Origin of the sequence: Seramator thermalis (assembly GCF_004138125.1) — a bacterium.
Lineage (GTDB): Bacteria > Bacteroidota > Bacteroidia > Bacteroidales > Dysgonomonadaceae > Seramator > Seramator thermalis.
Genome location: NZ_RXHS01000008.1, coordinates 1 through 57671, shown reverse-complemented (window position 1 = coordinate 57671; position 57671 = coordinate 1). Strand labels below are relative to the sequence as shown.

The following is a 57671-nucleotide window of genomic DNA, read 5'->3' as shown; positions in this document are numbered from 1 at the left end:
TTAGGATCAGGAAGATATCAATTAAAAAGCAAGTAATCGAAAATTATTTTTTAGTGGAGAGAGGACGGACTCGTTATCGGGTTCGTCTTTTCTTTTCAGTATACCTGCGAACAATCTGTCGGTGTAATCCCCATTATTCGATTTTGAATGAAAAACGCTGTGGCCGATTTCATTTGTAAGGCTTGCATTTTGCATATAATAACTCGATTTCTAAGAGACAAATATCCTGCCAAAGCTCAACAAAAGCGATTTTAAACCGTTGTACAAATAGTTAACATTTGTGTTATTTTATGTGGCTCATGCAACCTTTATCGGTTTTTAATATCTCACTATTATGTAAATATGTAAAAAACGTTTATCTTCAATTAATCTGTAGATAATGAAAAAATCAATTCTTAATATTCTTTTATCTGTGGTGTGCTGTTCAAGTCTCAATGCCCAACAATCAACGGGCGGCAAATCGGATAGTTACGATCAACTATGGAAAAATGTTGTGGCTTTTGAACAAAAATCTCTTCCCAAATCTGCTTCACAAGAAGTAGATAAAATTTTACGCAAAGCAATCAGTGAGGGAAATTCGCCGCAAGCGGTGAAAGCCATTATACATCAGGGAAAATACGATTTGGAGATCGATGCCGAAAACGATGCGTCGGTTTTCGAAAAAGTGAATGAAATGCTTTCCAAAAGTGATGATGAGGTGGAAAAATCGGTATTGCATTCGATGCTCGCCGAGTTATATCTGAATTATTATTTCAGCAATCAATGGATCATCGATCGAAGAACTGCCGTTATCGGATTTGTGCCCGATGACATGAAAGAATGGACAAAAAATATTTTCTTCGACCGAGTAGTTGAAAATCTCAACGCATCGATTGCAGAACGAGATTTGTTGTTAAAGACAAAAGTGGAAGATTATGCCGCTGTTGTGGAACTTGGGAAAGATTCTCGACGTTTTTTCCCCACTCTCTACGATTTTCTGTCATTGCGGGCAATTGATCTCTTTCGCCGGTTGCCGCAAGGCAATGATTTAGGTCGTTCGCTTGCCCGAAAAAATATTTCTCAGCAATCTCTTTTTGCTCCTGCCGAAGAATTTGTTCACTTGCAGTTCGATCCGCAGAAACAGGATGTTGGTTTATGGACGCTGCAAACCTTTCGCAATTATATGACATCGCTCATGCAACGCGGAATGAATCGATCGTTAGTTTTGGTAGAGTTTGACAAGCTCGATTATCTGAGGCAGTTGACTTCGGCGTACAAAAGTTATGCTTTGGCTGCCCTCAAAGCTATGTTGACAAAATGGAACGACAACGATTTCAGTGTGGAAGTTGTAGATAAAATTGCCGAATATTATGAATCCTATTTTATCTCGACAGAAGATTCGGACGTGGAAAATGCAAAAACGAAAGAAATTTACGAATTGCTCAATCGCACGGTTCAACGATATCCTCGATATGAGCGCATCGGGCTGCTTCAAAACAGATTGACGAAACTTACCCAACCCACAGTTTCCGTTTCGGGGCAGAATACCTACCCGCTTCGATGGAAAAAGGGAATGGAGATTTCGTACAGAAATATTACGGAACTCGAAATCGATATCTATCAAGTGAATCCTACTGATCTGTTTATCGATAGATTTAATGGAAATAAAAACATTGCGAAACGGTTTGTGAAAAAACAAACCATATCGTTGCCCAAAGGCGAACCCTACGAGACGAAGAAAGACACCATCACGCTCGATATTGACGAATTTGGTGCTTACATTGCCGTATTTTCGGCCGATAAACCGATTGAGGAGAACCAAAATACCTATTCGTTTGCAATTTCGGATCTGGCCACGTTTTCGCGCCTGATTTCGGAAGGACAAGCGGAATTTTTCGTTGTTGATCGCATATCGGGGAAACCGATAAAAAATGCACAAATCGAAATTTTTAAGCGGGTTTATCAGACTTCTCAAGAGCAGATCAAAAAAATCGACACCTTGATTACCGACGAGAATGGCCTGGCGAAATTTTCGCCGGGCGATGAAAAAGATCGGTATGCCTATTTTTATCGGGTTGTTTCAGGGGACGATCAAGGTTCGCTTCCCGAAAATATGCCGAATTATTATTTTTATCGGCAAAACGATAGGGAAGGTCTCGAGAACATTTCGATTTTCACCGATCGGGGCATCTATCGTCCGGGACAAACCGTTTATTTCAAAGCGATTGCAACAATATTGCAGGACGAAAAAACTCTGCCGGTTGCCGAAAAATCCTATTCGGTGATTTTGGTAGATGCAAATAATCAGACGATTGCTACAAAACAGTTGCGAACAAACGAATTTGGCTCCATTTCTGGCGAATTTGTTTTGCTCGAAGGTAAATTGTCGGGAAATTATCAAATCAGAATCGACAATGTTCAGGCAAATTTTCAGGTGTTGGAATACAAACGACCAACGTTTGAAATCACTTTCGAACCTATTACCAAAACCTACAGGTTTGGCGATGAGGTTACGTTGACGGGCAAGGCCGAAAACTATTCGGGCATAAAATTGCAGCATTCAACCGTCGATTACGTCATCACGCGTTCGCCTTTATGGTGGTGGAGCAGTATAAATGGCTCGGCCGAGCAAATCGAACAAGGCAGCACGATAACCGACGAGAACGGAAAATTCGATATCACATTCAAGCCTTCAAAGCCCGATAGCGAAACCAATCTTTTTTTGCGTTCAACCCCATCGGTATTTTCCTTTACAATCGAAGCAAGTATTACCGATATGAATGGCGAAACGCAGTCGGCACATTATGTGTTGAGTGTGGGCGATATAGGCATGATGCTCGAGGTTGATTGCAAAGATCGGATCGAAAAATCCTCAACTGACAACATTCGCATTACGGCAACCAATCTCGACGGGCAGAAGATTGATGCAAAAGGAATATATCGACTTTTTTCCGTAAACGAAAATGACAGTATTGCCTCGCAACTTTTCGAGAGTGATTTTCGAACAGGTATGCAACCCGAATTATCGGCAAAACTTCAAAAGCTGCCTTCCGGAAAATATCGGTTGAAACTACAATCGAGAGATGATGCCGGCAACAAGGTTGAAGCCGAAAAGGATTTTGTCCTGTTTTCGTATGCCGACAAACGTCCGCCCATCAAAACCAACGATTGGTATATTGTTCGGAACGCCGATTTTACACCTGAGAAACCGGCTGAAATCATGTTGGGCGTTTCGGATAGAGATATTCATGTTTTATTCGAACTTTGGCAGGAACAAAAGTTGTTGAAACGCGAATGGGTCACGCTCAATAACGAAATTCGTACTTTTACGATTCCTTATGATGAAACTTATAAAAACGGCGTTTCGGTTTTTTTGACTTATATGAAAGATCAGAAGTTCTATACGCATTCTGCAATTCTTTCTACACCAAAAAAATCGAACGATTTGAAGATTAAGCTCGATGTTTTTCGCGATAAACTTTTGCCCGGTCAAAAAGAAGAATGGCGGATGACGGTGCGTGATGCAAGTGGAAATCCGGTGTCGGCTGAAGTGCTTGCCTCGATGTACGATTTATCGCTGGATGCCATTTACAAATCGCCCGACTGGATATTTAACAGACCTGTTTCGAGAAGCTATATTTCGCTTCCTTCTTATCGAACCGACAATTCATTGGGCAAAATTTATGGGGTTTATGCAGGCTCGATACCGCAATTTAAAACTCCCGAGTTCGTTTTCGATTCTTTCAATTGGTTTGGCTTGCAATTTGGCGGAGGTTACGGTGGATATATTCTACGCTCGACAGCCGGAGCAGTCAAACAGAATGCTCCTGTTTTCAAAGCGGAATCGGGTAATCTTGATGAAGTGATGATGGTTGCCGATGCGCAATCTGTAAATATTGATACGGAAAAAGAATCGCGGGAAACAAAAACTACTGTATCTCAAATTCGAAAAAATTTCAATGAAACGGCTTTCTTTTATCCGCAATTGCGTACTAATACCAATGGAGAAGTCCGGCTCGCATTTACCGTGCCTGAAAGCAACACTCGATGGCGTTTTCGCATATTGGCGCACGACCGAAATCTGAATGTGGGCACAACGGATACTTTGGCGGTCTCTCAAAAAGAGTTGATGATTACGCCAAATCTTCCTCGATTCTTTCGTCAAGGAGATCAAAGCGCTGTTTCTACCAAAATTTCGAACCTTTCCGAAAAAACTCTTGAGGGGACTGTTTCGATGGAACTTTTCGATCCATTGACTGACCGTATTTTGGAAAAGATAGTTCTTCCGAATCAAAAGCAAGCATTTTTGTTGTCGAAAGGAGAATCTTCGAGTGTTTCATGGACTTTCGACGTGCCAACCGATATTGATTTGCTGGGTGTTCGAATCGTTGCCGACAGTAAATTGTTCAGTGACGGCGAACAGCATGCGTTGGCCGTTTTGCCCAATCGGATGCTTGTTACCGAAAGTATGCCAATGGATGTCAATGGTAATCAAACGAAAGTTTTCTCGATGGATCGTTTGCTTCATCCCCAATCGTCAACGTTGCAAAATTATCGACTCTCGCTTGAGTTTGCATCAAATCCGGCCTGGTATGCCGTTCAGGCGTTGCCCGTTTTAAGCGCACCGGACAATGACAATGCCGTTTCATGGTTTGCCGCTTACTATGCAAACACTCTTGGAAGCCATATTTCGAAAACATTTCCCAAAGTTGCCGCAATGATTGATGCATGGAAAAAGCAAGGAGGCGATAGTGAGACACTGCTATCGAATCTCGAAAAGAATGAGGAACTCAAAAATGTATTGATCGAAGAAACACCGTGGGTGCTCGAAGCCAAAAATGAAACGGAACAAAAACAACGCTTGTCGCTGCTTTTCGATTTGAATCGGAATCAAAATCTTACCCGGACAGCCATTGATAAATTGCAGGAACTGCAAACCGATGAAGGCGGTTGGAGTTGGATCAAAGGGTTTTATCCGAGCCGAAGCATTACGCAATACGTGCTTTACGGATTGGGTCGCCTCGACGAGTTGATCGCGAACGAGGCTGATACGGCTATTGCTGTTATGAGTGAAAAGGCAGTGAATTATATAGATGCGCAAGCATTGCGTAGTTTTGAGCAGTTGAAGAAAAATAATAAAAACTGGAGGTCTGTAACGGCTATTCCCTCCCTCGATTTGGAGTATATGTTTGTTCGATCGATGTACAGCCAATACAAGCTGTCGCCCGAATCAAAATCGATGATCGATTTTTACACCTCCATATTGATTAAAAACCGGACAAATTTCGATTTGTATCAACGTTCGCTTATTGCAGTAATCATGCAGCGAAATGGAAATAGCGATTTGACTTCGGCTATTTTGAAATCGTTTCGCGAACATGCAACAATAGATCCCGAAAAGGGAATGTTTTGGGCAAACAATCGATCGCACGTCTTTCTATCGCAATCGGCAGTTTCGGTACATACGTTTATTATGGACGCTTTCAGAATTGCTGGCTCGAAAGCCGACGAAATGGATTTAATGAAAAAATGGCTGCTCAAGCAAAAACAAACCCAACTTTGGGAATCGACTCAAGCCACGCTTGATGCCGTTTATGCTCTTTTGAGTACCGGCACGGATTGGTTCTCGGCTGAAAATGAAGTGCAACTAACGATCGGCAAAACAGTAATTGAGCCGCAGCAAGAAGAATTGGGTACAGGATATTTCAAAACGACGTGGAGTGGGAAAGAGATCGATCCCGATATGGGAAGCGTGAAGATTGAGAACAAGGGTAAAGCCCCGGCTTGGGGTGCTCTTTATTGGCAATATTTCGAAGAAACGGATAAAATTTCGAAAACCGATGCGGGCCTTGATGTAGAGAAAAAACTTTTCATTGAAAAAATTGAAGCTTCGGGCAAAAAACTCATTCCGCTTGATAGTGACTGTACTTTGAAAGTAGGAGATAAAATAGTCGTTCGACTAACTGTCCGCAGCGATCGCGATTTTGAATTTGTTCACCTCAAAGATATGAGAGCTGCCTGTTTAGAACCGATAGAGCAATTTTCGGGAGTTCGTTGGCAGGACAGATTGATTTATTATCAGACCTCGAAAGATGCATCTACCAATTTTTATTTCGATGTCATGCCACGCGGCACTTACGTATTGGAATATCCGGTATATGTCAATCGAGTGGGAAACTATTCGAACGGCATTACCACAATTCGGTGCATGTATGCTCCCGAATTTGCCTCGCATACAAGTGGCATACGAATTAATGTTAAAGAGTGAGCAACATCTAAACTTTTCCTCTACTTTTGTGTCATTTGATAGGAATAAATCAATTTAAAACCAATCCATAATGAAAAAAGTAAGTTTTCTTTTACTATGTTGCTTAATGCTGGGCGGAGTAGCTTTTGCACAATCGAAGCCGGCGGCTCAGTTTACCAGAACGGAGCATAACTTCGGTTCGGTTCGCGAATCGTTAGGTGCTGTTACTACTGAGTTCGAATTTACCAATATCGGTGATGCGCCTCTCATTATTCAACGTGTAGCCGCTTCTTGTGGTTGCACCACGCCGGGATATAGCCGTGAACCGATTTTGCCGGGCAAAAAAGGGAAAATCACTGCTCGTTATTCTACTACGGGACGTCCGGGAAATTTCAATAAAACAATTACCGTTTACACCAATGTTCCCGATACAACTTATGTATTAACCATTAAAGGCAATGTGATTCCCGACAAAAAATAAATATCGCTGCAATATTTGCAGAACGAAACCGAATGGAATATCTTTGTAGAAAAGATTTCAGTCGGTTTTTTTATTTTAAATTTTAAGAGATGAAACATCCCGAAGACGACCCTCAATATCAAGGCTTGAAGGTGAATAAGGGTATTCCTCAGCCACCCAGCGTTAATCCGCAACTTAAAAAACGATCACGACGCCAATACACGGTGGATGAATATGTCGATGGCATTTTATCGGGTAATATTCCTATGCTCAGCCAGGCCGTAACGCTGGTGGAGAGTGCCAATCCCGAACATCAGGACGTGGCGCAGGCTATTATCGAAAAATGTTTGCCTCATTCAGGCAAATCTATTCGTGTCGGGATAACGGGTGTTCCCGGAGCCGGTAAAAGTACTTCTATCGATGCTTTTGGCATGTATCTGATCAAGCAGGGCCATAAACTTGCCGTGCTTGCTATCGATCCTTCAAGCGAACGTTCGAAAGGAAGCATTTTGGGCGATAAAACACGTATGGAAAAACTTGCCGTCGAGAAAAATGCTTTTATTCGGCCTTCACCTTCAGCCGGATCGCTCGGCGGGGTTGCGCGCAAAACGCGTGAGACAATTATTCTTTGCGAAGCTGCCGGTTTCAATTACGTTTTTGTGGAAACGGTAGGAGTGGGACAGTCTGAAACGGCTGTTCATTCGATGGTGGATTTCTTCCTGCTTATCCAATTGGCCGGAACCGGCGACGAATTGCAAGGAATTAAACGTGGAATTATGGAAATGGCCGACGGGATTGTCATAAACAAAGCCGATGGAGACAATATCGAAAAGGCAAAGATGGCGCAGCGACATTTCAAAAATGCGTTGCACCTTTATCCCTTACCCGAATCGGGATGGACGCCCGAAGTGCTTACCTATTCAGGTTATTATGGAATCGGAATAGAAGAAGTTTGGGATATGATTCATCGGTACATCGATTTTGTGAAACAAAACGGCTATTTTGAACGCCGACGCAACGAACAATCGAAATATTGGATGTATGAAACTATCAATGAACGGCTGAAAAACGATTTTTATCGCGATGAAGAAATTGAAAAACTCTTGCCCCGGTTGGAAGAAGAAGTGCTTTCGGCTCGAAAAAGTTCTTTCGTAGCAGCCAATCAGGCTTTGCAACAGTATTATCGTCGTCGCAATAAAATTTGATGGCGACAGGTTGTCCGAATTGTAATTTGTTTTATCTTTGCAAAAACTTTCAGGAGGCGCATTCTTCTAACGGTCAGGAATCCTGCTTCTCACGCAGGCAATAGCGGTTCGATTCCGCTATGCGCTACGCTTCATTCAAAGTTTATTCCTCCTCGTCCGGCTCTTCCATGTTATGGAAAACGTTTTGAACGTCATCGTCCTCCTCAAATTTTTCGATCAGTTTTTCGATTTGTGCCCGCTGCTCCGCATTCAGTGATTTTGTGTCGCGAGGAATGCGCTCAAATTCGGCTGAATGAATTTCGAATCCGTTCGACTCGAGATAGGACTGAATATCGGCATACGATTTGAAATCGCCATACAAGACAATTTCGTCTTCATCAGTTTCAACCTCGTCCACGCCATAGTCGATGAGCTCCAGTTCGAGGTCTTCGAGCGAAACGCCATCTTTGGGCGCGATTCGGAAGACACATTTATGGTCGAAAAGGAATTCCAAACTTCCCGAAGTTCCCAAAGAGCCCCCATGTTTGTTGAAATAGCTGCGGATATTGGCTACCGTTCGGGTCGGATTGTCGGTTGCAGTTTCGATGACGATTGCGATGCCATGTGGCCCATAGCCTTCGTAAACAACCTCTTTATAGTCCGTATAATCTTTGTCGGTTGCTTTTTTGATAGCTCTTTCCACGTTTTCTTTGGGCATATTCTCCTTCTTTGCCTGCTGCACCAGCACGCGAAGACGCGGATTGGTATCGGGATCGGGTCCGCCTTCCTTGGCAGCAATAGTGATTTCCTTTCCCAATTTTGTGAATGTGCGGGCCATATTGCCCCAACGTTTCAGCTTTCTTGCTTTGCGGTATTCAAATGCTCTTCCCATATATATCCTCCTGTTTTCTCGTAGTGAGAAGCGTTGATGCCGCTTGGTGACGGCTTGAATTATTTTAATGTTTTAACACAATGTTTTTTCGTCAGAAAATAGAGTCAAATTTCGGCGTTTTGTTCACTTGACCCTTACTGTCAGGAATTATCTGAGCACTGCGCCCAATTCTTTTTCCAGACTTTGCCGAATTTTTTGCATCACCGTGTCGATTTGTTTTTCGTTCAACGTTTTTTCTTCGTCCTGTAAAACAAAATTTACGGCATACGATTTTTTATCTTCGGGTAGATTCTTCCCTTCATATACGTCGAAAAGCGTGATTTCCTTTAGCAGTTTCTTTTCCGATTTGCGAACTATCTGTTCGATTTCGGCAAATGTCGTTTTTTTGTCAACGAGCAATGCCAAGTCGCGGCTCACAGCGGGGAATTTGGAAATTTCTGTAAATTCTACCGAATTTTTCCCTATCGCTTTGAGAATTACGTCCCAATTTAATTCAGCGAAATAAACATCGGTGTCGATATCGAAGGAACGACAAATCGATTTGGAAACAATTCCCATTTGTCCCAAACTTTTATTGCGAAGATCGATTTTCAATCCGGCCGCAAAGATAGGAGATTGTAATGTTTCGAATTTTACCTGTTGATAAATGCCCAATCTTTTCAGTACGTTTTCGACATAAGCTTTTAACTCGAAAATCGAGCTTTCCGATTCGGGCGCAGCCCAATTTTTGCGGTTATGTTTGCCACATATCCACAATCCGAAATGTGTCTCTTCGGAATATTCGGCAAGAATTTTATCAGGATTCTTTTGTGATGCATCGAAAAAGTAGCAATTACCGAACTCGTAGAAACGTAAATCTCCATTTTTGCGATTTCGGTTATATGCAATGCTCTCCAGTCCTCCGTAAAGCAGCGTTTGGCGCATAACACCGAGATCGTTGCTTAGCGGATTGATCAGTGCAACACAATTGACGGACGGAAATGCTTCATTATTTTCGTAGTAAACTTTTTTTGTGAGCGAATTATTCATAATTTCGAAAAATCCGTTTGCCGTCAGTTGTTCCGAAACGAGTGTCTGCAAACGATGTTTGCGGTCGGTAGCCGTTTGATATGAAAGACTCGAACGGAGCGAATCGCCAATCTCGATATTGTTATATCCGTAAATGCGCAATATATCTTCGATTACGTCCACGTCCCGCAAAACGTCCACACGATAAGTCGGGATTCGGAGGGTGAGTTTATCTTCCGATTCCTCTTCGATTTCTATTTCCAGACTTTCGAGAATGCTGCGGACAACTGCTTTCGGAATTTCTTTTCCTACCAGAGAATTCAGTTTATTATAAGTCAATTCGACACGTGGCTTTTCGATGGGTTGTGGATAAATATCGCGAATTTCGCCTTCAATTTCGCCACCGGCAAGTTCTTTTACGAGCATGGCCGCCCGTTTGAGCACATAAACCGTGTTATTGGGATCGGCTCCGCGCTCAAAACGAAACGACGAATCGGTGCTTAATCCATGTCTGCGAGCAGTCTTTCGAATCCATGTCGGATTGAAGTAAGCCGACTCAAGGAATATATTTTTTGTATCGTCTGTTACTCCGGACTTCAATCCTCCAAAAACACCTGCGATGCACATTCCTTCTTCGGAATTGCAAATCATTAAGTCGCCGGAGCTTAGTTCGTGTTCCTGACCGTCGAGTGTGACGAATTTGGTCTTGTCGGGCAGTGTGCGAACGATAACCTCGTTGCCGGTAATGTAATCGGCATCGAAAGCATGCATGGGATGCCCCGTTTCGTGAAGGATGAAGTTGGTGATGTCCACAATATTGTTGATCGGGCGAAGTCCGATAGTGCGCAATTTGTTTTTGAGCCAGTCGGGGCTTTCTTTTACGGTAACATTGCGAATGGTAAGGCCTGAATAACGAGGACAGGCATCCATGTTTTCGACCACGACTTCGATGCCACCTTCCTTTCTATCGATTTTAAAATCGGCTACCGAAGGCTTGTTCAGTGAATAAGATTTGCCCGCTTGTTTGAGCCAGGCTGCCAAGTCGCGAGCAACGCCGAAATGCGAAACGGCATCGGAGCGGTTAGGCGTGATATCTACTTCGAGCACGTAATCGCTTTCCACATGATAATATTCTTTTGCAGGCATTCCTACGGGAGCATCTTCTGGCAAAACAATGATGCCATCGTGAGAAGTGCCTATGCCGATTTCGTCTTCGGCACAAATCATCCCGAACGACTCTTCGCCACGGATTTTGGAGCGTTTGATCGTAATTTCTTCGCCCCCGAAATAAAGTTTGGTGCCGATAGTAGCAACCACCACTTTTTGTCCGGCTGCAACATTAGGTGCTCCACAAACAATTCGAAGTGGTTCATCGTTGCCGATATCTACGGTTGTCAGATGGAGATGATCGGAATTGGGATGTGCTGTACAGGTGAGAACTTTTCCGATAACTAATCCTTCGAGCCCACCCTTTATGGTTTCAATTTCTTCTACACTTCCCGTTTCGAGGCCTATGGAAGTTAATGCTTCTGCCGTTTCGGCAGGAGACAAGTCGAATTGCAAATAGTCTTTGAGCCAATTGTACGAAATATTCATTGCGTGTAATCCTTGATTGATTCGGAATGATTCCGAAAAAAGCCCTCAAAATTACATAAAATTCATGGAATAAGGAAAAATGGTTGTTTCAAAATGCGATAGACAGAGTCAAGTAGCAAGTGTAATATGAGTGAAATTGTTTGTAAAATTCAATTTTAGGCAAACTGAATCCTAATTTTTCCCTCAGGAGAATGTCCCATCTGTTCTTTAGCAATAGGTAACTGGTGTTTTATGTAGAATTATTCCAAATAGAAAAAGAAACATAAATATTTAAAGAAATAATTCTTTAATCAGGAAGAAATGCACTACATTTGTAAGGATGCGTCTGCTTAGAAAACCCCGAAACCTGATTTTGATGGTTTACAAGTCACTGAAAATCAAGGTTTGTTTTGAATCACTTTTAGTAAAAAAAACTTTTCGGAGGGGAGTCAAGGATGAAATGCGTGTTTAGTCAAATGATTGTTAATCTGTTACAAATCTTAAAGGTTGATTTTGTTTAATAAAAAATATGGGTATGGAAACACAGACAAACGCTCCGGTTTCAGGAGAAATACTCGATAAGATCATCGAAAAGCACCGTGGAAAGCCCGGGATGTTGCTCACTACCCTGGAAGAAGCACAGGAGAAAAACCCCCTGAAGTATCTTCCGGGTGAAACGCTAGCCGAAATATCGAAAAAACTAAAGGTGCCGTATGCACAGGTCTACAGTGTAGCCACGTTTTATTCCTTCTTTAATTTAAAGCCACAGGGTAAGCATTCGATTGTCGTTTGCCGCGGCACGGCGTGTCACACGAAAGGTTCAAAAGCCTTGCTGGATGATATAGAAAAAATTTTAGGTATTAAATATACCGGTGATGATGCCGAATCATCCTATACTACTCCCGATAACCTGTTTACTATCAGGACGGTGTCCTGCTTCGGACAATGCGCGCAATCGCCCGTCGTGGCCATAGACAATGTTATTTACAGCAACATGAATTCCCGAAAATTGCTGAAAATCCTCAGCAACTATACCCTATCGTTATGAAACCGTCCGAAATTGAAATTTTAAGAAAGCAGCACAGGGAAAGGATTCTTCCGGCAACTCCCATGATTTTGGTTGGAATGGGGACCTGCGGTATCGGTAACGGAGCCGGTGCGGTTTATCATCATTTCGAAAAGCAGCTGTCGGAGAATAACCTCGATTGTAAACTCAAGCGGACCGGTTGCTTCGGTTTCTGCGCCGAAGAACCGATGGTGATGCTCTATCAGCCGGGTAGGCCCATGCTGGTCTACAGTAAAGTGGATGAGAGGGATGTGAAGCGAATCATGGATAACTTGCAGAAAAACAAACTGTACAAAAACAAGCTATTGTGCCGTATCGATGAATGGGATTTCCTGACTTCGGAGGTGGAATTTGGAAAGGGTTACGAAGATATTCCTCACTGGGATGAAGTGCCTTTTTTTAAGGGGCAGAAGAAAGTGGTGTTGCGCCATGCCGGCCTTATCGACCCCGAAGACATTCTTGATTATATTGCTGTGGGAGGATATAATGCCCTGGTAAAAGCGATTATGGGTTACAAGCCGGCAGAAGTGGTCGATCAGGTCATGGCGTCGAAACTGCGTGGTCGGGGAGGAGCAGGTTTCCCTACGGGAGTAAAATGGTCAATCATGCAGAAACAGGATGCCCGGCAGAAATATATTATCTGCAATGCCGATGAAGGCGACCCGGGCGCGTATATGAACCGGAATGAGATTGAAAGCGATCCGCACATGCTGCTCGAAGGTATGATGATAGGTGCTTACGCCATGGGAGCGAGTGAGGGCATCGCATACGTGAGGGCAGAGTATCCGCTTGCCGTAAAGCGGCTTCGGACGGCTATCGAGCAAGTCGAACAACTCGGGCTTTTAGGTGAAAATATATTGGGTACCGGCTTTAGTTTTAAGATGGATATTGTTGAAGGGGCTGGAGCCTTCGTTTGCGGTGAAGAGACAGCATTGATTGCTTCTATCGAAGGGAAGGCGGGTCGGCCGCTTCCGCGTCCGCCTTATCCTGCCAACAAAGGGTTGTACGGTAAACCTACCAACATCAACAATGTGGAAACCTGGTGCAACGTGCCGGTCATCATCGAAAAAGGTGCCGAGTGGTTCACCACTATGGGGACGGAAAGAAGTCCCGGAACAAAAGTGTTTTCGTTGGTAGGAAAAGTGAAAAATACGGGGTTGGTAGAACTCCCCCTTGGGTCAAAATTGGAACAATTTGTGTTCAATATCGGGGAAGGTACGGGAACTTCCAAACGGGTAAAGGCCGTGCAAACCGGTGGGCCGTCCGGCGGTTGCATCCCGCTGGAGTTTTTTTCAACCCCGGTGGATTACGAGTCGCTGGCAGGCATTGGAGCCATCATGGGTTCGGGAGGAATGGTGGTAATGGATCAGGACAACTGCATGGTGGACGTGGCTCGCTATTTTCTGGAGTTCAATGCAGGAGAATCGTGCGGGAAATGTACACCCTGCCGTGAAGGTACGGCACAGGCACTGGCTATTCTCACCCGCATCACCCAGGGGCAAGGGACGTTCGCCGATTTGGCCGTCCTGGAGTTGCTCAGCGGTGTTATCAAAGATTCGTCGCTTTGCGCTCTTGGGCAGACCGCCCCTAATCCCATTCTGACCACGTTAAAATATTTCCGGCACGAGTATGAACAACACATCCGGGAGAAACGGTGTCATGCAGGGACGTGCGAATCGCTTTTCATGGCTTTGTGTGAAAACAGCTGCCCGCTGCACATGAATATTCCGGGCTACATCGAGCTGATTAAGGAAGATCGTGTGGAAGAAGCCTTTGAGCTTACGCTGCGCGATAATCCCCTGCCGGGAACGATAGGGAGGATTTGCCACTTCCATTGCCAAATGCGTTGCCGTCGTGAAATGCTGGATCAGCCGGTTTCGCAAGGCGAAATCCACCGATACCTGGCAGATACCATGTACCAGCTCGGAAAAGAGAACGAAATCTACAATAAACTGGTTAAAGAGAGACTTCCTTCTACCGGAAAAAGGATTGCCATTGTAGGTGCCGGGCCTGCAGGACTTACGGCAGCCTTTTACCTGGTGCGACTGGGCCATGATATCACCGTTTACGAGGCTTTGTCCGAAGCCGGGGGAGTAGCGCGTTTTGGTATACCGAATTATCGTTTGCCGAAAGATGTGTTGAGGAAGGAAGTCCGGCTGATAAAAAAACTGGGTGTGAAGTTCAGGTTCAACCAGCGGCTGGGCGACAATCTTTCCCTGGCCGAGCTGAAAAATGAGTTCGACACCATTTATCTGGCGATAGGTGCGTGGAAAGATATCGATTTGAAAATTCCGGGAGAAGATGCAAAAGGTGTTTTTGCAGGAACAAAAATTTTGAAAGAGATTGCGCTGGGTAAAACACCGAAAGTGGGTGAGCGGGTCGTTATTGTCGGCGGCGGGAACGTGGCCATCGATACGGCCCGGAGCCTGTTGCGACTGGGAAAGGATGTGACTATCGTTTACCGGCGGGGAAAAGGGGATATGCCTGCCAACGCCGTGGAGATATCGGAATCGGAAGAAGAAATGATCAACTATCGTTTTCTGGCTTCTCCCAGCGGGATTATTACGGGTAAATCGGGCAGAGTAAAAGCGTTACGCGTAGAGAAGATGTTGCCTGGAAGCATCGATTCTTCCGGAAGGAAGAAACCGGTTCCCACCGGAGTATTTGAAGAAATTCCGTGTGATACTGTTGTGCTGGCTGTTGGTGAACGGGTCGATTCCGGGTGCCTTGTCGAAAACAATATGGAGCTTACACGGGACGGGCGAATAGTTATAGATCCGTTTACTTTTCAAACATCCGACCCGCAAATCTACGCCGGCGGAGATGCGGTAAGCGGCCCCTCGACGGCGGCAGAGGCGATGGGGATGGCGAAGAAAGCGGCTGCAGCGATGGACAGGGCATTGACGGGTGAAAACAGGTTTTACCGGCTCTCGCGTCCGTTTAATTACCGGAATGTTGTGCCCGCAAATCCAAAACCGGCTTCGAAGAATGTTCCGAGAAGACTTTCGGTGAAAGACCGGGTGAATAATTTCAACGAGATTTCTTTCGGATTTACGGGCGAGCAGGCCCGCAATGAGGTGGAAAGATGCCTGAGGTGTGACGTGAAACATTAATCTGAAAAAGCTGTATTATGGAAATTAACATCAATAACCGGCCTGTTCAGGTAGCTGAAGGAACAACCGTTTTGGAAGCATGCCGTTCTGCGGGTATAGACGTCCCTTCGTTGTGTTACCTGAAAGATGTATCGCATAATGCGTCGTGCGGCGTTTGTGTGGTGGAAGTGAAAGGAGCTAAATCGTTATTGCGCTCGTGTATTACCCAGGTTACCGAGGGGATGGAGATTTCTACGAACAGCCCGCGGGCGATGCTGGCAAGAAAAGTAAATGTTGAGTTATTGCTGGCCAATCATCCTCAGGATTGTCTGATTTGTGACCGCAACGGAAGCTGTGAATTGCAGGAGCTGTCCCATGCCTTAGGAATTAAAGACAGGCGATTCGTTCGCACCAGGAAAGGGCAATTGAAAAAAGACGAAACATCGCTTTCGCTGGTGCGTGATCCGGAAAAATGCATCCTGTGCGGCCGTTGCGTTGCCGTTTGCAGCCAGATGCAGGGCGTAAAGGCGATCGATTTTTCGGGACGGGGATTAAAAAGCAAAATTTCCACCTTCCTCGATTCGGGACTGGGACATGTGGCCTGTTCAAATTGTGGGCAATGCGCCCTGGTTTGTCCCACAGGAGCTATAACGGAGAGAAATTCGGTAAGCGAAGTCTGGTCGGCTTTACAAGATCCCGGAAAGATTGTTCTGGTACAAACCGCGCCGGCTGTGCGTGTCGGAATAGGAGAGGCTATGGGAATGCCCTACGGCAGCCTGGTTACGGGTCAAATGGTTGCCGGATTACGCCGGCTTGGCTTCTCGAAAGTGTTCGATACTAATTTTGCTGCCGACCTTACCATTATCGAGGAAGGAAACGAGTTGCTTCACCGCATCAAAACGGGTGGGGAGTTACCGATGATCACTTCCTGTTCGCCGGGATGGATCAAGTTTGTCGAAGATTTTTATCCGGATTTGTTGAGGCACCTGTCCACCTGTAAGTCACCGCAGCAGATGTTTGGTGCGGTGGCAAAAACATACTATGCCGAAAAAACGGGCGTCGATCCGAGAAACATCGTGGTGGTTTCCATCATGCCTTGTACGGCCAAGAAATACGAGGCAAAACGTCCGGAAATGGATGGGGCATTCCATTATTGGAAAGAGAAACTAAAGCTGAAAGATGAGGAGCATTTTTTCGATGTGGATTTTTCACTTACCACGCGTGAACTGGCGCGTATGTTCAGCGAAGCGGGAATAAATTTTTCCGGTCTCCCGGAAGAACGGTTCGACAGCCCACTGGGTGAATCAACCGGTGCCGCCGCAATATTTGGTGCTACCGGAGGGGTGATGGAGGCGGCACTCAGAACAGCTTATGAGTTGTATACCGGTAAAACGCTGTATGATGTTAATTTCACATCTGTACGGGGTTTTCAGGGAATAAAAGAGGCGGACGTAAATTTGAACGGAACGGTCATTAAAGTAGCTGTCGCGCATACACTCAAGAACGCCGGAATTTTGTTGGAACAGATCAAAAATGGCACATCGCCCTACGTGTTCATTGAAGTGATGGCATGCCCGGGAGGCTGTATCGGCGGCGGCGGACAACCTATCCCCACTAATGCGGAAACGCGTGAAAAACGTGCTGCGTCTATTTATTATGAAGACGATCATAAAGTGATACGGAAATCGCATGAAAATCCGGAGATTATCACAATATATGCCGACTTCTTTAAAAAACCACTGGGTGAGAAGTCGCATCACTTACTCCACACCCACTATAGGGAGAGGGAGTATTAAATTTCAGCACGCTAAGTTGGGCTTAGGATATCGATACGGAAAGGTAGCATGGAGGAGAATAAATATTAGGAATGCGTTAATAATTTATAGCTATTTTATATATTTTTTTGATCTGAGGATACATGGAGTTGGTATGGAGTTGGTACGGCGTTGGTATGGAGTTGGTACGGAGGAAAGTGTATGGAAAAATTCGGCACAAATAAATACTTGTTTTCATTCGATAATATTTGATAACTTAATTGGCCTTTGATGAATAAAAGGTGCATTGAAAGAGTGAAGAGAAAGAAGGATAGCGAATATCGGATTGAGAAATTGAGAGGAATCGGGCTTTGATGAGTTTATTTCGAATTCGATGAAAAAGAAAAGAGACTGTCCCAAAAATTGGACAGCCTCTTTCGATATTTAGTGTAACTTTCGATTAATATCCTCTGATGGCTTTGATGCCAGGAAGCACTTTCCCTTCGATCATTTCGAGCAGAGCGCCACCGCCGGTGGATACATACGAAACCTGATCGGCCAGACCGAATTTGTTGATGCAGGCCACCGAGTCGCCACCACCTACCAGCGAATAAGCACCTTTTTTAGTGGCTTCGACGATGGCGTCGGCAACGGCACGCGATCCATGATCGAAATTATCGAATTCGAATACGCCAACGGGGCCATTCCAAAGAATAGTTTTGGAGTTTTTGATCACCTCTGCAAAGATTTTTTCGGATTCGGGACCGATATCCAATCCTTCCCAACCGTCGGGAATATCGTTTACGGGAGCAAAAGCTGTTTTTGCATCGTTGCTGAAGCTGTCTGCAATCTTGGCATCGGTAGCCAAAACGAGATTCACCCCTTTTTCTTTGGCAAGATCCACGATTTCGAGGGCAAGCTGGAGTTTGTCGTCTTCCACAATCGAGTTTCCGATTTTTCCGCCAAAGGCTTTTGTAAAAGTATAGGTCATGCCGCCTGCAAGGATGAGATTGTCCACTTTTTCGAGCAGTTTTTTGATGATGTCGATTTTTGAGGAAACTTTAGAACCACCCATGATGGCAGTGAAAGGACGTTGAGTGTCGTTCATCACCTTTTCGACAGCCATGATTTCGTTTTGCATGAGGTAGCCAAACAGTTTATGATCGGCATCGAAATAGTCGGCAATGAGCGCCGTAGAGGCATGCGCACGGTGAGCAGTTCCGAATGCGTCATTCACATATACATCGGCATAGGACGCCAATTTTCGGGTAAATTCTTTTTGCGATTCCTTAACGGCCTTTTTTGCAGCTGCGATTTCTTCTTCGGTAGCCGTTTCGGGCAATCCAACCGGCTTGCCTTCCTCTTCGGCATAGAAGCGAAGATTTTCGAGCATCAAAGCCTGACCCGGTTTCAGTGCCGCAGCTTTGGCCGCAGCCTCGTCACTCATGCAATCGTTTGCAAAGTCCACATCCACTCCCAATAATTCGGAGACACGTGGAAGAACGTGTCGAAGTGAATATTTTGCAGTGGGACCTTTGGGACGGCCGAGATGAGAACCTATAATCACGCTGCCTCCATCCTGCAAAATTTTTTTCAGAGTAGGCATCGCTGCGCGAATACGTGTATCGTCGGTAATGTTGAAATTCTCATCCAGTGGAACATTGAAGTCCACACGAACAAATGCCTTTTTACCGGCGAAATTGAAAGAGTCCATAGTTTGCATAATGCTTGTGTTTTATATTTGTGAGTAAATTGTTGCCTAAAAACAAACGTCGATACGAAACCTATTTTACGCCACAAAGATACTAAAATGTTGTCATTCATTCGATAAATTTTTTCTCTTTTTTCATTCACCTTGAATAGAATAGAGAGATGAAAATTAGACAACATATAATCATATTGATCGTAAAATATGCAGAATGAAGAAAAAAATGCCTTTCAAAAAAATAAATCATAACAATTTGAAAACCCATCTATCGATTGTTTTACTCAAACCTTTTTTGTACTTTTGTACCGATTAATCAGGCATAAACGAATGCCTTCCATCAGTTGACAATTTTTACATTTTCAGCATATAACAATGTTCGATAAACCCTTTCACCTTGTCCTGGAAGACGGGACAACCTTCAAAGGAAAGTCATTTGGTTACGAACGCCCTGTTGCCGGCGAAGTTGTTTTCAGCACAGGCATGGTGGGCTACGTCGAAAGCCTTTCCGATCCATCGTATCTCGGTCAGATTTTGACGCTTACCTATCCACTCATTGGCAATTACGGCGTTCCTGACGATGTTTCCCAAAACGGTATTTCTACTTTTTACGAATCGGAAAAAATACAGGCTTCCGGCCTTATTGTTTCCGATTTTTCGTGTGAATACAGTCATTGGAATGCGGTGAAAAGTCTGCACGAATGGCTTGTCGAAAACAAAGTTCCTGCCGTTTACGGCATCGATACGCGCGAGTTGACCAAACTTGTTCGCGAAAAGGGAACGATGCTCGGTAAACTGGTTTTCCCCGATGAAGAAGATATTCCGTTTGTCAATCCCGATGATGAAAATCAGGTAGCAAAAGCGTCCTGCAAAGAAGTGATTACGTACGGCAATGGCAGTCACAAAGTAGTTTTGGTAGATTGTGGGGTAAAAAACAACATTATTCGCTGTCTGCTCAAACGCGATACGACGGTGGTTAGAGTTCCCTGGAATTATGATTTCACTCAGATGGAATACGACGGTTTGTTTATATCCAACGGACCGGGCGATCCGACTTATTGCAAACCGACCATCGAAAATATTCGCAAAGCAATGGCTGCCGATAAACCTATTTTCGGTATCTGCATGGGAAATCAATTGCTTTCGCTGGCAAGCGGTGCGAGCATTTACAAACTGAAATACGGCCACAGAAGCAGTAATCAGCCTGTGCAATTGATGGGAACACAGCGGGCATTTGTTACCTCGCAGAATCATGGTTTTGCGGTGGATAGCAAGACACTTTCTTCCGATTGGGAGCCACTTTTTGTCAATATGAACGACGGAACGAACGAAGGCGTTCGCCATAAAACAAAGCCCTGGTTTTCGTCGCAGTTCCATCCCGAAGCTGCTGCCGGACCAACCGATACCGAGTTTTTGTTCGACGTGTTTATGCGGACACTGGACGAAAAAAATCCTTCGATACCTCGTCTGATTGAGGAAGAACTTGAGGCCAAATTGGTGGTAAAACATCCGGCTCCGGATTTTGAAAAGGGACAAATCAAAAAAGTACTCGTACTGGGTTCGGGTGCTCTCAAAATTGGGGAGGCCGGTGAATTCGATTATTCCGGTTCGCAGGCCCTCAAGGCGTTGAAGGAAGAATCGGTGGAGACCATTCTTATCAATCCGAATATTGCTACGGTGCAAACCTCGGAAGGCATTGCCGATAAAGTATATTTCTTGCCGGTTACGCCGTTTTTTGTGGAACGGGTGATCGAAAAGGAGCGTCCCGATGGCATTTTCCTGTCGTTTGGCGGGCAAACGGCACTCAATTGCGGCGTTGCTCTTTTCCGCAACAAAGTGCTCGAAAAATATAACGTGCGGGTATTGGGAACCCCTGTTCAATCCATCATCGATACGGAAGATCGTGAAATTTTCAACCAAAAGCTTTCGGAAATCGGTGTAAAATACATTAAAAGTGAGGCGGTTACCAATCTCGATGATGCTTTGCACGCCGCCAACCGATTGGGTTATCCTGTCATCGTGCGGGCTGCCTATGCGCTGGGCGGATTGGGAAGCGGCTTTTGCGATAATGATGAAGAACTGAAAATGCTTGTGGCGAAGGCATTTAATTTTTCGCCACAGGTTTTAATCGAAAAATCGCTCAAAGGCTGGAAAGAAATTGAATATGAAGTGGTTCGCGACCGCTACGACAATTGCATTACGGTTTGCAACATGGAAAATTTCGACCCGCTGGGCATTCACACCGGCGAAAGCATTGTTGTTGCACCCTCGCAGACGCTATCGAACAGCGAATACTTCAAGCTTCGCGAATTATCCATCCGCATCATTCGCCACATCGGAATCATTGGCGAGTGCAATGTGCAGTATGCTTTCGATCCTGCATCGGAAGATTATCGGGTGATAGAAGTGAATGCCCGTCTCAGCCGTTCGTCGGCACTCGCTTCCAAGGCAACCGGATATCCGTTGGCTTTTGTTGCTGCCAAATTGGGATTGGGTTACGGGCTTCCCGAACTGAAAAATTCGGTTACGAAGGTTACATCTGCCTTTTTTGAGCCGGCTCTCGATTACATTGTCTGCAAAATTCCGCGTTGGGATTTGGCAAAATTTCACGGCGTCTCGCGTGAATTGGGCAGCAGCATGAAATCCGTAGGTGAAATCATGTCTATCGGGCGCACTTTCGAAGAAGTATTCCAAAAAGGGCTGCGCATGATTCAGCAGGGCATGCATGGTTTTGTCGGCAACAAAGATTTGTTTACCGATGAGTTGGACAAAGAACTGAGTGCTCCCACCGATAAGCGCGTTTTCTATCTCTCTCAGGCTCTGCAGCAGGATTATTCGGTGGACAGACTGTATGAGTTGACCAAAATCGACAAATGGTTTCTTTACAAACTGAAATATATCGTAGAGATTGCCCGTGAAGTGGAGCAATACAATACGCTGGAAGAATTTCCGACGGAATTGTTCCGAGAAGCAAAACTGAGAGGATTTTCCGATCATCAAATCGAAAAACTGATTTTCAAAAAATCGCTTTCGGATGATACGGTACGCAACAACCGCATCGGTAGAGGCATCAAACCGGTTGTCAAACAAATTGATACATTGTCGGCAGAATATCCGGCCCAAACCAATTATCTGTATCTTACCTACAATGGTACGGCAAACGATGTCCGGTATCTGGGCGACCATCGCTCGGTTATCGTGCTGGGTTCCGGCGCTTACCGAATCGGTTCGTCCGTCGAATTCGACTGGTGTTCGGTGAATGCTCTGAATACGATTCGCAAGGAAGGCTATCGCTCGGTGATGATCAATTACAATCCCGAAACGGTTTCCACCGATTACGATATGTGCGACCGCCTGTATTTCGACGAACTCAGCTACGAACGTGTTCGCGATATTATAGAACTCGAAAATCCGAAAGGTGTCATCGTATCTGTGGGAGGACAAATTCCGAATAATCTTGCCGTACGTTTGGATAAGGCGGGTGTAAACATTCTGGGCACATCGGCCAATTCCATCGATAACGCCGAAGATCGCCACCGCTTCTCGGCCATGCTCGACCGATTGGGTATCGATCAGCCTCGCTGGCGTGAAGTTACTACCTTCGACGATATTCGCGAATTTGTGGACGAAGTCGGATTCCCGTTGCTGGTTCGACCTTCGTATGTTCTTTCGGGTGCTGCCATGAATGTTTGTTCCAATAACGAAGAGCTGGAACGATTCCTTACGATGGCTGCCGAAGTTTCGCAGGAACATCCGGTGGTAGTTTCCGAATTTATCGAACATGCCAAGGAAATAGAAATCGATGCAGTAGCACAAAATGGCGATCTGGTGGTTTATGCTATTTCGGAACATGTGGAATTTGCCGGTGTTCATTCGGGCGATGCGACCATTCAGTTCCCACCTCAGAAAATATATATCGAAACGGTCAGACGAATCAAACACATTGCCCGTCAGATTGCAAAAGAGCTTCAGATATCAGGTCCGTTCAACATTCAATTTTTGGCAAAGGACAATGATATCAAGGTGATAGAATGCAATTTGAGAGCTTCACGTTCGTTCCCGTTTGTATCGAAAGTGTTGAAAATCAACTTTATCGAACTTGCAACGCAAGTGATGTTGGGATTGGAAGTGAAAAAACCCGAAAAATCGGCATTCGATCTCGATTATGTGGGAATCAAAGCTTCGCAATTCTCGTTCAATCGTTTGCAGAAAGCCGATCCGGTGCTCGGTGTAGATATGGCGTCCACCGGCGAAGTAGGCTGCATCGGCTCCAATTTTGATGATGCTCTGCTTACGGCCATGCTTTCGGTGGGTTATCGCATTCCCGAGAAGAACATCATGGTTTCTTCGGGAGGGACGAAGTCGAAAGTGGCGCTTCTTGATGCATGCCGTTTGTTGGTGAAAAACGGATACCATCTTTATGCAACAGGAGGGACACAGAAATTCCTTGCCGACAACGGCGTAGAGAGCACGTATGTGGCTTGGCCCGATGATAAGGATGCCGACCTGAAAGTAACGGATATGATTGCCCAGAAGCAATTCGATTTGATTATCAACATTCCCAAAAACCTGACGGAACGAGAGCTGACGAACGGCTATAAAATTCGTCGCGGTGCGATCGATTTCAACATCCCGCTCATCACCAACGACCGTTTGGCAAGCGCATTCATCAAAGCTTTCTGCAAGATGAAAGAAGGCGATATCCAAATCAAGCACTGGGGAGAATATAAGTAAAGGTTGTTATTGTGCGAAAAAACAGATTTAGTTCCGGTTAAAAATTGACACCTCCCGAAGAGGTGTCAATTTTTTGCTTACCTTTTGAAAATATATCGCACGCTTGGGAGTAAGCTTTTTCCACGTCGGTTACTCGATTTTCACACAACGTGCAATCTCGAGGAAGTCAGTAAGCTTTTCTTCGAGTTCTTTCATCGAATGCAGAACGATTCGTGCTCCCGATTTTTTCAACATTTCGTCCGGAAGAGGCCCCGTGTTGACATCGATAGTGAAAATTCCGGCTTTTGTGGCTGCTTCGGTTCCGAGCGGTGCATTCTCAATTACGATTGCCTGATTTGGTTTTAAGTTTCCTGCTTTTTCGAGTCCCATCAAAAACGGTTCAGGATGAGGCTTCCCGTTTTTCACGTCGAAAGCCGTTACCATTGTGTCGGGAGAAAAAATTCCCGGGAAATTATCGTTCAGTTTATCGATGAGCGATGGTTGCCCCGAACCGGTTACAAGCACCGGCGTCAGTCCCTTACGCTTCACGAGTTCGAGCACTTCCTTAGCTCCCGGAATAGTTTTCCCTTCGTTATATCGGGTAAAGAGTTCGGTTTTACGGGCATAAATTTTCTCGATTTCCTCTTTTGAAGCTTTTCGTCCCAATTCGCGTTGGAAAAGAATGTTAATAGTCGATTCGCCCGTACGTCCTTCGTGTAAATAGAATTCTTCCGGCGAATTATTGATTCCTATTTCATCCATTGTTTGTTTCCACGATTTGGCATGTGCCGGCATGGAATCGTACAATACTCCGTCCATATCGAAGAGGACGGCTTTCAAATCAAAACGAGTGTAATTATGTTCACGAAGATAGGTTTCGAAAATCGAAATTGCTTCTTGTCGATTGATCATTATTGTGAGTAAAAATATAAAAAACAACCCGTCAGACCGCTTTTCAACAGAATGACGGGCATGTTATTGAATCTTGAATTTATAATTTGGCTTTGATGGCCGCTGTTTCTTGTTCGTAGCCCGGTTTTTCGAGCAGGGCAAACATATTCTTTTTATATGCTTCCACTCCCGGTTGATTAAATGGATTGACGCCGAGTAGATAACCACTTATTCCACATGCTTTTTCGAAGAAATAAATGAGCTGGCCGATTGATTCTTCATCCAGTCGGGGAATTTCGATCAGCAAATTGGGAACGCCCCCATCTACATGTGCAATGCGTGTACCCAATTCAGCCATTTTGTTGACTTCGTCCACACGTTTTCCACTCAGATAATTCAGCCCGTCAAGATCTTCCTTATCCGAAGGTATTTCGAGTTTTTTATCGGGTTGTGCGATGGAAATAACCGTTTCGAAAATAGTGCGTTCACCTTCCTGGATCCATTGTCCCATTGAATGCAAATCGGTAGTGAAATCAACCGCTGCCGGAAAAATTCCTTTATGATCTTTTCCTTCGCTTTCGCCATAAAGTTGTTTCCACCATTCGGCAAAATAGTGAAGTTTTGGATGATAATTTACCAAGATTTCGATTTTCTTTCCTCTTTTGTAAAGTTCGTTGCGAATGACTGCATAAATTGCCGACAGATTGTATTCGAATGAAATATTATCGGCTGTAGCTTTCTCCATAGCAACCGCACCGGCAACGAGTTTTCGGATATTGATGCCGGCTACCGCAATCGGCAAAAGCCCGACCGGCGTGAGAACGGAATAACGACCGCCTACATCGTCGGGAATGACGAAGGTTTTGTACCCTTCTTTCGAAGCAAGCATGCGAAGAGCTCCTTTAGTTGCATCGGTAATAGCTACAATGCGTTGGCGAGCTTCGCCCTTACCCACTTTTTCTTCGAGTAATTCCTTCAAAATGCGGAAAGCAAGTGCCGGTTCGGTAGTAGTTCCCGATTTGGAAATATTGATGATCCCAAAACTTTTGTTTTTCAGATATTCTTTCAGTTCGAACAGATAATCTTCGCTGATATTGTTACCGGCATACATAATGACAGGACTTTTGCGGTCTTGCTGAAGCCAGTCGAAAGCATTCGAAAGCGAATCGATTACTGCGCGTGCGCCTAAATAACTTCCGCCAATACCGACTATCACTACCACATCACATCGTGTGCGGAGGTTGACAGCAGCATCTTCTATTTCTTTAATGGCATCTTCGGTTATGGATGAAGGAAGATTGACCCATCCCAAAAAATCGTTGCCCGGACGAGAACCATCGTGCAGAGCCCGGTTGCATGCGAGCGCATTCGTTCCCTGTTTCAAGATTTCATCTTCGGTAACGAACTTGTACACATGTTGGATGTTCATTTTGAGCTTTTCCATTGACTAATTGAGTTTATTTAGTTTAAAATGTTTCGATCAATTTTTCAATTCCTGTTTTAGGAGGAAGTTTTTCGTACAAAATCTGATATACAGTATTGGCAATGGGAATATCAATTTTGAAACGCTGATTCATCTCCATAATGCATTTTGCACCATAATATCCTTCGGCAATCATTTCCATTTCGAGTTGAGCCGTTTTCACCGAGTATCCTTTGCCAATCATTGTCCCGAGCGTTCTATTTCGGCTGAATTGCGAATAGCCGGTTACGAGCATGTCGCCCAGGTAATGCTGTTCGCAAATATTTCGTTCCATCGGAGCGACGCTACTCAAAAAACGCTCCATTTCTTTGGCGCAATTCGTCATCAAAACGGCCTGAAAATTATCGCCATACTGAAGTCCTTGACATATTCCGGCCGCAATTGCATAAATATTTTTGAGAACCGATGCCATTTCGATGCCAACCACATCGTTCGAAACCCGTGTATGCATGATTCTCGAATTGATAGCCTCGGCGAGCATGGTTGCTTTTTCGGTATCGATACAAGCAGAAGTGAGGAAGGATAGACGTTCGAGCGCAATTTCTTCGGCATGACAGGGGCCGGAGAGCACTCCGATATTTTCGAGAGGAATTCGGAAGTTATAGGCGAGATATTCGCTGATGACCATGTTGTCGTTGGGGACTATTCCCTTGATGGCCGATATCACGAATTTTCCTTTGAAAGCGCTATTCCAAATTCTTTTCAGATATTGTTTTACGTAAGGAGAAGGGAATGCAAGAATAATCGTATCCGAATCTTTGATGGCTCTTTCGATGCTGGAGTAAAAAGTAATTTGAGCCAGATTGAATTTCAGATTTGTGAGATAATCGGGATTGTGCCCTAACTTGTAAAATCCTTCGATCTGTTCCGTACGTCGAATATACCAATGTAGATGGTCGTTGTTCATCAGTACAATTTTGGCGAGAGCCGTACCCCATGTACCTCCTCCCAAAACACAGATTTTTCCGAGTGAATCCATTTTGTATGTTTAAAATTCAGGCATGATCGTCAGGCAAGAGTTGAAGCACTTTCTATCCAACTTTTAACCTCTTCGAGCGATGGATTGTTCAATTCGAGTTTGTATTTTTTATTCAATTCGCACAGTTCCTGATGTATTTTATTCGGATTAACCCCTTTTAAGGCAGCAACTTCGTTGTATCCGGCTCTTTGTAAAGGAGAAATCCATACTTCCGGAATGCCGAGTTCCGTATATTTATGAGCGTTGTCTTTTTTTACCGTTCTTTCCGGGCGCATTTGAGGAAACAAGAGAACTTCCTGAATAGTCGTTTGCCCGGTAAGAAGCATCGTGAGGCGATCCATTCCTATTCCCATTCCTGCTGTAGGCGGCATGCCATATTCGAGTGCACGCAGAAAATCCTGATCGATGTACATGGCTTCGTCATCACCTTTTTCAGAAAGGCGAAGCTGTTCCTCAAAGCGTTCGCGTTGATCGATCGGATCGTTTAATTCTGAATAGGCGTTTGCGAGCTCTTTCCCGTTGACTATCAATTCGAATCTTTCGGTAAGCTGTGGATTGTTGCGATGGCGTTTTGTCAAAGGCGACATTTCGATTGGATAATCCATCACAAAAGTGGGCTGAATGAAATGTCCTTCGCACTTTTCTCCAAATATCTCGTCGATGAGTTTTCCTTTTCCCATTGTCGGATCGTGTTCGATTCCCAATTTGTTGCACACATCTCGAAGCTCATCTTCATTCATCCCGGCAATATCAAATCCGGTAAATTCCTTAATGGCATCGAGCATAGTGATTCGTTTGTAGGGCGCTTTGAAATCAATTTCGTTTTCACCTACTTTCACTTTTGTGGTTCCGAGCACTTGCAGGGCAGTATGCTCGAGCATTTGCTCGGTGAATTCCATCATCCAATTGTAATCTTTATAGGAAACATAGATTTCGAGCACGGTAAATTCGGGATTGTGAGTGCGATCCATACCTTCATTACGAAAATCGCGCGAAAATTCGTAAACGCCCTCAAATCCTCCAACGATCAGACGTTTGAGATATAATTCATTCGCAATTCGCAGATACAAATCGATATCGAGGGCATTGTGGTGTGTGATGAATGGACGAGCGGCAGCCCCGCCGGGAATGCTTTGCAAAACAGGAGTATCTACTTCGAGATAACCATGCCGATTAAAAAACTCGCGCATGGCATCGAATATTTTCGTGCGTTTCACAAAAATATCTTTCACGCCTTCGTTCACCAATAAGTCCACATATCGTTGACGATATCGCAGTTCGGGATCATTAAACTTGTCGTAAGCCACGCCGTCTTTCACTTTGACGATAGGCAGAGGACGAAGTGATTTGGATAATACGGTTAAGCTTTGCGCATGCACCGAAATTTCACCGGTTTGCGTCCGGAAAACAAATCCGGTGATGCCGATGAAATCGCCGATATCGAGCAATTTTTTGAAAACAATATTGTAAAGATCTTTATTTTCTTCAGGACAAATATCGTCACGCGTGATATATACTTGAATGCGTCCTTTCGAATCCATCAATTCGATAAATGATGCTTTGCCCATGATGCGTCGGCTCATAATGCGACCGGCTATACTTACCTGTCGTTTTTCACCGCTATCATCGAATTGATCTTTTATGTCAGTAGAATAGGCATTGACTTCATATAAAGGCGCCGGATAGGGATCTATCCCGAATTGACGCAACTCGTTAAGACTTTGCCTGCGTATAATTTCCTGTTCGCTTAAATCTAATAATTGCATTTCGTCTATCTTCTTTTTGCAGATTTCCCATAAAAGTCCACAAAAATACAAAATTGTTGGCATTCTTTTGGTTTTATGTATCTTTTTTCCTTTCTTTAAAAGTGGAATTTTTTGTTTTTCAGATTCTTGATGTCGGAGTGAATAGACTTGATGTTCATCAGAAAAAAATATTAAAGAATTATTTCTTTAATGAAAGAAAAATTATACATTTGTGCAGTTGTCTTATGCCATTTGGAATTTTTATTCTCGATTTTTTTGAGTGAATTATGAGTAAAGAATGGCATTTTGATATATATATATGCCGGCATTCGAACGACAATTCATTCCGGATATACCGTTAAATTGATCCTAATTTGGAATTTTGACAAAGATTTATTTTAACCGGTACCTAAAATGACTTTGCAACAGTTGAGTAACATAGTGAAAGGCAATATCCTCCATGATCCGGTCAAATCAGTGGATTATCGATATGCTTTTGCATCGGATTTGATGAGTGATGTCCTTCGTTTCCATATGGACGATGCCGTTCTCATTACCGGCTTATCAACCATTCAAACGGTTCGCACCGCCGAAATGTCAAACCTGCCGTGCATAGTCGTCGCGCGTGGAAAACAAATCAGTAACGAAATGATAGCACTCGCATCCGAAAATCATATTGCCCTTGTTTCGTCACCCCTGACGGTATTCGAAATTTCGGGCAAATTATATATGAACGGCATCAAACCGGTATATTGAATGGAGGTGCAGTACGAAATACAAGGAGGAGATTTCAGCACGGCCGGACAGGCAAGTTCTGAAATTAAGAAATTGCTAAAACAATTCAACATCGATCCACAAATTGTTCGGCGAATCGCAATTGCATTGTTCGAAGCCGAAGTGAATGTGGTGGCACATGCCTATAAAGGAATTATGAAAGCTGATATCGAACCCGAGAGTATTCGTGTGATCGTTGAAGATGAAGGTCCCGGTATCGAGGACATCGAAAAAGCTATGGAAGAAGGGTTCTCGACGGCATCGGAAGCGGTTCGTCAGATGGGATTTGGCGCAGGAATGGGATTGCCCAATATCAAAAAAAATGTTGACGAAATGATTCTGACTTCCGTTCCGGGAAGAGGAACCTGTTTGAAAATGAAAGTTCTTTTCTGATACCCAAAAAAGTGCAGCAATGAAGCAGTACACATACACTCATGCAATTCAGATCGATGCCGATAAGTGCATCGGTTGCTCTCATTGCATGCGGGTTTGTCCTACCGAGGCAATTCGCATTGACGGAGGACATGCCCGCATTCAATCGGTTCGATGCGTTGATTGTGGTGAATGCTTCAGAGTTTGCCCGCAACGGGCAATTTATGTAAAGGACGATGGTCTTGCGTCGGTCAAAAGTAGCGGTTACCGAATCGCTCTTGTACCTTCGATTTTTATCGGACAATTTCCTTCCGATTATTCTGCCACGCGAATTCTTGAGGCTGTCAGACAAATTGGATTTGACGATGTTTTCGAAGTTGAACAAGCTGTGGATATGGTAAAAAGTGAATACCGTCATTTGGAAAATGAAATCGACCAACGGCCGGCAATTACTTCATTTTGTCCCGCCGTTGTCCGGTTGATACAAGTGCTCTATCCTTCGCTCACCGATCAAATCATTCGATTGAAAGCGCCTCACGACATTGCGGCGCTTTACCTGAGAAAATCTAAAGAAAGACAAGGCATTCCGCCATCCGAAATTTATATTTATTACATCACGCCATGTGCGGCAAAAATTGTGGCTGCCCGTGATCCTGTTGCCGAAAAAGAATCGCCAATCGACGGGACTATCGATATGAAAATCATCTACAATCTGGTGTCGAAAATCATACGGGAAGATAAAAGTTCGGGATTGCACAAATCGTATGCCAACATGAGTCCGGATTCGGTATGCTGGTCGTTATCGGGAACCGAAAAAAAATACTTTTCAGGAAGAAGTTTGGCTATCGACGGGATGAACAATGTCATCGAATTTCTCGATAAACTCGAATCGGGTCAGTTGGCACATATCGATTTTTTGGAAATGCGTGCTTGTGATCAGGGTTGTGCCGGTGGCATCCTTTGTCCCTGTAACCGATTTCTTGCGGTGGAACGACTCGAACAACGTCAGAAAAAATTGGAAAAATTGAAACTCCAAAATGAAGGAAAAGTAACGAATATGCTGTTTGAATTTTCGGAGGAATTGCATCGGGAGCTGCAAATCGATGCGGTTGAACCACGCGAAGGACTGCAACTCGACGAGGATATGGGAAAAGCCCTTCAGAAAATGAAGCATATCAAAAAGCTGATGACATTTTTGCCCGGTTTCGATTGCGGCGCTTGTGGAGCGCCCAGCTGTAGGGCGCTGGCCGAAGATATTGCCCAAGACCGAGCAAGCATTTCTTATTGTGTGTTTGTGCAACGCGTGATGGAAAAAAACTATAAACTAAGTCCCGAACAATCATTTTCGGTAATCGAGAAAATTTGGGGGCAGAACCGACTTAACAAATATACCGATGAAAACGAATCTTAAAAAATTAGCCGCCGATTTGAACTTCGAGCCGTTGTCCGGAATAAATTTGCCGGATCGAATACCTCAATCGGCATACGTATCGGACTTGTTGAGTGACGTCATTGGCAAGGCCCAACCGGGCATGCTTTGGATCACCTCACAAGTACACAAGAATATTGTGGCTGTTGCTTCGCTCAAAGAGTTGAGCGCCATTATAGTCGTGAACGAACGTGAGATTGACGACGAAGTCGTGAAGCATGCCGATGAAGAAGGCGTTGTTATTCTTTCGTCTCATCTTCCTGCGTTCGAAACCGCAGGCAAATTGTACGTCTATCTCAATCAAGCGGAATGAATCTTTACAAGGCCGATTTGCACGTTCATACCTGTCTGTCTCCTTGCGGCGATTTGGACATGAGCCCGCGCAATATTATCCAAGCAGCCATACAAAAAGGGCTGGATATGATTGCGATAACGGATCACAATTCGACAAGGAACGTGAAAACCTGTCTTGAAATTGCCGAAAAAGAGAATATTTTTGTTGTTCCCGGATGTGAAATAAATACACAGGAAGAGGTGCATTGTTTGGCATATTTTCCCGATTTGGAGGCGATATCGGAATTTCAAAAATATCTCGACCGAAAGTTACCCGAAATAGAAAATGATCCTGATTTATTTGGATACCAGGTTGCAGTGGATGAGGATGATGGAATTATATTTGAAGAAAAGCGATCACTGTATTTGGGAATTCGTGATGATATAGAAAATGTGGCAAATCAAGTTCACGCGTTGGGTGGAATTTTTGTGCCGGCCCATATCGATCGTCTCAAAAATAGCATTTTCAGTCAGTTGGGGTTCATTCCCTTCGATTTGAAATACGACGCACTCGAAATTTCGAAGCGACATTCTGTCCCCGAATTTTTGAAAATGCATCCCGAATTGCAAAATGCGCGTATTCTTCGCAACTCCGATGCACATCAATTGGAGGATATCGGCACTCTCACCACTTTTTTTCGGATGCCCGAATTGAACTGGATTTTTTTTAGATCGGCTTTCGAAAGGAATGCTTTTGGATCTGAAATTCTCAATCACGACTCCGAGATATGGTAGATTTATCGATGCATCTGATGGATATTGTACAAAATTCTATTCGGGCAAATGCGAAAACGATCGACATTCTGTTCGAAGAAAAAACAAAAGATCACACATTGACTTTTGTTGTGAATGATGACGGAATAGGGATAAACAAAGAAATGCTGAAGAAAATGGATGATCCGTTTTTTACCACACGCACTACCCGAAAAGTTGGACTGGGTGTACCTCTTTTGAAGATGACGTGCGAGCAAACGGGAGGAAGTCTCGAAGTTAAATCTGAGCCCCAAATGGGGGCATGGGTAAAAGCTGTTTATCGAACCGATCATCCCGACTGTTTGCCACTGGGAGATATTGCAGGCACACTGGCCTTATTGCTCAAGACCAATCCGGAAATTCGATTTCGAGCGCTTTACCGATTAGATGATGACGAATTTCGTTTTGACTCCGACGAACTGAAACAACTTGGAATTGACTTGGATACTGCCGAAATGTTTTTTGCACTCAAAGAATTTTTTACTGCCAATTTCGAGGAATTATTTCGAAAACGACCTTGCGGCAGTTACCTTTGTTAGATCTGCAATATAATGAGAATTAATATTTTAAATCAAAATATCGACATGACTGAAATCAAAACATTAGCTGACCTGAAAAAAAAACAGGAGGAAGTTAAATCGAGAATCGACTTGCGCAACAAAGCCGAAAATCCCGAAGCACGCGTGCAAGTCAAAGTTGCAATGGCAACCTGTGGCATAGCGGCCGGCGCCAAAAAAGTGATGGAATATTTTGTGGAAGAACTCGAAAAAAGAAATATCGATGCCATCGTTACGCAAACGGGATGCATGGGCTATTGTTTCGCCGAACCTACGGTCGAAGTTATACTTCCGGGCAAAGAAGCAATGGTTTTTGGATATGTGGATAATGTCCGTGCCGACGAAATCATCGAGCGGTATATCAAGCACGGAGAATTGGTGGATGGCATTATTCCTCAGAATTATGATACCATCGAACAGGAAGAACAATAAATCGAGGAGGAGCAAACAATGAGTCAGTATAAAATGCATATTTTGGTGTGTGGGGGAACGGGTTGCCGGTCTTCACAAAGCGGATTGATTAGTGAACTGTTTCAGGATGAACTCCTGCGAAAAGGTCTAAAAAACGAAGTTCAGGTGATTCGCACTGGCTGCTTTGGCTTTTGCGAAAAAGGGCCAATTGTCAAGATATTACCCGATGATACCTTTTACACACAAGTGAAGCCCGAAGACACTGCCGAAATCATTGACGAGCATATTATTAAAGGGCGAAAGGTTACTCGGCTTCTATATCTCGACCCCGACACACAGGAATATGTTTCGGACTCTAAGCATATGGGATTTTACAAAAAACAATTGCGTGTTGCTTTGCGTAATTGTGGGCTGATCGATCCGGAAAACATTGATGAAGCCATTGCCCGCGATGCCTACCAAGCTTTGGGTAAAGTATTGAGTGAATATACACCTGAGCAAACGATTGACATCATCAAGCGTTCCGGGCTTCGAGGAAGAGGTGGGGCAGGATTTCCTACCGGCTTGAAATGGGAAATCACCAGTAAGAATCCCGCTGATCAGAAATATGTAGTATGCAATGCCGATGAAGGTGATCCCGGTGCTTTCATGGATCGATCCATTCTCGAAGGCGATCCTCATTCGGTCCTCGAAGCAATGGCAATTTGCGGTTATTGCATCGGTGCCGGCAAAGGCTTGATATATGTAAGAGCCGAATATCCACTGGCAGTTAAGCGATTGAAAGTAGCCATCGATCAGGCACATCAATACGGATTGCTCGGCGAGCATATTTTCGGCACCGATTTCTCTTTCGACATCAACTTACGCTATGGAGCGGGAGCATTTGTGTGCGGTGAAGAAACTGCGCTCATCCATTCCATGGAAGGAAAACGCGGCGAACCTACCAATAAACCTCCATTTCCCGCACAAAGCGGCTATCTCGGCAAACCTACCAACGTGAATAATGTAGAAACTTTTGCCAATGTTCCGGTTATCATTTTGAAAGGAGCAGAGTGGTTTTCATCTATCGGTACCGAAAAATCGAAGGGCACCAAAGTTTTTGCACTTGCCGGTAAAATCAACAATGTGGGGTTGATCGAAGTCCCGATGGGAACAACGCTGCGAGAGATTATTTTCGAAATTGGCGGCGGAATCAAAAACGGGAAGAAATTCAAAGCTGTACAAACCGGCGGCCCGTCGGGTGGCTGCCTCACAGAAAAACATCTCGATACGCCGATAGATTACGAAAGTTTGACTGCTGCCGGATCGATGATGGGATCGGGAGGTATGATCGTACTCGACGAAGATGATTGCATGGTTTCGGTTGCAAAATATTATCTCGGATTCATCGTTGAGGAATCTTGCGGAAAATGTGCGCCCTGTCGGATTGGCAACAAGCGTCTGTATGAAATTTTGGAACGCATGACTCAAGGGAAAGCCGATCCCGAAGATCTCGATAAACTTCGCAATTTGTGTAACGTCATCAGAGATACGGCTTTGTGCGGATTGGGCCAAACATCACCCAATCCTGTACTTTCGACATTGAACAATTTCATCGAAGAATATGAAGAACACGTTTTCGAAAAAAAATGTCGTTCGGGTCAATGTCACGATTTGCTTTATTATGTAATCGACGAAGAAGAATGTACGGGTTGTGGCGCGTGCAAGCGTGTTTGTCCCGTAAATGCCATTTCGGGCGAGAAAAAGCAACCACACCTTATCGATCAGAAAATTTGCATCAAATGCGGATCGTGTATGGAAAAATGCCAATTCGATGCCATCAATTTGAAAAATGAATATAAACCTACAACTGTTTCGGTGTAAAGATTTTCAACCCGGCATCTGAATAGAAAAGAATTGCAAATCGTTTTTCTCCAACCTTTCAAAAAAAACTATTTTATGGAAATGATAAAACTTACCATCGACAATAAAAAAATTGAAGTCGAAAAAGGTACAACCATTCTGAAATCGGCACGTCAGTTTGGAATCGATATTCCCACATTGTGCCACTTCGAACTCGGAGACATGGGCATAGAAAATAAGCCGGGTGGATGCCGTATTTGTGTTGTCGAGATCGAAGGACGTCGCAATCTGGCTCCATCGTGTATTACCGAAGTACAGGAAGGAATGGTGGTCAACACCCATAATATCCGCGTGATCAATGCACGACGAACGGTGCTCGAACTCATCATCTCCGATCATCCTTTCGATTGCCTTGTTTGTGCAAAATCGGGACAGTGCGAGTTACAACATTTGGCCACTCAACTCGGAATACGCGAAATTCCCTACAAAGGCGAACAATCGACTTATCGAAAAGATACATCGCCATCCATCATTCGAGATATCGACAAATGCATCCTGTGCCGGCGTTGCGAAATGATGTGCAATCAGGTGCAAACGGTAGGAGCTCTGTCGGCAATCAATCGTGGATTTATGTCGGTAGTTGCTCCGGCATTCGAAATGAATCTCGAGGATTCGCCTTGCACTTATTGCGGTCAGTGTGTTTCGGTATGTCCTACAGGAGCACTCACCGAAGTCGATCACACCAATGAAATTATTCGGGCTTTATCCGATCCCTCGAAAACAGTAATCGTTCAAACGGCGCCTGCCGTTAGAGCTGCTCTCGGCGAAGAATTTGGAATGGAACCCGGCACGTTGGTTACCGGCAAACTGGTTGCTGCCCTTCGCCGTCTCGGTTTCGATTATGTGTTCGATACCGATTTCGGTGCCGACCTCACCATCATGGAAGAAGGCACGGAATTTTTGAATCGAATCAAGGGCTATATGGCCGGAGATACTTCTGTTAAGTTGCCGATTCTTACCTCTTGCTGTCCGGGTTGGGTGAACTTTTTTGAGCATAATTTCCCTGATCTGCTTGACGTGCCATCGACTGCCAAATCGCCACAACAAATGTTTGGAGCTATAGCAAAAACGTATTTTGCCGACAAAATCGGTGTCAATCGGAATGATTTGGTGGTTGTATCCATTATGCCATGTCTGGCAAAAAAATACGAATGTCAGCGCAATGAGTTTAAAGTAAACGGAAATCCCGATGTTGATTATTCCATTTCCACGCGTGAGCTGGCCGCATTTATCAAGTTGGCGAACATCGACTTTCTGGATTTACCCGACGAAGATTTCGACGATCCTTTGGGCGAATCCTCAGGTGCAGGCGTTATTTTTGGCAATACGGGAGGTGTGATCGAGGCGGCTTGCCGAACTGCTTATGAATTATATACAGGAAAGAAGCTGGAAAAGATTGAATTTGAGCAGCTGCGCGGCTTGGAAGGGATTCGCTCTGCTACCATCGATTTTGACGGACTTCCATTGAATATCGGCATTGCCAACGGATTGGGAAATGCGCGAAAATTGCTCGACGAAGTTCGCGCAGGGACTTCTAACTACCATGCCATCGAAATTATGGCTTGCCCCGGCGGTTGCATTGGGGGCGGCGGACAACCGTATCATCATGGCTATAGCGAAATACTCCGGCAAAGAGCCGCTGCCATTTATACCGAAGACGAAAGAAAAACCATTCGCAAATCACATGAGAATCCTTCCATTATTCGCCTCTACAGCGAATTTTTGGGAGAGCCCGGCAGCAAGAAGGCTCATAGCCTGTTGCATACCCACTATTTTCCGAAGGGCAACGAAGTAACGATTCATCGATAGTAATCTAAAAGCAAAGAGTTATGAGCACGAAAACCAATACAGAAAATAATGTTGCACACGAATATCCCTATAACGGATCGTCGACACAAGTTGAGGTAAAAATAAAGCTTACGGCGGATAAAATCGAAAAAATCGATGCTATTTGTCGGTCATTTGGTAATGATCCGGGTGAATTGATCAATGTGCTGCACGAGACTCAATCGGAATTTGGATACTTGCCGGCAGAAGTTCAGGATGTGATTGCGCAAAACTTGCGAATACCTGTTGCTCAGGTTTATGGAGTGGTGTCGTTTTACTCTTTTTTCACCATGACTCCCAAAGGAGAACATCCGATTTCGATATGTTTGGGAACGGCCTGTTATGTGCGAGGATCGGAAAAAATTCTCGAAGAATTTAAAAAGGAACTGAATATAGAAGTTGGCGAAACCACTCCCGACGGAAAGTTTTCGATTAATTGCCTTCGATGCGTTGGTGCTTGCGGTTTGGCCCCTGTGGTTATGGTAGGCGAAAGAGTTTTTGGTCGCGTTTCGCCCGAAAGTGTTAAGCAGATTATAGGCGAGTATAAAGATTGAATCTTAAAACTCCATTTTAAGTATTCGAAAGAATTTTCGAAATAGATATCCGGTTTTCAATTCGTTTTTTGAAGAAATTTAATTCGCAAACTTTGTCAACACATAGAACCTCTGAGCAAAGATTGAGGCATTGGGTCTATGCATTAAATGCATTAGATATTGCTATCCTCAATATCTGCCATTGTTTTTTTAAAAAACATGAAGCCCTGAAAACACACATCAGTAAACCCATAGAGACACGTAGGCTTAAGTTTTAAACTATTTTCCGACGAAAGTGAAAATTGGTTGACCGTTCGCAAATATAAATGAAACGGCTAAAAATATTGCAGCTGAAAAATTATGTTTTTGAGCTATAAGTCACATTTTTTGATAATTAATCACACTTTTGGGCTGAAAGTAGGACCAAATCTCATAAGACGCAAATACGAGCCAAGTGCGGCGTAAATACGGCAGAACCCCCATTCGAACCCCTTATAAGCATTTAACCCAAGTTGCAGCAATTACGTTCCATTGAGTTAAACTATAGTTAAAAACGGGCAAAATCATGCTTTAGATGTACTTTATTTTCCGTAATTTCTCGTAGGGGGTACGGGAAAAAATAATTCAAGCGATTCAGGGAGGGTTAATGACGTTTGTAGTACTCAGGGGGGTATTGTTTGATAAGAAAAAGCGGACTACCTTTGGCCGTTATGTATTTCAAATCGGTCATACGCAGGAATCCCGAAACGGCACGTTACGAAGGATATTATCGTTTGGTAGAAAGCTACCGGAACGTATCGGGGCGCATCTGTCACCGACCGCTGCTCACGATCGGTTTTTTGCCGTATGAAGTAGAAAAGCTGAACGACATCCGTCGCATATTAACCGACCGGTTAAACCGCACCCCGAATGTTTTTGAACAAGGAGATGAAGAAGCTGTTCGCTGGGCAGACATCTATTGGCAGCAATTGGTCGAAAGCGGCAAGATCGATGTGTCGGACAGGGCATATGAGGAAAAGAAGCGTATGGTAAACATCGATGAACTTCTTCTAAAGGATGGCAGGGAAGCAGGAGCGGAATGGATGTGCTATCAGGGGATGGAACAGCTGCGCTTCAGGGAAAAGCTGGAAGAGATGGGATGGGAAGAAGAACAGATACGGTTAGCCTTTACGCAAATCATCAGTCGGGCCGTTTATCCCCACTCCGAACTTCGCACCACGCGGTGGATACAGGAGAACTCAGCCGTATGCGAGATTACCGGATATCCGATGGAAAAGATTACCAAAGACAAGCTCTACCAAAGCGCATTGGACTTATACCGGGTAAAGGACAGGCTGGAAGCGCACCTCTCCAAACGGACGAACGAACTTTTCGATTTGCAGGACAAGATCATCCTTTACGATTTGACCAACACCTATTTTGAAGGAGAAAAGAAGGGGAGCAACTTAGCCCGTTTCGGGCGGAGCAAGGAAAAGCGGAGCGATGCCAGGCTGATTGTTCCGGCCTTGGTAGTCAATGCAGAAGGATTTATCAAATACTCGGATGTATTCGAGGGCAATATGTCGGACAGCAGCTCCCTGCCAGGAATCATCGACAGGATACGGGTACGTACGGCGGAGAGTCAATGCCGTGCCATTGTTGTACTGGATGCCGGTATAGCTACTGAAGAAAATCTGGCACTGATCCGGGCCAATGGATACGACTACGTGTGCGTGAGCCGAACAAAGATAAAGGATTACGCCATTGGCCCCGAAGGGAAAGTATGCAAAGTAAACACCAAAAACGATGAGACGGTAACCCTTGAAAGGGTGCAATCGGCTGGCATGACTGATTATTTGCTGAAAATAAGCAGTCCGGGGAAAGCCCTGAAGGAAGGCTCGATGAAAAATCAGTTTGAGAGCCGGTTTTTGCAGGAAATAGAGAAGATAAGGCAATCGTTGGAGAAGAAACATGGAGTAAAGAAGATAGACAAAGTACATCAACGCATTGGCAGGGCAATTGAAAAGTATCCCTCAGCTGCACGGTTTTACTCTATTGAGGTAAGAAGCGAGCAAGACACGGCCACCGAAATTATTTTGACGAAAAAAGAAAACTCTATCGAGGCTGAAGAGCGTTTGGGGGTTTATTTCATCCGAACATCTCTGAAAACGGAAGGAGAAGAAACCCTCTGGATCATTTACAACACCATTCGTGAGGTAGAGAGCGCTTTCCGATGTCTGAAGACCGATTTGGATTTACGTCCCGTTTATCATAAAAACGACGATGCTACGCTGGCACATCTATATCTTGGTTTGCTTGCCTACTCTCTGGTGAATACCATTCGCTATCAGCTGAAGGCAAAAGGGATCCACCATGACTGGCAGGAAATCGTGCGCATAACCAACACGCAAAAGGTGGTTACCACGTATGGAAAAAACAATTTCGGTGAAACCATTTATGTGCGTCGTTGCACCGATCCAAACGAAAAAGTCAAGACGATTTATCAGGCATTGGGGTACAGAAATTATCCCTTCGTCAAACGAAAATCTGTAGTACACAAATCGGAATTCAAAAAAAATCAATTTTCCGGTTTTCAGCAAATTAACGATGGTTAGCTGCAATCTGGGTTAATACGTATTCGTTTTTTGTGACAATCTACAACTTTAAGTGACGGCAATATAAATAAACAGAAAATAAATGAGGCTGTCCTTCTTCGAGACAGCCTCCAAAGTATAGAAGAGACGATGTAAAATTATTTGACGGTCGTTGCCTGTTTCGGCATCATTACGACCGTTGCTTGATTGCCCTGCGAAATCAGCTTTTTCGCAAATTCCTGAATATCTTTTGAAGTAACGGAATTTACGGTTTTCAGATATTCTGTGTGATTGTCTTCGCCATAAAAATACTTGGTGTCGAGGACATTCATCCAATAACTGTTTTCTTTCAGGTTTTCGTTATATTTTTTGTTCATGTATTCCTTCACTTTCGTGAAATCGGCTTCGCGAGGACCATTTTGTGCCATCGATTCGAGTTCGCGGAAAATGATCTGATTCAGTTTCTCCATTTTCGCCGGATCGGTATCATAAACAATCTGAAGCATTGTTTGCCCTTCGGGATAGCGTGCGATGCTGCCTCCGGCGTAAACGCCATAAGATCCGCCTTCATCTTCGCGAACCTTTTCGGTGTAAACAATATCGAGAATCTGATCGAACATACTCATCAGAATTTGATTTTTAAGCGAACGTTGGGTATCGCCCGATACGCCGACAAATACGGAAGCTTTCGGGTTTTTCATTTCGCGCTCAAAAATATTATCCGATTTGCCTTTTTTCATCGACATGGGCACTTTCACGAAATCGCCCTTTTCGGCTTTTCCGGGAATCGAAGCCAAATATTGTTCGATGACGGGTTTCACTTTACTCTCGTCGATATTTCCAACCAATGTAAAAACGAACCGGCCGGGATTTGAAAATATCTCGTTATACATGTCCATAATGCGATTGTAGTCGATCCTGCTTAAATCTTGCAATTTGAGACGTCCGACCAACGGATTAACGCCGTATATGGCTTTCGTAACCGAGTCGCTGAAAGCAACCATAGGTTCGGCTTCCTGATTTTTGAGTTGCGTTTCGGTACGCTGCATAAACGATTTGAATGCATCTTCGTCCCGACGTGGGGCCGTAAAGTAAAGATAAACCAATTGCATCATGGTTTCGAAATCTTTGATAGATGACGATCCGTTGATGTCTTGAGTTGTCAGACTTACACTGGGAGAAGCCGAAGCCGTTTTGCCGGCAAGCACTTTCGGTAGATCGGTAGCACTGAATTTGCCAACTCCGCCCAAATTCATCACCGAATTCATTACTTTGCAGTTGACAGGATCTTTTTCTGCAAATTTTGAATATCCGCCCAATGCCGAAGCTGTCATCAATATTTCATCATCTTTGAAATTCGTGTTTTTCAAAATTACTTTTATTCCGTTCGACAATGTCCAGATGGTAGCGTCCATATCCGCATCCCTTTCGGTTTCTACGATTTTTCCGGGTGCAGGCGGTGTAGCCACCAGCGGTTCGTTGATGATTTGTTCCTTATAGGGCTCGATATTTTCGTTCTGCACTGTTTTTATCACCGTTAGAAGTTCGTCTTTAGTGGGATATACAAGCCCCTCTTTCTGCGGGCCGGTAACCGAGATGACGATGTTTTGATCTCCAATAAGTTGTTTTATTGTTTGATTAATAGCTTCGACGGGAATATTCGGAGCAAGAGCCTGAATGAATTGATATTCGAATTCGATACCCGGAATAGCTTCGCCATCGGTAAATGATCTGACATATTCCTGCGAATAGAGCTCGTTTTTCTGTTTGTCGCGGTTGTTATAAAGATTTTCGTAATTCTTGAGAATGTTTGTTCGGGCAATATCGTATTCTGAAGCCGTAAATCCGAATTTTTTCACCCTTTCGGATTCGCGAATCAAAGCGCCCAGTGCCAGGTCGATTTTGTCTTCGGCGCTTCCTGCGACTTCAGTCCAGGCATCTTTGGTTTTGGCCACAAAGTAATCGCCGTCATAAGCGTAAGCAAAAGTAAAAGGAGCGTCCGGCTTTTGGGTGATTTCCCGGAAACGCTGATTGAGCATAGCAGAAGCAACATTCATCACATATTGGGTGATAAATCCGGCCTGCGTATTTTTCAATTCTGTCGGAATCGGATCGTGTTTGAAAAACACCATCACTTGTGCCGTCCTTGCTTCGGGATCAGTAGCAAGGGCAACAATGGGCTCTTTGTTGTCGGGAACGGGATAATAAATTCTTTCGGCGCGATTTTCATCGAGTTTAATCGGAGAAAACAGATCCTTGATTTGTTTTTCCATTTCATCCACATTCACATCGCCAACTACGATAATCCCCTGCAAATCGGGGCGATACCATTTATGATAGTATCCCCTCAGTTCTTCGGGCTTGAAATTGTTGATCACATCGATTGAGCCGATAGGCATACGTTTGGCATACTTGCTATCAGGATACATAACGGGCAGGAGCTGTTCCCACAAACGCTGTTGTGCACCACCACGCGTGCGCCATTCTTCCCGAATTACCCCACGCTCCTTTTCTATTTCTTCAGGTTCGAGGGATATCGCATTCGACCAATCGTGCAATACGAGCAAACAGGAATCCATCAGGTTTTTGTTGTTCGTCGGGATGTCGGTGAGATAATAAACCGTTTCGTCAAAGGAAGTATAGGCATTGATATTGTAACCGAACTTGATACCGTTGTTCTGCAGATATTCGAGCATGGTTTTGCCGGGAAAATTTTTAGTCCCGTTGAAAGCCATGTGTTCCAAAAAGTGGGCAAGTCCTGCTTGATGGTCTTCTTCCTGCATCGACCCTACTTTTTGAGCAATATAGAAGTCGGCTCTGTGTTCGGGCAAATTGTTGTGACGAATGTAGTAGGTAAGACCGTTTTCGAGTTTACCTGTTCTTACTTGCGGATCGATAGGCAACGTCAGGTTTTGTTGCGCCATGATCAAGGTCGCAAAGGAGAGGAATGCAGATAAAATAAATTTTCGCATTGTAGCAATTGTTAGATGTAGAAATTGATGATAATTAAATTCTGTCCAAAACTATTTTGATAAGTTCTTCGATAGAGCCCCGGTAGTTTGCGGTTGAGTTGAGCGCAACCCGGTTTGCGATAATGGCACAAACGGTCATTGCCTTATGACCCATCATTTTCCCGAGTCCTGCAACAGCCGAACTTTCCATTTCGTAATTAGTGATTGAATAATCGCCATAGCGGAAAGCTTCGATTTTTGCATTGAGATCGGGATCGGCCAAAGGCAAACGAACATAACGTCCTTGCGGTCCATAAAAGCCGATAGCCGAAATGGTAACGCCACGAATCATATCGAATCCGATTCGGTCGATAAGTTCTTCATCGGCACTCACCACATAAGGTGAGCAATGAAAAGGGGACCAGTTAACCTGTTTTTGAAATTCTTCTTCAAAATCCACTTCGCGCACCTCTTCAGAGCCGGCATAATAGTGGATAAGGCCGTCGAACCCGATAGATTTTTCGGAAACGACAAACGAACCCACGGGGCAGTAAGGCTGCATTCCACCTGAAGTGCCTACACGCACGACCGTAAGTTGACGAAAATTGTCCTTCACACAACGCGTATTGAAATCGATATTGGCCAATGCATCCAATTCAGTGAAAACAATGTCGATATTGTCGGTTCCGATTCCGTGTGATAGAGCGGTAATGCGTTTACCCTTGTACATACCCGTGATGGTGTGGAACTCGCGACTTTGTATGTCGCATTCGATACTATCGAAAAATTTTCCCGTCATGCCAACCCGATCGGGATCGCCCATCATCACAATTTTATCGGCCAGTTGTTCGGGTTTGATATGAAGATGAAAAGCGCTGCCATTGGGGTTAATGATAAATTCCGATTCCGGTATTATTCTCATAATGTATTGATTAGATTATTTCATCTGAAATTTCATTTATTTGATGCTCGATTTGTTATCGATTGACGTACTGCCGCTCTGTGGTTTGGCTATCGCATCGCGCATATCGGTATCTGCTTTGATGTTCTGCATCCTGTAATAATCCATAATGCCAAGATTTCCATTTCGAAACGCTTCGGCCATAGCAATCGGAATTTGAGCTTCGGCCTCGATCACCTTAGCCCTGGCTTCCTGTGCTTTGGCTTTCATCTCCTGTTCGAGAGCAATAGCCATAGCACGACGTTCTTCGGCGCGAGCCTGCGCGATATTCTTGTCGGCTTGTGCCTGATCCATCTGCAGCACAGCTCCGATATTTTTACCGATATCGATATCGGCTATATCGATAGACAGAATTTCGAAAGCCGTTCCGGCATCCAATCCTTTTTTGAGAACGAGTTTCGAGATTGAATCCGGATTTTCGAGTACCGATTTGTGCGAAACGGCAGACCCAATCGAAGAAACAATACCTTCGCCCACACGAGCCAAAATGGTCTCTTCGCCTGCGCCACCGACCAACTGTTTGATATTGGCTCGAACCGTCACTCGGGCTTTTGCTATCAACTGAATTCCGTCGATGGCAACGGCCGTAACGGGAGGAGTATCAATTACTTTGGGATTGACCGACATTTGGACGGCCTGCAACACATCGCGACCTGCCAAATCGATAGCCGTTGCCATTTGAAAAGATAAATCGATATTCGCTTTAGATGCCGAAACGAGTGCATGAACCACTTTTTCGACGTGGCCTCCGGCCAGATAATGCGCTTCGAGATTGTCGCGCGTAACGTTTTTAAGACCCGCTTTGTGGGCTTCGATCATGGCATAAACAATGGTATGCGGAGGAACTCTGCGCAAGCGCATCAAAAAAAGCTGTACCAGCGAAATATGAACTCCGGCAGACAACGCATTGATCCACAGGAAAAAGGGTACGTAGTGAAAGAAGATCAACACGAAGATGACAATGACTGCGATGATAATAAGTAAACTGAATTCCATAAGATAAGATATTAATTGTATAATAAGTGATTTGATTTGCGTTTTACGAGCACATTCGATAATTCGACTTTCGTTACCTCGATTTCGGTATCTTCATCAATCATTTCGCCATCCATAGATTTGCCTTCCACTCTTACGCCATTGATATCGACTTTGCCCATCGGGTTGAGACGCGAAACGGTTTTTCCTATATCTCCCACGGCGATTTTTTTCAGGTCGCTGTTATCGACAGTTGCATCGATTTCGGCAGTGAGCGAAATTTTACGCAGTGATTTCGATCGGATCAACAGAAAAAAACCTCCTCCAAAAAGAATGGCCGACGAAATGAGCAAAATATTGCCCTGTGCAGATCCTATATACACATACGCGTAGGCGATTCCTCCGAGCACAAAGAGCGCTCCTGTAATTCCTGCAATGCCAACACCCGGCAAAAGAAATATTTCGAGCAACAAAAATATAATCCCGATGAGGATAACGACTGAAACAATGATAAGATCTATTGGCATATTTAAAAATTCGATTTAAAATGTGTTTCTTATCTCTGTGTTGCGACTCTGAACGAAAAGATCATCGATTTGACGATGTAGCGCTTCGGCCTCTTTTTCGAGTGCAAGAATCGAGGATGCCAAATTGTTCTTTTCGGCGGGACCTGCTTGTGCATACCGGTCACGTTTATCGGAAAGCTCCTTTTCGACGCTCTCGAGCTGTTTCTGCAAATTAATGGCTTTTACATACAAGTTGCGTGCATTGGCATTTTTGAAATCCGAAAGTTGATGATAGGTGCGGCTATCGTCAATTACGAATTCGAAATCTTTTTTCGGCGAAGCAACTTTTGTAGAATTGTTTTCCTTAAGCTCCTCAATCAGTGACGAGTAATCGACACCTTCCTTCCAGGTGGCGCGAATAGACGAAATGCGAGCTCGATTTGCCATAAATATTTCGTCGGGATTTTCGAGCAACGTAACCTCTCTGTTGGGAATAAACGTATAAACACAAACCGAATCTTCCGGTTGAAATCGGTCGGAAGCAAACCAACCAACCCCTTTTTCTTCATCCACAGCCAACATATAATCGTTAAAAGGCGAGTTGAAAGGCATATTCAGTTGATTGGGATTGAGATACGAATCGCTTGCAAAATTATATCGCGTAATATACAAATCGTATCCGCCGATGGAATTATGTCCGGTTGAAGCAAAATAAATCGTAACGCCGTCGGACATGACGAAAGGGTATGCCTGATCGCCGGCATCGTTTATCGATTCGGGAAGGCGCTTTTGGTTGCCGAAATGGTCAAGGAGTTTTTCCATCGTGTACAGATCGATATTTTTCAATGAATCCGTTAACGAAAAATAAACCTTGTCCTTGCGTTCGTTCAGAAAAACGGGAAAATCATTTATGGGTGCGTTTTCGAAAAAATCCTGCATAGGCAACAGCGAACCGGAAGTCGCACTGAGATGATAAGCCGATAAAAAGACTTTTTTGGGAACAACCACACTATCGATGATTTGGACATCTTCGGTGCGCGATACCATTTTTCTCAACTTTTCCAAGAATGCTCTTTTCTCGGACAGTTTTGCCAGAGCTTCCTTGTCGCGTCGTTTCGCTTTCTCGTAAAGGGTAAATTCCTTTTCGGCATCGTCGAAGCGGTACATCAGCGTGAACAATTGTCCCAGATAAAGGTGAGCTTCGGGAATATTTTTTTTGGCAGCAAATGCAAGATATTTTTCGGACTGCAGAATTTTTCCGGTTTCGTAAAGGCAAACTCCCAACCAATGATTGATTTGTGCGTTTTCGGGAGATGAAGCATATTCGGATTGAAAAACAGGCAGGGCTTCGGCATATCGTCCTTCGCCAAATTTTTTTTTGGCATCGTCCAACGTTTGTGCCTGAACGACAAGTGCCGAAAAAGCAAAAAATAATAAAATCGAACGTAATTTCATAAGAATCAATTCCGATGTTCAAAGTTAGTATAAATGTTTATATGCCGACCGTTTTTTCTACTTTTTTGTTCGGGAGAATTGAGAAATCTGTAATTTATATCACTTCTTGCCTAACAATTGTTGACACTCTATCGGAATGAATGTGTGTCGATTGAAAATTATCATGTACTTTTGTAATCGAAATAAAACCATTCCAACAATGATACACGAAAAAATAGTCATCCTCGATTTCGGATCGCAAACTACACAACTTATCGGGCGACGAATCAGAGAATTAAACACATTTTGCGAGATCGTTCCCTACAATAAATTTCCCTTCGACGACGACAACGTGAAAGGTGTAATACTTTCGGGAAGCCCCTTTTCGGTGAATGACGAAAATGCATTTAAAACCGATCTTACGCGCCTTCGGAGTCATTATCCGGTGTTGGGAATTTGTTATGGCGCCCAACTCATTGCACAAACGTCGGGTGGAGAAGTCGGCAAAAGTGCCTCACGAGAATACGGACGAGCAAAACTTCATATCAAGGATACTTCGGATGCATTGCTGGGAAATATTCGTGAACAGTCGCAGGTGTGGATGTCGCACGGCGACACTATTTTGAACATTCCCGAAACTTTCAGGGTGATTGCCTCCACCGGCGATATACACATAGCCGCATACAAAATTGAAGGCGAACCAACCTGGGGAGTTCAGTTTCATCCTGAAGTGTTTCACACCGAAGAGGGAACACGGATTCTCGATAATTTTCTTACTATCTGCGGTTGCCAAAAAGATTGGACGCCGGCTTCGTTTATCGAAACCACTGTTAACGATTTGAAACAACAGTTGGGTAACGACAAAGTGATTCTTGCGCTCTCAGGCGGAGTCGATTCGTCGGTGACGGCAGTGCTTCTCAACAAGGCTATCGGCAAAAATCTGACGTGTGTATTTGTCAATCACGGATTACTGCGAAAAAACGAGTTCGAGACCGTTCTCGAAAACTACAAACATTTGGGATTGAATGTAATAGGAGTCGATGCCAAAGATCGTTTTTATAAAGCACTTGCGGGTGTTACCGATCCCGAACGGAAACGAAAGATCATCGGCAAGGGATTTATCGATGTTTTCGAGGAAGAAGCTCTTAAGTTGAAAGATATCAAGTGGCTGGCACAGGGAACGATTTATCCCGACATCATCGAATCGTTGTCCATTACCGGAACGACGATCAAAAGCCATCACAACGTGGGCGGACTGCCCGAAAAAATGCAGTTGAAACTTTGCGAACCCTTACGATTGCTTTTCAAGGACGAAGTACGTCGTATCGGGCTTGAACTTGGAATGCAGAAAAATCTGATTTATCGTCATCCCTTTCCGGGTCCCGGATTAGGAATTAGAATTTTAGGCGAAATCACGCCCGAAAAAGTTCGTGTTGCTCAGGATGCCGACGATATCTTCATCAGCAATCTGCAAATGGCAGGCCTCTATGATAAAGTATGGCAAGCGGGAGCGATTCTGCTTCCTGTGCACTCTGTAGGCGTGATGGGCGATGAGCGCACTTACGAAAACACCATCGTTTTGCGAGCAGTAACCTCCACCGATGCCATGACTGCCGATTGGGCACATCTGCCCTACGAGTTTCTGGCGAAAGTTTCGAATGAAATTATCAACAAAGTGAAGGGAGTCAATCGCGTAGTATATGACATTTCGTCCAAACCACCCGCAACGATCGAGTGGGAATAGTCCTCTTAATAATTCCGACAGATTGTACTAAAAAATACTCCGATGAAAAAGTTTTTCTACTTCGTCATTTCTGCACTGCTCTTCGTTTCATGCAGTAACAACCAAAATAGTGAAGGATATTCCATTCTTGGCACTGTGCCTGCCGACATTGTCGGTAAGATCTATTTGCAACGATTCGAAGACAAACAATATACGACGGTCGATTCTGCCGAAATTGCGAATGGCACTTTCACTTTCGCGGGCAGTGTGACTGAGCCAATGGTGTATGCCATCGTTCCATCGCAAAAATCTCAACGAGCACAGGTTTTTCTCGACAATCATCCCCTGCACATTACACTCGATGAGGAATGGGAAGTTAAAGACTTAAAGGGATCGGAAAATTCCGAGCTTTTTCATCGACTTCTCCCACAAAGCAGGCAAGGCACACTCAACATTGACAGCCTTGTCCGGAATCATCCTTCGTCGCCGGTCGCAGCTTATTTCCTGACGCGCGAGTTGTACAGATACGACTACGAGGCGTTGAAGAATATTCGTTCGCTTTTTTCGGATTCCTTAAAAAATCATCCGTATATCAAGTCGATCGACCGCACGTTGGCATCACTCGAGAACGTTCAACCAGGTAAACCTGCACCCGATTTCACCCTTGCGTCCGCAAACGGTGATTCTATTTCTTTAAGCTCATTGCGTGGAAAATATGTCTTGGTAGATTTTTGGGCTTCCTGGTGTCCGGATTGTCGGAAATCCAATCCTCAACTGGTTGAGCTTTTCCAAAAGTATAAGGATAAAAATTTTACACTCTTGAGTGTTTCCATTGATGAGGAACCCGATCGCTGGAAAGCGGCTATCGAAAAAGACGGACTTGTGTGGTCGCAAGTGATCGATGTAAAAGGATGGCAAAGTGAAGTGGCCAAAACCTATGCCGTTCAATGGATACCGACGGGAATTTTGATCGATCCTCAAGGCATCATTCTTGCGCGCAGCACCGAACCGGCCAGTCTGGAAAAGGAGCTGGAGCGGATATTGAACCCTCGATAAGGTTATGTTTGGCGATGTATGAATTAAGATTACTTTGTCTCGTCCTTCAGAAGTAACTATTACCCCCTGCCAAATAACTGTCAACTTTTTTAAGGCATGACACAAATCTCTGATTCGCAAACTTAATGTCATCATCACTCCTGCATGTTTTAAAGAAATTGAACCATTAAGACATTAAGGAAATTAAGAAATAAGAAGTGAGAATTACAAATTACCAATTACAATTTTGTTTATTCTTTTTTGCCGGCGCGGATATTCATCTGTGCAACTGCAGTAGTTCTGCCTTTCAGGCAGGGATTACAGGGACGTTTTTGTCCGCAGGTCATAACCTGCGGTTATGAAGGTTATTGCCTTTCAGGCAAAGGTTAGCCGGTGAATTGAAGGTTTTGACTGCGATGGATTTCTGTATTCAAGGATGTTTTTGGCTTGAAAAGCCGAATTTTCATAACCTCAGCATTTATTCTGAGGCATGAATCCTTGTCGAAAACCTGCCTGTAAGGCAGAACATTTATTTGCCACGAAGACGCAAAGACGCGAAGTTGAATTTTCGTTTTTGCCGGCGCAGGCATCTGTCTGTACACAAACAACACAAGCTGAGAAACTTGCGCCGGCAGGGGACAGCCGGATCCGCATTTCATCTGTAAATCGATAAATCAACAAATCTAAACTAAACTTTTCGCTTCTGGTTTATTCAATTCGGGATATGCAATGCGAGAATGATAGATAATTTTCAATTTTTCAACAAAAACATCCTTTGTCGTATCAATATCCTTGAAAGTTATGGGAGCTTTCTTAAAATAACCTTCCGCCACTTGAGTATCGATAATTCGATTTACGAGATTTTGCAAAGTTTCTTCCGAATATTCGGTTAAACTGCGTGAAGCAGCTTCTACGGCATCGGCCATCATCATGATCGCGGTTTCCTTTGTAAACGGATTTGGACCGGGATAACGAAAGGCTTCCTCATTGATTTCCTTATCGGGATTGGCATTCTTCCACGAAACATAAAAATAGCGGGGAATGCTGGTTCCGTGATGGGTCTCAATAAAGTCAATAATTTGCTGCGGAAGTCCATTTTGTTTTGCAATCTTCACCCCATCTTTCACATGATTAATCACGATGCGGGCACTTTCTTCGAAAGGCAAACCGGCATGAGGATTCATTCCCGGCGACTGGTTTTCGGTGAAAAAAGCGGGATTCATTATTTTCCCTATATCGTGATACAAAGCTCCGGTTCTGATCAACGATGCGTTTGCTCCAATTTTTGCAGCAGCAGCCGTAGCAAGATTCGAGACCTGCATGGAGTGCTGAAATGTTCCCGGTGTTTTTTCCGATAGCTCTTTCAGTAATGGTTTGTTGATATTTGCCAGCTCCACCATGCTTACACCCGATATAAATCCGAAAGATTTTTCGAAAATATATACCAAAAGATAAGAGAACATGATGAAAATAAAATTAATGAGGAAGTAAACCAAAACTACCCAATTAACAGCCTCCAAGCTTCCTTGCGAATAAAGCGACAGTCCGACATACACCAAAATATACGTCAATAAAATAAAGAACGAGCTGCGAATAAGTTGTGACCTTTCGGAGAGTTCTTTAAGCATAAAAATCGAGACCATAGCCACCGATATTTCGATGACGATAAATTCGAAGGGGTAGGAAACCATCAGCGAACTCAGCAAAATGGTGATAATGCTGGCAAACAGTGCCGTTCGGGAATCGATAAAAGTCCTTATCAGAATGGTCACGATGGCATACGGAATAATATATACGTTGAATAGATTGAATCGAACCGAAAACGCAGTCAGTATCACAAAAAAAGTGATCAGCAACAGCATAAACATTACGTGCTGGCGATTTCGGTATTCCATCGGTCGGAAAAACAACAAATACAAATAAAACGATCCGATGAGCACCAACACGAGCATAAATTCGCCGAAAAGAGTCCAATAGCCGCGTGTTGCTCCTCCGCTTCTTTCTTCGGTTACTCGCTTGAGAGACGAAAGAATGGCATAGGTTTTGGCATCTACAATTTCTCCCCTGTCGATGATGCGTTGACCGGCCTGTACCATTCCGCTCGATGGCGAAACCTGCTGGATAAATTCGTTTCGAGCCTTTTCGGAGGTAGAAGCATCGTATATAATGTTTTCCCGCAGATAATTATTTATGTTGGCCGACTTCAGTAGATTTTCGCTAAGTGAACCCGGTCTCTCGTTCAGGATTTTTTCGTACGCCGATCGGATGGTATGGAATGATTCTATGCTCCGCGAATTGGCCATATTGCCTTCTTTCAGTCGGAGGGATCGAGTTTGCGAAGCGGCAATCTTATCGTATTCTTCCGAATTCATGATGCCCTGCTTATACACTTCCAGCAATTTTTGTCGGATATAGGTTATATAGGGAGGATCCAAATTCCTTAGGTTGGCGTTCAGGTTGATGTCGGCATCAAATTCCGCCAGTGCATTTTTTTCTACGGACGTGTCGATGATATAGTAAGGTTCGTAATAAGCAAGAATGCTGTCTTGTTCGGCTTTATACTGTGCTTCCGATTTATAAATCGGGAAATCGAAAGGAGCAGTCAGCAATTCGTACTGCCATGGACGGCCTTCGCTAAACGAATACTGAAACTTTCCCTGTCTCGGGAAACAGTATGTTATCAGCAGAATGGCGACAACGAAAATAAGTGGGACGAAATATCTCGTTTTCATCCGTATTTTCTTTTTGTCAAATAATTTGCTTTTTGCCATGACGAATGTGTGTATGAAGTATTAACAATGAAAAGAACGAATTGTTTGAATAACCGACATCGAATGACGGTGTCGTCACAAAAATGGATGTACCGGCGGTATGATGGGATTTGCAAATCCTTGCATCGATAGTTTTGCTTTGAGCCTTAGTGCCTTTGTGGCTGTTCTTGCCACGAAGATGCAAAGACGCGAAGTTCATCAGATTATCATTGTCAGCTATGGCTGAATTGGAGGCTGAGAAAGAGTGGAGAGATGGAAATTTCAAATTACCAATTACAAATTTCAATTCTGTTGGTTTTCTTTCGCCGACGCAGATATTCTCTATGCAACTGCAATAGTTCTGCCTTTCAGGTTGTATCTGGTTGTTGTGTCTTTGTCCCCAGGTCGATGACCTGCGGTTATGAATGTTTTTGCCTTTCAGGCAATGATGAGTTCGTGAATTGAAAACTTTTTTTGACTTGAAAAGCCGAATTTTCATAACCGCAGAATTTATTCTGCGGCGTGAATCAGCAGCTATAACCCTGCCTGAAAGGCAGAACTTATCTTTCAAAGCAACTTTTTGATATGATGGGATGACAAATCCTTGCATCGAAGGCCAATTTTTGTTTTTCCGTATTGCCAAAATGGAGATTTGGCAAATTTGGAGATCGAGATCTTTCAATCCTGCCTGTATCGACACATGCGAATCATGTTTGAATGGCTGTTTGGCTTCCAAATTAAGATCATTCCGTAATTTGGAATTCTTTTTTGTCATGTCTTTTTCGCCTTTTTAGTCAACCTATTTCTGAAGATGATACGTATTGACAGCCTCCAATTGATTTACAGATGGATATTGCCTATTTCCAATTCAATGTCGCCAAATTCTATCATTGCATTAAATAGTCGGATATGTGAGAAATTTTTCAAATCATCCAGGAGAATATTTTTTTCGATCATTTTCCCCTCTTCAATCAAATTAGCCCGATTGACTCCATAAATCAGAGGTTTGGAGGGCGTAAACCACGAAACCCCGTCGAATAAGGCTATGTTGCAGATCGAAGTATCGGTTAACAACCCATTTTTCACCAGCAACACCTCATCAAAATTCCCCCTCATGGCAAAAGCCCTGTCCAAATCGGAGCGATCTGCTTTCTTGTAGGGCAATGATTCAATCTGAACCTGGACAATCCGCAACGAGTTGATTTCTCTTTTCAGATAAGGCCGATATTCGATTTTCCGAATTTTTGAATCGTACACCACTCTGCATTTGTATAGGCCGGTTTGTGGGGGATGAGAATCGTTGAGGGCCGATTGCAGATCCATGGGATTTGCCTCCGGATAAAATAAGTCGGAACAAATATTCATTCGTTTTTGATGAAACTCGAGACGATAGAAAACGCCATCCAATAGTTTTATAGATTCAATAAATCGGCACATACACTTTTGCTAACATTTCCCTGTATTCCTTTAGGCAATCGCTGAACGAGGTAATACCCCCTCCGCTTTTAAAGATCACATGTTCTCCTTTTTGTTCTATATAGCGTATCATTACAGCCGAATCCAGATTTCTGCCGTCGAATTGTCCAAAAATTCCGGTGTAAAAACCTCTCTCATATTTTTCCACTTCGCGAATTATTTCTATGGTTTTGCATTTGGGTGCGCCTGAAATTGATCCTGCAGGAAGCATCGAAAAAATGATATCTCCCAGATGAGAACAATAATTTTCCGGTAGTTGTCCGATAATTTCCGAACTCGTTTGCAACAATTCGTTCCGGTGCGTATAAACTCGGTCGATATATCTGTATTTTTTCACTTCCACTTTTTCGGCCACTTTGCTCAAATCGTTGCGCAAAAGATCCACGATGGTAGCATGTTCGGCCTGTTCTTTGAGATCGTTCAAAATCATTTCTTCGGCATTTGTTACCGAAGCATCAATCGTCCCCTTCATGGGATAGGTTGAAATTTTGCCCTCTTCTATTTTCACAAACGTTTCCGGTGAGAAAACGGTGAAAGAATCTTTTACCCATAGCTTATATTTCGAAACACTCAACTCGTATATATCCTTCAGGTTTAAGTTGGTGTCAACAAATGTCGGCTGCGTCAAATTGAGCAAATATGAATTTCCTCGTCGGATGTTATCCATCACGAAATCAAATTTCGTTTGGTATGTTTCAAAATCAACCGGAGCAATTTCCCATTTGATATCCAAAGAACGATTGTGGGAGTTACTGCCTTTTGACCAATGCCCGGTCGACAGTTCAAACCGTATATAATCCTTGTTTAAATCGCTGCATTCGATCATATATCCATGTCGTCCTTCGAAGTCCACCAAAAAGAAAAAAGGAATATTCGAACTGCCGAGAAAATTCATTTGCCGAATCAATTCGGTTCGGCAGAGCAATGAATAAGGAAATTGCATATCGGTTTTTTTGAAAGAATTGCAAGGAATATCCACGTTCTACTCCGACACCGAGATACGCTCGATGGCTTTTCGTAAACGGCGCAAGGTCTCTTCCTTTCCCAACAGAACGGTGATGTCGAAAATGTGTGGTCCTTTGCCTTCGCCCACCAACGCAAGGCGAAAAGCATTCATCACGTTGCCTGTGTGATACCGGTTGTCTTCGATCCACTTCATGATGATTCTTTCCTGATTTTCGGCCGAAAAATCCTCCATATTTTCAATCAAACGGATGAGCTCGCGCATCTGATCGGGCGTTTCGGCTTTCCAGCGTTTTTTGACCGTTTTTTCGTCATAATGTTCGGGTGCAACAAAAAAATAGGATGATTGCTCCCATAACTCCTTAACAAAGTTCACGCGATCTTTTACCAATGCAACCACTTTGCACACGTATTCCGGATTTGCTTCTATGCCTTTTTCTTTCAGAATCGGCATGAACATCGCAGTCAATTCTTCATCACGTGTTGCATGAATATATTTGTGATTGAACCATTTGGCCTTTTCGAAATCGAATTTTGCTCCGCTCTTGCTGCAACGGTCGAAAGAAAATGCTCGAACGAGTTCGTCCAACGAAAAAATTTCCTGTTCAGTTCCGGGATTCCAACCGAGCAATGCCAAAAAATTAATCACAGCGGCCGGCAAGTAGCCGCTTTCGCGATACCCGGAAGATATTTCTCCCGTTTTCGGATCTCTCCATTCGAGCGGAAAGACGGGAAATCCCAAACGATCGCCGTCGCGCTTGCTCAGTTTGCCATTGCCCTCGGGTTTGAGCAGGAGGGGCAAGTGTGCAAATTGCGGCATCGTATTTTCCCATCCGAAACTTTTATAGAGCCACACGTGCAACGGTGCCGAAGGCAACCACTCCTCGCCCCGAATCACATGCGAAATTTCCATCAAATGATCATCTACGACATTCGCCAAATGATACGTTGGCAATTCATCGGCCGACTTGTAAATAACTTTATCGTCGAGAACCGACGAGTTGATAACCACTTCGCCGCGTATCAAATCGTTGACGGTGATCGGAATATCGGGCTCGATTTTTATGCGCACCACATATTGAGTGTGATTTTCGATCAGCGACTTCACCTCATCGGCAGAAAGCGTAAGCGAATTGCGCATTGTTTTGCGTGTTGAAGCATCATACTGAAAATTTGGAATTTCGTTTCGCTTTGCTTCTAACTCTTCGGGAGTGTCGAACGCAATATAGGCCGCACCCTTATCGAGAAGCTCATCCACATGATGCCGGTATATTTCTTTCCGTTCGGATTGTCTGTAAGGGCCAAATTTTCCTCCCTTTCGGGGACTTTCATCGAAAGATAATCCCAACCAATCGAAAGTTTCCTGAATATATTCTTCTGCCCCGGTAACAAATCGTTGCGAATCGGTATCTTCGATGCGGAGAATAAAATCGCCACCCTGCTGTTTGGCAAACAGATAATTATACAAGGCAGTGCGCACTCCGCCAATGTGTAGCGGGCCTGTGGGACTTGGCGCAAAGCGAACTCTTATTTTCTGATTCATATTTTTCGGTTATGGGGTGCAAATTTACATGATAATTTGGAATTAAGAAGTGGAGAAGGGAGAAATGGGAATTACAAATTACCAATTACGAATTTCAATCCTGTCGGTTTATTTTTACCGCTGCAGGTATTCGTCTGTGGACTTGTTGGCGAGACCCAACAGGTCTCGAATACCTGGTTGGGTCTGAATTGTTAAATCGGCTCCCATTCGTTCGAGTTTAGCGATAACGTAACGTGGTCTCAAAACGGGAAGCAGTTTATCAACTGCCGTTGTTTTCGTCAATGCTTTCGATAGCGGACTTGAGGATATAGTAGTCTTCTTCTTCGGTGAAGTGAATGAGCCGGCTAATGTCTTTGAAATAAGGCGAAGACTTGTCGAGCTTGGGGCAGTTATTCGTTTTTTAATGACAAACCCGGCATCCCGAAAGGTGTCGATATAGCGATAAACAGAACGGGACGAAATACCCAGTTTGTCGGCAATTTCATCCACGGTCAATGAGTTGTTGGCTGTGAGCATTTTCATCAGTCGGAGCAAGCGTTCGAGTTTGTTGATATTCCGATGATACCCACCCAGTGATTCCGGCGATATCCACCCACTGGCTGAAACTATCAATTTGACAAAGTTATCTTTTTTTTCTTAAACTATCTCCTTTTAATTCGATTCTATGTGAAGTATGGATCATTCTATCCATAAACGCATCCGCGATCGTTTCATCCGAGAACAGGTCGAACCAGCTGGCCGGAGGTAGCTGACTGGCTATGATGGTTGCTTTCCTGGCATGCCTGTCCTCGATTATTTCCATAAAATCCAGCTGCTGCTGATTGTCTATTGTGCCGATGCCAAAATCATCGAATATCAATAAGTCTGTTTTGGCCAGCTTTTCAAACAACCGCATGACAACACCTTCCACTCTGGCGATTTTAATTTTTGCCATCAGCTTTTGCATACCGAAGTAGTATACGCTAAATCCCTGTTTGCATGCCTGATAACCCAATGCGGAAGCTATAAAGCTTTTTCCACATCCCGTGGCTCCCGTAATCAAAATCGATTCTCCCTGACGAATATAGTTTCCTGTTGCCAGAGAAAGGATTTGTGCCTTGTCCATCCCCCTGGAGGC

At 44.1% G+C, this 57671-nt stretch carries 40 protein-coding genes and 1 tRNA gene (1 of these 41 running past the window's edge); 22 read left to right on the top strand and 19 right to left on the bottom strand.

Features of this window, described 5'->3' with window-relative positions:
- From EJN84_RS07480 to EJN84_RS07460, 5 genes are all read left to right on the top strand, one after another.
- Positions 1 to 36, top strand: partial view of an alpha-L-rhamnosidase gene (locus tag EJN84_RS07480; protein WP_129594840.1) — the final stretch only. 2703 nt of this gene lie to the left of the window's left edge; the window shows 36 of its 2739 coding nt (coding positions 2704-2739); its start codon lies off the left edge, out of view; its stop codon occupies positions 34 to 36.
- A gap of 343 nt (positions 37 to 379) precedes the next feature.
- Positions 380 to 6247, top strand: a complete 5868-nt coding sequence (locus tag EJN84_RS07475; protein WP_129594839.1) for an alpha-2-macroglobulin family protein — start codon at positions 380 to 382, stop codon at positions 6245 to 6247.
- Between the two features lie 70 nt (positions 6248 to 6317).
- Positions 6318 to 6707: a DUF1573 domain-containing protein gene (locus EJN84_RS07470; protein WP_101487826.1), complete on the top strand. Its 390-nt coding sequence runs from the start codon at positions 6318 to 6320 to the stop codon at positions 6705 to 6707.
- Between the two features lie 89 nt (positions 6708 to 6796).
- Complete coding sequence (gene meaB / locus EJN84_RS07465; protein WP_129594838.1) at positions 6797 to 7891, top strand: methylmalonyl Co-A mutase-associated GTPase MeaB; 1095 nt, start codon at positions 6797 to 6799, stop codon at positions 7889 to 7891.
- A gap of 55 nt (positions 7892 to 7946) precedes the next feature.
- Positions 7947 to 8018: transfer RNA gene (locus EJN84_RS07460), tRNA-Glu, on the top strand.
- Between the two features lie 15 nt (positions 8019 to 8033).
- On the opposite strand, the gene EJN84_RS07455 is transcribed toward EJN84_RS07460, so the two are convergent.
- Both EJN84_RS07455 and pheT read right to left on the bottom strand, forming a co-directional pair.
- Positions 8034 to 8762 carry a YebC/PmpR family DNA-binding transcriptional regulator gene (locus EJN84_RS07455; protein WP_129594837.1) on the bottom strand — a complete coding sequence of 243 codons (729 nt, stop codon included), beginning with the start codon at positions 8760 to 8762 and terminating at the stop codon, positions 8034 to 8036.
- Between the two features lie 147 nt (positions 8763 to 8909).
- Positions 8910 to 11366: a phenylalanine--tRNA ligase subunit beta gene (pheT, locus tag EJN84_RS07450; protein ID WP_129594836.1), complete on the bottom strand. Its 2457-nt coding sequence runs from the start codon at positions 11364 to 11366 to the stop codon at positions 8910 to 8912.
- Positions 11367 to 11880: 514 nt separating this feature from the next.
- Between pheT and EJN84_RS07445 the strand changes: the two genes are divergently transcribed.
- Genes EJN84_RS07445 through EJN84_RS07435 form a run of 3 tightly spaced genes read left to right on the top strand, consistent with a single transcriptional unit; the run spans position 11881 to position 17299 of the window.
- On the top strand, positions 11881 to 12393 hold the full coding sequence (locus EJN84_RS07445; protein ID WP_129594835.1) for an NADH-quinone oxidoreductase subunit NuoE family protein: 513 nt from the start codon (positions 11881 to 11883) through the stop codon (positions 12391 to 12393).
- Positions 12390 to 15524 carry an FAD-dependent oxidoreductase gene (locus tag EJN84_RS07440; protein ID WP_129594834.1) on the top strand — a complete coding sequence of 1045 codons (3135 nt, stop codon included), beginning with the start codon at positions 12390 to 12392 and terminating at the stop codon, positions 15522 to 15524. Before EJN84_RS07445 ends, EJN84_RS07440 begins: the two co-directional genes overlap by 4 nt.
- Positions 15525 to 15541: 17 nt before the next feature.
- Complete coding sequence (locus tag EJN84_RS07435; RefSeq protein WP_129594833.1) at positions 15542 to 17299, top strand: NADH-dependent [FeFe] hydrogenase, group A6; 1758 nt, start codon at positions 15542 to 15544, stop codon at positions 17297 to 17299.
- Positions 17300 to 17717: 418 nt separating this feature from the next.
- Here the strand turns inward: EJN84_RS07435 and EJN84_RS07430 are convergent, their stop codons facing one another.
- A complete protein-coding gene (locus EJN84_RS07430) occupies positions 17718 to 18980 on the bottom strand; it encodes a phosphoglycerate kinase (protein ID WP_129594832.1) in 1263 nt (420 codons plus the stop codon).
- A gap of 357 nt (positions 18981 to 19337) precedes the next feature.
- On the opposite strand from EJN84_RS07430, the gene carB reads away from it, so the two are divergent.
- A complete protein-coding gene (gene carB, locus EJN84_RS07425) occupies positions 19338 to 23696 on the top strand; it encodes a carbamoyl-phosphate synthase (glutamine-hydrolyzing) large subunit (protein ID WP_129594831.1) in 4359 nt (1452 codons plus the stop codon).
- A 129-nt stretch (positions 23697 to 23825) separates the two neighbouring features.
- Here the strand turns inward: carB and EJN84_RS07420 are convergent, their stop codons facing one another.
- From EJN84_RS07420 to lysS, 4 genes are all read right to left on the bottom strand, one after another.
- Complete coding sequence (locus EJN84_RS07420) at positions 23826 to 24587, bottom strand: HAD family hydrolase (protein WP_129594830.1); 762 nt, start codon at positions 24585 to 24587, stop codon at positions 23826 to 23828.
- 79 nt (positions 24588 to 24666) lie between these two features.
- Positions 24667 to 26010, bottom strand: coding sequence for a glucose-6-phosphate isomerase (locus tag EJN84_RS07415; RefSeq protein WP_129594829.1), 1344 nt, complete (start codon positions 26008 to 26010; stop codon positions 24667 to 24669).
- A gap of 22 nt (positions 26011 to 26032) precedes the next feature.
- Positions 26033 to 27028, bottom strand: a complete 996-nt coding sequence (locus EJN84_RS07410; RefSeq protein WP_129594828.1) for an NAD(P)H-dependent glycerol-3-phosphate dehydrogenase — start codon at positions 27026 to 27028, stop codon at positions 26033 to 26035.
- A 29-nt stretch (positions 27029 to 27057) separates the two neighbouring features.
- Positions 27058 to 28794: a lysine--tRNA ligase gene (lysS, locus tag EJN84_RS07405; protein WP_129594827.1), complete on the bottom strand. Its 1737-nt coding sequence runs from the start codon at positions 28792 to 28794 to the stop codon at positions 27058 to 27060.
- A gap of 393 nt (positions 28795 to 29187) precedes the next feature.
- Between lysS and EJN84_RS07400 the strand changes: the two genes are divergently transcribed.
- The 11 genes from EJN84_RS07400 (at position 29188) to EJN84_RS07350 (ending at position 40258) form a co-directional block, all read left to right on the top strand.
- Positions 29188 to 29529, top strand: coding sequence for a transcriptional regulator (locus tag EJN84_RS07400; RefSeq protein ID WP_129594826.1), 342 nt, complete (start codon positions 29188 to 29190; stop codon positions 29527 to 29529).
- Positions 29530 to 29940, top strand: coding sequence for an ATP-binding protein (locus tag EJN84_RS07395; RefSeq protein ID WP_101488121.1), 411 nt, complete (start codon positions 29530 to 29532; stop codon positions 29938 to 29940).
- 19 nt (positions 29941 to 29959) lie between these two features.
- Positions 29960 to 31330 carry a [Fe-Fe] hydrogenase large subunit C-terminal domain-containing protein gene (locus EJN84_RS07390; RefSeq protein WP_129594825.1) on the top strand — a complete coding sequence of 457 codons (1371 nt, stop codon included), beginning with the start codon at positions 29960 to 29962 and terminating at the stop codon, positions 31328 to 31330.
- Positions 31314 to 31661, top strand: a complete 348-nt coding sequence (locus EJN84_RS07385) for a DRTGG domain-containing protein (RefSeq protein ID WP_101488123.1) — start codon at positions 31314 to 31316, stop codon at positions 31659 to 31661. The genes EJN84_RS07390 and EJN84_RS07385 overlap by 17 nt, the downstream gene beginning before the upstream one ends.
- A complete protein-coding gene (locus EJN84_RS07380) occupies positions 31658 to 32416 on the top strand; it encodes a PHP domain-containing protein (RefSeq protein ID WP_129594824.1) in 759 nt (252 codons plus the stop codon). The genes EJN84_RS07385 and EJN84_RS07380 overlap by 4 nt, the downstream gene beginning before the upstream one ends.
- Complete coding sequence (locus EJN84_RS07375) at positions 32410 to 32973, top strand: ATP-binding protein (protein ID WP_129594823.1); 564 nt, start codon at positions 32410 to 32412, stop codon at positions 32971 to 32973. Before EJN84_RS07380 ends, EJN84_RS07375 begins: the two co-directional genes overlap by 7 nt.
- Before the next feature lie 45 nt (positions 32974 to 33018).
- A complete protein-coding gene (locus tag EJN84_RS07370; RefSeq protein WP_129594822.1) occupies positions 33019 to 33423 on the top strand; it encodes a (2Fe-2S) ferredoxin domain-containing protein in 405 nt (134 codons plus the stop codon).
- Between the two features lie 18 nt (positions 33424 to 33441).
- Complete coding sequence (locus tag EJN84_RS07365) at positions 33442 to 35265, top strand: NADH-quinone oxidoreductase subunit NuoF (protein ID WP_129594821.1); 1824 nt, start codon at positions 33442 to 33444, stop codon at positions 35263 to 35265.
- A gap of 75 nt (positions 35266 to 35340) precedes the next feature.
- Positions 35341 to 37113, top strand: a complete 1773-nt coding sequence (locus EJN84_RS07360; protein WP_129594820.1) for an NADH-dependent [FeFe] hydrogenase, group A6 — start codon at positions 35341 to 35343, stop codon at positions 37111 to 37113.
- 20 nt (positions 37114 to 37133) lie between these two features.
- A complete protein-coding gene (locus tag EJN84_RS07355; protein ID WP_129594819.1) occupies positions 37134 to 37685 on the top strand; it encodes an NADH-quinone oxidoreductase subunit NuoE family protein in 552 nt (183 codons plus the stop codon).
- 689 nt (positions 37686 to 38374) lie between these two features.
- Complete coding sequence (locus tag EJN84_RS07350; protein ID WP_165004161.1) at positions 38375 to 40258, top strand: IS1634 family transposase; 1884 nt, start codon at positions 38375 to 38377, stop codon at positions 40256 to 40258.
- Positions 40259 to 40395: 137 nt separating this feature from the next.
- Here the strand turns inward: EJN84_RS07350 and EJN84_RS07345 are convergent, their stop codons facing one another.
- The 5 genes from EJN84_RS07345 to EJN84_RS07325 are packed head-to-tail and all read right to left on the bottom strand — an operon-like array spanning position 40396 to position 47085.
- Positions 40396 to 43209: a M16 family metallopeptidase gene (locus EJN84_RS07345; RefSeq protein ID WP_129594818.1), complete on the bottom strand. Its 2814-nt coding sequence runs from the start codon at positions 43207 to 43209 to the stop codon at positions 40396 to 40398.
- A 34-nt stretch (positions 43210 to 43243) separates the two neighbouring features.
- Complete coding sequence (locus tag EJN84_RS07340) at positions 43244 to 44110, bottom strand: nucleoside phosphorylase (protein WP_129594817.1); 867 nt, start codon at positions 44108 to 44110, stop codon at positions 43244 to 43246.
- A gap of 36 nt (positions 44111 to 44146) precedes the next feature.
- Positions 44147 to 45145, bottom strand: coding sequence for a flotillin-like protein FloA (gene floA, locus EJN84_RS07335; protein WP_129594816.1), 999 nt, complete (start codon positions 45143 to 45145; stop codon positions 44147 to 44149).
- Positions 45146 to 45156: 11 nt separating this feature from the next.
- Positions 45157 to 45651, bottom strand: a complete 495-nt coding sequence (locus tag EJN84_RS07330) for an NfeD family protein (protein WP_129594815.1) — start codon at positions 45649 to 45651, stop codon at positions 45157 to 45159.
- A 15-nt stretch (positions 45652 to 45666) separates the two neighbouring features.
- Positions 45667 to 47085: a PD40 domain-containing protein gene (locus tag EJN84_RS07325; RefSeq protein ID WP_129594814.1), complete on the bottom strand. Its 1419-nt coding sequence runs from the start codon at positions 47083 to 47085 to the stop codon at positions 45667 to 45669.
- A gap of 202 nt (positions 47086 to 47287) precedes the next feature.
- Here EJN84_RS07325 and guaA point away from each other — a divergent pair, with 202 nt between their 5' ends.
- Both guaA and EJN84_RS07315 read left to right on the top strand, forming a co-directional pair.
- Positions 47288 to 48808, top strand: a complete 1521-nt coding sequence (guaA, locus tag EJN84_RS07320; protein WP_129594915.1) for a glutamine-hydrolyzing GMP synthase — start codon at positions 47288 to 47290, stop codon at positions 48806 to 48808.
- A gap of 42 nt (positions 48809 to 48850) precedes the next feature.
- Complete coding sequence (locus EJN84_RS07315) at positions 48851 to 49843, top strand: TlpA disulfide reductase family protein (protein ID WP_129594813.1); 993 nt, start codon at positions 48851 to 48853, stop codon at positions 49841 to 49843.
- Between the two features lie 662 nt (positions 49844 to 50505).
- Here the strand turns inward: EJN84_RS07315 and EJN84_RS07310 are convergent.
- From EJN84_RS07310 to EJN84_RS07280, 7 genes are all read right to left on the bottom strand, one after another.
- On the bottom strand, positions 50506 to 52554 hold the full coding sequence (locus EJN84_RS07310) for an HD family phosphohydrolase (RefSeq protein ID WP_129594812.1): 2049 nt from the start codon (positions 52552 to 52554) through the stop codon (positions 50506 to 50508).
- A 16-nt stretch (positions 52555 to 52570) separates the two neighbouring features.
- Complete coding sequence (locus tag EJN84_RS07305; protein WP_129594811.1) at positions 52571 to 53347, bottom strand: hypothetical protein; 777 nt, start codon at positions 53345 to 53347, stop codon at positions 52571 to 52573.
- Positions 53348 to 53412: 65 nt separating this feature from the next.
- Positions 53413 to 54009: an aminotransferase class IV gene (locus EJN84_RS07300; protein ID WP_129594810.1), complete on the bottom strand. Its 597-nt coding sequence runs from the start codon at positions 54007 to 54009 to the stop codon at positions 53413 to 53415.
- Positions 53993 to 54991, bottom strand: coding sequence for an aminodeoxychorismate synthase component I (locus EJN84_RS07295; protein ID WP_129594809.1), 999 nt, complete (start codon positions 54989 to 54991; stop codon positions 53993 to 53995). Before EJN84_RS07295 ends, EJN84_RS07300 begins: the two co-directional genes overlap by 17 nt.
- A gap of 39 nt (positions 54992 to 55030) precedes the next feature.
- Entirely contained in the window at positions 55031 to 56554 is a 1524-nt protein-coding gene (gene gltX, locus EJN84_RS07290; RefSeq protein WP_129594808.1) for a glutamate--tRNA ligase, read from the bottom strand.
- Positions 56555 to 56668: 114 nt separating this feature from the next.
- Positions 56669 to 57166 (bottom strand): HTH domain-containing protein, encoded by a 498-nt coding sequence (locus EJN84_RS12485; RefSeq protein ID WP_317125856.1) that lies wholly within the window; start codon positions 57164 to 57166, stop codon positions 56669 to 56671.
- A 10-nt stretch (positions 57167 to 57176) separates the two neighbouring features.
- Positions 57177 to 57671 (bottom strand): ATP-binding protein (locus EJN84_RS07280; protein ID WP_129594807.1); only part of this gene is annotated, 495 nt, incomplete at its 5' end.

Bases quoted from the DNA above. Each gene is read 5' to 3' on its own strand.
- EJN84_RS07315 (WP_129594813.1), top strand. From the start codon at position 48,851: ATGAAAAAGTTTTTCTACTTCGTCATTTCTGCACTGCTCTTCGTTTCA.
- EJN84_RS07455 (WP_129594837.1), bottom strand. From the start codon at position 8,762: ATGGGAAGAGCATTTGAATACCGCAAAGCAAGAAAGCTGAAACGTTGG.
- EJN84_RS07340 (WP_129594817.1), bottom strand. From the start codon at position 44,110: ATGAGAATAATACCGGAATCGGAATTTATCATTAACCCCAATGGCAGC.
- EJN84_RS07295 (WP_129594809.1), bottom strand. From the start codon at position 54,991: ATGCAATTTCCTTATTCATTGCTCTGCCGAACCGAATTGATTCGGCAA.
- carB (WP_129594831.1), top strand. From the start codon at position 19,338: ATGTTCGATAAACCCTTTCACCTTGTCCTGGAAGACGGGACAACCTTC.
- EJN84_RS07360 (WP_129594820.1), top strand. From the start codon at position 35,341: ATGGAAATGATAAAACTTACCATCGACAATAAAAAAATTGAAGTCGAA.
- EJN84_RS07445 (WP_129594835.1), top strand. From the start codon at position 11,881: ATGGAAACACAGACAAACGCTCCGGTTTCAGGAGAAATACTCGATAAG.
- EJN84_RS07400 (WP_129594826.1), top strand. From the start codon at position 29,188: ATGACTTTGCAACAGTTGAGTAACATAGTGAAAGGCAATATCCTCCAT.
- EJN84_RS07440 (WP_129594834.1), top strand. From the start codon at position 12,390: ATGAAACCGTCCGAAATTGAAATTTTAAGAAAGCAGCACAGGGAAAGG.
- floA (WP_129594816.1), bottom strand. From the start codon at position 45,145: ATGGAATTCAGTTTACTTATTATCATCGCAGTCATTGTCATCTTCGTG.
- EJN84_RS07385 (WP_101488123.1), top strand. From the start codon at position 31,314: ATGAAAACGAATCTTAAAAAATTAGCCGCCGATTTGAACTTCGAGCCG.
- EJN84_RS07365 (WP_129594821.1), top strand. From the start codon at position 33,442: ATGAGTCAGTATAAAATGCATATTTTGGTGTGTGGGGGAACGGGTTGC.
- EJN84_RS07390 (WP_129594825.1), top strand. From the start codon at position 29,960: ATGAAGCAGTACACATACACTCATGCAATTCAGATCGATGCCGATAAG.
- EJN84_RS07395 (WP_101488121.1), top strand. From the start codon at position 29,530: ATGGAGGTGCAGTACGAAATACAAGGAGGAGATTTCAGCACGGCCGGA.
- EJN84_RS07305 (WP_129594811.1), bottom strand. From the start codon at position 53,347: ATGACAAAAAAGAATTCCAAATTACGGAATGATCTTAATTTGGAAGCC.
- EJN84_RS07375 (WP_129594823.1), top strand. From the start codon at position 32,410: ATGGTAGATTTATCGATGCATCTGATGGATATTGTACAAAATTCTATT.
- EJN84_RS07325 (WP_129594814.1), bottom strand. From the start codon at position 47,085: ATGAAATTACGTTCGATTTTATTATTTTTTGCTTTTTCGGCACTTGTC.
- lysS (WP_129594827.1), bottom strand. From the start codon at position 28,794: ATGCAATTATTAGATTTAAGCGAACAGGAAATTATACGCAGGCAAAGT.
- EJN84_RS07310 (WP_129594812.1), bottom strand. From the start codon at position 52,554: ATGAAAACGAGATATTTCGTCCCACTTATTTTCGTTGTCGCCATTCTG.
- EJN84_RS07475 (WP_129594839.1), top strand. From the start codon at position 380: ATGAAAAAATCAATTCTTAATATTCTTTTATCTGTGGTGTGCTGTTCA.
- EJN84_RS07355 (WP_129594819.1), top strand. From the start codon at position 37,134: ATGAGCACGAAAACCAATACAGAAAATAATGTTGCACACGAATATCCC.
- gltX (WP_129594808.1), bottom strand. From the start codon at position 56,554: ATGAATCAGAAAATAAGAGTTCGCTTTGCGCCAAGTCCCACAGGCCCG.
- EJN84_RS07410 (WP_129594828.1), bottom strand. From the start codon at position 27,028: ATGGATTCACTCGGAAAAATCTGTGTTTTGGGAGGAGGTACATGGGGT.
- EJN84_RS07330 (WP_129594815.1), bottom strand. From the start codon at position 45,651: ATGCCAATAGATCTTATCATTGTTTCAGTCGTTATCCTCATCGGGATT.
- pheT (WP_129594836.1), bottom strand. From the start codon at position 11,366: ATGAATATTTCGTACAATTGGCTCAAAGACTATTTGCAATTCGACTTG.
- EJN84_RS07430 (WP_129594832.1), bottom strand. From the start codon at position 18,980: ATGCAAACTATGGACTCTTTCAATTTCGCCGGTAAAAAGGCATTTGTT.
- EJN84_RS07470 (WP_101487826.1), top strand. From the start codon at position 6,318: ATGAAAAAAGTAAGTTTTCTTTTACTATGTTGCTTAATGCTGGGCGGA.
- EJN84_RS07380 (WP_129594824.1), top strand. From the start codon at position 31,658: ATGAATCTTTACAAGGCCGATTTGCACGTTCATACCTGTCTGTCTCCT.
- EJN84_RS07415 (WP_129594829.1), bottom strand. From the start codon at position 26,010: ATGGAAAAGCTCAAAATGAACATCCAACATGTGTACAAGTTCGTTACC.
- EJN84_RS07345 (WP_129594818.1), bottom strand. From the start codon at position 43,209: ATGCGAAAATTTATTTTATCTGCATTCCTCTCCTTTGCGACCTTGATC.
- EJN84_RS07300 (WP_129594810.1), bottom strand. From the start codon at position 54,009: ATGTGCCGATTTATTGAATCTATAAAACTATTGGATGGCGTTTTCTAT.
- EJN84_RS07350 (WP_165004161.1), top strand. From the start codon at position 38,375: ATGTATTTCAAATCGGTCATACGCAGGAATCCCGAAACGGCACGTTAC.
- EJN84_RS07435 (WP_129594833.1), top strand. From the start codon at position 15,542: ATGGAAATTAACATCAATAACCGGCCTGTTCAGGTAGCTGAAGGAACA.
- meaB (WP_129594838.1), top strand. From the start codon at position 6,797: ATGAAACATCCCGAAGACGACCCTCAATATCAAGGCTTGAAGGTGAAT.
- EJN84_RS07370 (WP_129594822.1), top strand. From the start codon at position 33,019: ATGACTGAAATCAAAACATTAGCTGACCTGAAAAAAAAACAGGAGGAA.
- EJN84_RS07420 (WP_129594830.1), bottom strand. From the start codon at position 24,587: ATGATCAATCGACAAGAAGCAATTTCGATTTTCGAAACCTATCTTCGT.